Annotated in this window: 59 protein-coding genes and 1 pseudogene (1 of these 60 running past the window's edge); 33 read left to right on the plus strand and 27 right to left on the minus strand. The window is 67.6% G+C overall.

Annotated elements, in window-relative coordinates; all coding sequences use genetic code 11:
* On the minus strand, window positions 1-104 hold a 104-nt coding region (locus PV766_RS13530; RefSeq protein WP_421097284.1), incomplete at its 3' end, for a CoA-transferase.
* Between the two features lie 202 nt (window positions 105-306).
* Between PV766_RS13530 and PV766_RS13535 the strand changes: the two genes are divergently transcribed.
* A complete protein-coding gene (locus PV766_RS13535; RefSeq protein ID WP_421097221.1) occupies window positions 307-1080 on the plus strand; it encodes an IclR family transcriptional regulator in 774 nt (257 codons plus the stop codon).
* 7 nt (window positions 1081-1087) lie between these two features.
* Here PV766_RS13535 and PV766_RS13540 read toward each other — a convergent pair whose 3' ends face one another.
* From PV766_RS13540 to PV766_RS13560, 5 genes are read right to left on the minus strand one after another with little or no spacing between them, the layout of a single operon-like run.
* Window positions 1088-1909 (minus strand): HpcH/HpaI aldolase/citrate lyase family protein, encoded by an 822-nt coding sequence (locus PV766_RS13540; protein ID WP_129975204.1) that lies wholly within the window; start codon window positions 1907-1909, stop codon window positions 1088-1090.
* Window positions 1906-2400, minus strand: a complete 495-nt coding sequence (locus PV766_RS13545; protein ID WP_006550752.1) for a MaoC family dehydratase — start codon at window positions 2398-2400, stop codon at window positions 1906-1908. Before PV766_RS13545 ends, PV766_RS13540 begins: the two co-directional genes overlap by 4 nt.
* Window positions 2397-3560 carry an acyl-CoA dehydrogenase family protein gene (locus tag PV766_RS13550; protein WP_129975202.1) on the minus strand — a complete coding sequence of 388 codons (1164 nt, stop codon included), beginning with the start codon at window positions 3558-3560 and terminating at the stop codon, window positions 2397-2399. The genes PV766_RS13545 and PV766_RS13550 overlap by 4 nt, the downstream gene beginning before the upstream one ends.
* Window positions 3557-5563, minus strand: coding sequence for an acetyl/propionyl/methylcrotonyl-CoA carboxylase subunit alpha (locus PV766_RS13555; RefSeq protein WP_129975200.1), 2007 nt, complete (start codon window positions 5561-5563; stop codon window positions 3557-3559). The genes PV766_RS13550 and PV766_RS13555 overlap by 4 nt, the downstream gene beginning before the upstream one ends.
* A gap of 8 nt (window positions 5564-5571) precedes the next feature.
* On the minus strand, window positions 5572-7167 hold the full coding sequence (locus PV766_RS13560) for a carboxyl transferase domain-containing protein (protein ID WP_129975198.1): 1596 nt from the start codon (window positions 7165-7167) through the stop codon (window positions 5572-5574).
* 89 nt (window positions 7168-7256) lie between these two features.
* Between PV766_RS13560 and PV766_RS13565 the strand changes: the two genes are divergently transcribed.
* The 4 genes from PV766_RS13565 (at window position 7257) to PV766_RS13580 (ending at window position 11120) form a co-directional block, all read left to right on the plus strand.
* Entirely contained in the window at window positions 7257-7934 is a 678-nt protein-coding gene (locus PV766_RS13565) for a TetR/AcrR family transcriptional regulator (protein WP_129975196.1), read from the plus strand.
* Window positions 7931-8701 (plus strand): thioesterase family protein, encoded by a 771-nt coding sequence (locus PV766_RS13570; RefSeq protein ID WP_421097222.1) that lies wholly within the window; start codon window positions 7931-7933, stop codon window positions 8699-8701. Before PV766_RS13565 ends, PV766_RS13570 begins: the two co-directional genes overlap by 4 nt.
* 318 nt (window positions 8702-9019) lie before the next feature.
* Window positions 9020-10657, plus strand: a complete 1638-nt coding sequence (locus PV766_RS13575; RefSeq protein ID WP_129975193.1) for a sensor histidine kinase — start codon at window positions 9020-9022, stop codon at window positions 10655-10657.
* A 10-nt stretch (window positions 10658-10667) separates the two neighbouring features.
* Window positions 10668-11120 carry a response regulator gene (locus PV766_RS13580; protein ID WP_026003108.1) on the plus strand — a complete coding sequence of 151 codons (453 nt, stop codon included), beginning with the start codon at window positions 10668-10670 and terminating at the stop codon, window positions 11118-11120.
* 30 nt (window positions 11121-11150) lie between these two features.
* Here PV766_RS13580 and PV766_RS13585 read toward each other — a convergent pair whose 3' ends face one another.
* Window positions 11151-11396, minus strand: coding sequence for a DUF6480 family protein (locus PV766_RS13585; protein ID WP_129975191.1), 246 nt, complete (start codon window positions 11394-11396; stop codon window positions 11151-11153).
* Window positions 11397-11623: 227 nt separating this feature from the next.
* Here PV766_RS13585 and PV766_RS13590 point away from each other — a divergent pair, with 227 nt between their 5' ends.
* Window positions 11624-12805: a zinc-dependent alcohol dehydrogenase gene (locus PV766_RS13590; RefSeq protein ID WP_064062361.1), complete on the plus strand. Its 1182-nt coding sequence runs from the start codon at window positions 11624-11626 to the stop codon at window positions 12803-12805.
* Window positions 12806-12862: 57 nt separating this feature from the next.
* On the opposite strand, the gene PV766_RS13595 is transcribed toward PV766_RS13590, so the two are convergent.
* Window positions 12863-13288 carry an Hsp20/alpha crystallin family protein gene (locus tag PV766_RS13595; protein ID WP_064062360.1) on the minus strand — a complete coding sequence of 142 codons (426 nt, stop codon included), beginning with the start codon at window positions 13286-13288 and terminating at the stop codon, window positions 12863-12865.
* 151 nt (window positions 13289-13439) lie between these two features.
* Here PV766_RS13595 and PV766_RS13600 point away from each other — a divergent pair, with 151 nt between their 5' ends.
* From PV766_RS13600 to PV766_RS13640, 9 genes are all read left to right on the plus strand, one after another.
* Window positions 13440-13772 (plus strand): MerR family transcriptional regulator, encoded by a 333-nt coding sequence (locus tag PV766_RS13600; RefSeq protein ID WP_064062359.1) that lies wholly within the window; start codon window positions 13440-13442, stop codon window positions 13770-13772.
* Window positions 13773-14132: 360 nt separating this feature from the next.
* A complete protein-coding gene (locus PV766_RS13605; RefSeq protein WP_016931738.1) occupies window positions 14133-14345 on the plus strand; it encodes a hypothetical protein in 213 nt (70 codons plus the stop codon).
* Window positions 14346-14456: 111 nt separating this feature from the next.
* A complete protein-coding gene (locus PV766_RS13610; RefSeq protein ID WP_129975187.1) occupies window positions 14457-15350 on the plus strand; it encodes an AAA family ATPase in 894 nt (297 codons plus the stop codon).
* Window positions 15347-16459 (plus strand): vWA domain-containing protein, encoded by a 1113-nt coding sequence (locus PV766_RS13615; protein ID WP_421097223.1) that lies wholly within the window; start codon window positions 15347-15349, stop codon window positions 16457-16459. Before PV766_RS13610 ends, PV766_RS13615 begins: the two co-directional genes overlap by 4 nt.
* Entirely contained in the window at window positions 16452-17594 is a 1143-nt protein-coding gene (locus PV766_RS13620) for an XdhC family protein (RefSeq protein ID WP_421097224.1), read from the plus strand. The genes PV766_RS13615 and PV766_RS13620 overlap by 8 nt, the downstream gene beginning before the upstream one ends.
* Before the next feature lie 212 nt (window positions 17595-17806).
* Window positions 17807-18301 carry a (2Fe-2S)-binding protein gene (locus PV766_RS13625; protein WP_064062356.1) on the plus strand — a complete coding sequence of 165 codons (495 nt, stop codon included), beginning with the start codon at window positions 17807-17809 and terminating at the stop codon, window positions 18299-18301.
* The gene (locus PV766_RS13630) at window positions 18298-20697 is read left to right on the plus strand and encodes a xanthine dehydrogenase family protein molybdopterin-binding subunit (RefSeq protein ID WP_421097225.1); all 2400 of its coding nucleotides are present in this window, start codon (window positions 18298-18300) and stop codon (window positions 20695-20697) included. Before PV766_RS13625 ends, PV766_RS13630 begins: the two co-directional genes overlap by 4 nt.
* Window positions 20694-21548 (plus strand): FAD binding domain-containing protein, encoded by an 855-nt coding sequence (locus tag PV766_RS13635; protein ID WP_129975177.1) that lies wholly within the window; start codon window positions 20694-20696, stop codon window positions 21546-21548. Before PV766_RS13630 ends, PV766_RS13635 begins: the two co-directional genes overlap by 4 nt.
* A 51-nt stretch (window positions 21549-21599) precedes the next feature.
* Window positions 21600-22445, plus strand: a complete 846-nt coding sequence (locus tag PV766_RS13640; protein WP_064062353.1) for an SRPBCC family protein — start codon at window positions 21600-21602, stop codon at window positions 22443-22445.
* 71 nt (window positions 22446-22516) lie between these two features.
* Here PV766_RS13640 and PV766_RS13645 read toward each other — a convergent pair whose 3' ends face one another.
* Entirely contained in the window at window positions 22517-23443 is a 927-nt protein-coding gene (locus PV766_RS13645; RefSeq protein ID WP_129975175.1) for a LysR family transcriptional regulator, read from the minus strand.
* Between the two features lie 283 nt (window positions 23444-23726).
* Here PV766_RS13645 and PV766_RS13650 point away from each other — a divergent pair, with 283 nt between their 5' ends.
* The 6 genes from PV766_RS13650 (at window position 23727) to PV766_RS13675 (ending at window position 29913) form a co-directional block, all read left to right on the plus strand.
* On the plus strand, window positions 23727-25817 hold the full coding sequence (locus tag PV766_RS13650; RefSeq protein WP_371053456.1) for a sensor histidine kinase: 2091 nt from the start codon (window positions 23727-23729) through the stop codon (window positions 25815-25817).
* Between the two features lie 162 nt (window positions 25818-25979).
* The gene (locus tag PV766_RS13655) at window positions 25980-26891 is read left to right on the plus strand and encodes an ABC transporter substrate-binding protein (RefSeq protein ID WP_129975171.1); all 912 of its coding nucleotides are present in this window, start codon (window positions 25980-25982) and stop codon (window positions 26889-26891) included.
* 16 nt (window positions 26892-26907) lie between these two features.
* Entirely contained in the window at window positions 26908-28035 is a 1128-nt protein-coding gene (locus tag PV766_RS13660) for an ABC transporter ATP-binding protein (RefSeq protein WP_255161881.1), read from the plus strand.
* Window positions 28032-28676: an ABC transporter permease gene (locus tag PV766_RS13665; protein WP_421097226.1), complete on the plus strand. Its 645-nt coding sequence runs from the start codon at window positions 28032-28034 to the stop codon at window positions 28674-28676. The genes PV766_RS13660 and PV766_RS13665 overlap by 4 nt, the downstream gene beginning before the upstream one ends.
* On the plus strand, window positions 28673-29347 hold the full coding sequence (locus PV766_RS13670) for an ABC transporter permease (protein WP_371053455.1): 675 nt from the start codon (window positions 28673-28675) through the stop codon (window positions 29345-29347). The genes PV766_RS13665 and PV766_RS13670 overlap by 4 nt, the downstream gene beginning before the upstream one ends.
* A 101-nt stretch (window positions 29348-29448) precedes the next feature.
* Window positions 29449-29913: a hypothetical protein gene (locus PV766_RS13675; protein ID WP_421097227.1), complete on the plus strand. Its 465-nt coding sequence runs from the start codon at window positions 29449-29451 to the stop codon at window positions 29911-29913.
* A 119-nt stretch (window positions 29914-30032) separates the two neighbouring features.
* On the opposite strand, the gene PV766_RS13680 is transcribed toward PV766_RS13675, so the two are convergent.
* On the minus strand, window positions 30033-31040 hold the full coding sequence (locus PV766_RS13680) for an alpha/beta fold hydrolase (protein WP_245207753.1): 1008 nt from the start codon (window positions 31038-31040) through the stop codon (window positions 30033-30035).
* A 214-nt stretch (window positions 31041-31254) separates the two neighbouring features.
* Window positions 31255-32523 (minus strand): glutaminase, encoded by a 1269-nt coding sequence (locus PV766_RS13685; protein WP_129975162.1) that lies wholly within the window; start codon window positions 32521-32523, stop codon window positions 31255-31257.
* An 87-nt stretch (window positions 32524-32610) separates the two neighbouring features.
* Between PV766_RS13685 and PV766_RS13690 the strand changes: the two genes are divergently transcribed.
* The gene (locus tag PV766_RS13690; RefSeq protein ID WP_421097228.1) at window positions 32611-33291 is read left to right on the plus strand and encodes a phosphodiesterase; all 681 of its coding nucleotides are present in this window, start codon (window positions 32611-32613) and stop codon (window positions 33289-33291) included.
* Here PV766_RS13690 and PV766_RS13695 read toward each other — a convergent pair.
* Together PV766_RS13695 and PV766_RS13700 are read right to left on the minus strand one after the other, a co-directional pair.
* Window positions 33284-33778 (minus strand): hemerythrin domain-containing protein, encoded by a 495-nt coding sequence (locus PV766_RS13695; protein ID WP_064062345.1) that lies wholly within the window; start codon window positions 33776-33778, stop codon window positions 33284-33286. The genes PV766_RS13690 and PV766_RS13695 overlap by 8 nt on opposite strands.
* 70 nt (window positions 33779-33848) lie before the next feature.
* On the minus strand, window positions 33849-34706 hold the full coding sequence (locus PV766_RS13700; RefSeq protein ID WP_421097229.1) for a LysR family transcriptional regulator: 858 nt from the start codon (window positions 34704-34706) through the stop codon (window positions 33849-33851).
* Between the two features lie 84 nt (window positions 34707-34790).
* Here PV766_RS13700 and PV766_RS13705 point away from each other — a divergent pair, with 84 nt between their 5' ends.
* The 5 genes from PV766_RS13705 to PV766_RS13725 all read left to right on the plus strand — a co-directional run bounded on the left by PV766_RS13705 (window position 34791) and on the right by PV766_RS13725 (window position 38971).
* Complete coding sequence (locus PV766_RS13705; RefSeq protein ID WP_421097230.1) at window positions 34791-35780, plus strand: bile acid:sodium symporter family protein; 990 nt, start codon at window positions 34791-34793, stop codon at window positions 35778-35780.
* Between the two features lie 195 nt (window positions 35781-35975).
* Window positions 35976-36335: an ArsR/SmtB family transcription factor gene (locus tag PV766_RS13710; RefSeq protein WP_064062343.1), complete on the plus strand. Its 360-nt coding sequence runs from the start codon at window positions 35976-35978 to the stop codon at window positions 36333-36335.
* Window positions 36332-37411, plus strand: a complete 1080-nt coding sequence (gene arsB / locus PV766_RS13715) for an ACR3 family arsenite efflux transporter (protein WP_421097231.1) — start codon at window positions 36332-36334, stop codon at window positions 37409-37411. The genes PV766_RS13710 and arsB overlap by 4 nt, the downstream gene beginning before the upstream one ends.
* Complete coding sequence (locus PV766_RS13720; protein WP_421097232.1) at window positions 37408-37815, plus strand: arsenate reductase ArsC; 408 nt, start codon at window positions 37408-37410, stop codon at window positions 37813-37815. The genes arsB and PV766_RS13720 overlap by 4 nt, the downstream gene beginning before the upstream one ends.
* 205 nt (window positions 37816-38020) lie before the next feature.
* Entirely contained in the window at window positions 38021-38971 is a 951-nt protein-coding gene (locus PV766_RS13725; RefSeq protein ID WP_172506131.1) for a DUF808 domain-containing protein, read from the plus strand.
* A 25-nt stretch (window positions 38972-38996) separates the two neighbouring features.
* Here the strand turns inward: PV766_RS13725 and PV766_RS13730 are convergent, their stop codons facing one another.
* The 4 genes and pseudogenes from PV766_RS13730 to PV766_RS13745 all read right to left on the minus strand — a co-directional run bounded on the left by PV766_RS13730 (window position 38997) and on the right by PV766_RS13745 (window position 40659).
* Window positions 38997-39602: a phosphoribosylanthranilate isomerase gene (locus PV766_RS13730; RefSeq protein WP_421097233.1), complete on the minus strand. Its 606-nt coding sequence runs from the start codon at window positions 39600-39602 to the stop codon at window positions 38997-38999.
* Window positions 39603-39669: 67 nt separating this feature from the next.
* Window positions 39670-40014, minus strand: coding sequence for a DUF3703 domain-containing protein (locus PV766_RS13735; protein ID WP_255161889.1), 345 nt, complete (start codon window positions 40012-40014; stop codon window positions 39670-39672).
* A 21-nt stretch (window positions 40015-40035) separates the two neighbouring features.
* A pseudogene (locus tag PV766_RS13740) lies at window positions 40036-40275 on the minus strand (helix-turn-helix domain-containing protein); the annotation flags it as partial.
* A gap of 24 nt (window positions 40276-40299) precedes the next feature.
* Window positions 40300-40659, minus strand: a complete 360-nt coding sequence (locus PV766_RS13745; RefSeq protein ID WP_129975148.1) for an Rv2640c family ArsR-like transcriptional regulator — start codon at window positions 40657-40659, stop codon at window positions 40300-40302.
* A gap of 92 nt (window positions 40660-40751) precedes the next feature.
* On the opposite strand from PV766_RS13745, the gene PV766_RS13750 reads away from it, so the two are divergent.
* Window positions 40752-41252 (plus strand): ArsI/CadI family heavy metal resistance metalloenzyme, encoded by a 501-nt coding sequence (locus tag PV766_RS13750; RefSeq protein WP_421097234.1) that lies wholly within the window; start codon window positions 40752-40754, stop codon window positions 41250-41252.
* 75 nt (window positions 41253-41327) lie between these two features.
* Here the strand turns inward: PV766_RS13750 and dnaB are convergent, their stop codons facing one another.
* The 5 genes from dnaB to rpsF form a co-directional block, all read right to left on the minus strand.
* Complete coding sequence (gene dnaB / locus PV766_RS13755) at window positions 41328-44528, minus strand: replicative DNA helicase (protein ID WP_421097235.1); 3201 nt, start codon at window positions 44526-44528, stop codon at window positions 41328-41330.
* A gap of 492 nt (window positions 44529-45020) precedes the next feature.
* Window positions 45021-45476 (minus strand): 50S ribosomal protein L9, encoded by a 456-nt coding sequence (gene rplI, locus PV766_RS13760; RefSeq protein WP_026002765.1) that lies wholly within the window; start codon window positions 45474-45476, stop codon window positions 45021-45023.
* Between the two features lie 17 nt (window positions 45477-45493).
* Entirely contained in the window at window positions 45494-45736 is a 243-nt protein-coding gene (gene rpsR / locus PV766_RS13765; protein WP_006550800.1) for a 30S ribosomal protein S18, read from the minus strand.
* 41 nt (window positions 45737-45777) lie between these two features.
* On the minus strand, window positions 45778-46296 hold the full coding sequence (locus PV766_RS13770) for a single-stranded DNA-binding protein (protein ID WP_064062336.1): 519 nt from the start codon (window positions 46294-46296) through the stop codon (window positions 45778-45780).
* A gap of 64 nt (window positions 46297-46360) precedes the next feature.
* A complete protein-coding gene (gene rpsF / locus PV766_RS13775; RefSeq protein ID WP_016931707.1) occupies window positions 46361-46648 on the minus strand; it encodes a 30S ribosomal protein S6 in 288 nt (95 codons plus the stop codon).
* Between the two features lie 154 nt (window positions 46649-46802).
* Here rpsF and PV766_RS13780 point away from each other — a divergent pair, with 154 nt between their 5' ends.
* The 3 genes from PV766_RS13780 to PV766_RS13790 are packed head-to-tail and all read left to right on the plus strand — an operon-like array spanning window position 46803 to window position 49137.
* Window positions 46803-48146 carry a glycosyltransferase 87 family protein gene (locus tag PV766_RS13780; RefSeq protein WP_421097236.1) on the plus strand — a complete coding sequence of 448 codons (1344 nt, stop codon included), beginning with the start codon at window positions 46803-46805 and terminating at the stop codon, window positions 48144-48146.
* Window positions 48143-48730 (plus strand): GNAT family N-acetyltransferase, encoded by a 588-nt coding sequence (locus PV766_RS13785; RefSeq protein WP_129975142.1) that lies wholly within the window; start codon window positions 48143-48145, stop codon window positions 48728-48730. The genes PV766_RS13780 and PV766_RS13785 overlap by 4 nt, the downstream gene beginning before the upstream one ends.
* A 26-nt stretch (window positions 48731-48756) precedes the next feature.
* Window positions 48757-49137, plus strand: a complete 381-nt coding sequence (locus PV766_RS13790) for a DUF2752 domain-containing protein (RefSeq protein ID WP_084421316.1) — start codon at window positions 48757-48759, stop codon at window positions 49135-49137.
* Between the two features lie 280 nt (window positions 49138-49417).
* Here the strand turns inward: PV766_RS13790 and PV766_RS13795 are convergent, their stop codons facing one another.
* From PV766_RS13795 to PV766_RS13815, 5 genes are all read right to left on the minus strand, one after another.
* Window positions 49418-49900: a hypothetical protein gene (locus PV766_RS13795; protein WP_064062332.1), complete on the minus strand. Its 483-nt coding sequence runs from the start codon at window positions 49898-49900 to the stop codon at window positions 49418-49420.
* Window positions 49901-49928: 28 nt separating this feature from the next.
* Window positions 49929-51521 (minus strand): glycosyltransferase family 87 protein, encoded by a 1593-nt coding sequence (locus tag PV766_RS13800; RefSeq protein ID WP_421097237.1) that lies wholly within the window; start codon window positions 51519-51521, stop codon window positions 49929-49931.
* A gap of 9 nt (window positions 51522-51530) precedes the next feature.
* On the minus strand, window positions 51531-54137 hold the full coding sequence (locus PV766_RS13805; RefSeq protein ID WP_421097238.1) for a transglycosylase domain-containing protein: 2607 nt from the start codon (window positions 54135-54137) through the stop codon (window positions 51531-51533).
* 418 nt (window positions 54138-54555) lie between these two features.
* Window positions 54556-54732 (minus strand): hypothetical protein, encoded by a 177-nt coding sequence (locus PV766_RS13810; RefSeq protein WP_157100841.1) that lies wholly within the window; start codon window positions 54730-54732, stop codon window positions 54556-54558.
* Window positions 54733-54747: 15 nt separating this feature from the next.
* Window positions 54748-55170, minus strand: coding sequence for a DUF5318 domain-containing protein (locus PV766_RS13815; RefSeq protein ID WP_051017502.1), 423 nt, complete (start codon window positions 55168-55170; stop codon window positions 54748-54750).
* Between the two features lie 211 nt (window positions 55171-55381).
* Between PV766_RS13815 and PV766_RS13820 the strand changes: the two genes are divergently transcribed.
* Together PV766_RS13820 and PV766_RS13825 are read left to right on the plus strand one after the other, a co-directional pair.
* Complete coding sequence (locus tag PV766_RS13820; RefSeq protein WP_016932952.1) at window positions 55382-55939, plus strand: PadR family transcriptional regulator; 558 nt, start codon at window positions 55382-55384, stop codon at window positions 55937-55939.
* Window positions 55932-55964: the beginning of an inositol-3-phosphate synthase gene (locus PV766_RS13825; RefSeq protein ID WP_016932951.1), read on the plus strand. It continues 1068 nt past the right edge of the window; only the first 33 of its 1101 coding nucleotides appear in the window; the start codon lies at window positions 55932-55934; its stop codon lies off the right edge, out of view. The genes PV766_RS13820 and PV766_RS13825 overlap by 8 nt, the downstream gene beginning before the upstream one ends.

Consider the following 55964-nt stretch of genomic DNA (forward strand, 5'->3'; position numbering starts at 1 on the left):
ACGTCGGGGATGCCGCACAATCCGAATCCGCCCACCGCGAGAGTCGCACCGTCACGGATATCGGCGACGGCCTCCGCCACCGTGTCGAACACTTTCGTTGCCAATTCACACCTCTCGGGATCCGGGGAGCCGCTGGGTGCTCCGCTGAACCGATCACGTCCACTGGATGAACGCGGTCACATTCCTGGGATCTACTAAAGATCGGGCAGGTAAGGAACACAAGTGCTTCGAGAAATCTTCCGGTAATTGGTCGTACATCGAACAGAGATCGCCAATCCGTTCACTCAGTGGACGTATGATCGGGACATGCCATCCGATGCCCGGGGTCAACTGGTCGCGCGGATCGCCGCTCTGCTGCGCACCGTCTCGTCACACGAGCCGGAAGGGGTGACGACCTCGGAGGTCGCCCGCGCCACCGACCTCGCCCGGCCCACCGTGCACCGGCTGCTCAGCTCGCTCGCCGAGGAAGGGCTCGTCGACCGGGATCCGGCGTCGGGACGCTGGGCCCTCGGACCCGAGCTGTACCTGCTCGGGTCGCTCGCCTCCGTGCGCTACGACATCACCGATCTCGCCGGTGACGTGCTGCGCGACCTGGCGCGCGCGACCGGCGAGAGCGCCTTCCTCTCGGCGCGGCGGGGCGACGAGACGGTGTGCCTCGCGAGCGAGGAGGGCAGCTTCCCGCTGCGCTCGCACGTGCTCCACATCGGGATCCGCTTCCCGCTCGGGGTGGCGTCCGCGGGTCTGGCGATCCTCGCGCACATGCCCGACCAGGACATCGCGGCGTATCTGTCGCGGGTCGATCTCACCGCGGAATGGGGACCGGACCATGCACGACCCGCACTGGAGAAGCGCCTCGAGGCCACGCGACTGGCCGGCTACGCCGTCAATCCGGCCCTTCTCGTCGAAGGCAGCTGGGGAATGGGCGCCGCGGTGTTCGATCACCGCGGCACCCCGACCTGGGCATTGAGCCTGACCGGCGTGGAGAGCCGGTTCCGGCCCGATCGTGTGCCCGAACTCGGTGAGGCGCTGCTCGACAGCGCCCACCGTCTCACTCAGTTGTTGCGTCACCGTCCCCGGTGACGCACGGTCATGCCGAGGCCGCGGCCGACGCGCGTTGCAGCACGCGCTCGGCGTGCCGCAGCACGGGGGCGTCGACCATCTTCCCTTCGAAGTCGAACACACCGCGCTCCGATTCGGCGGCCTCGAGGACGCGTCGCGCCCACGCCTCCTCCTCCGGCGTGGGGGCGTATGCCCGGCGGACCACGTCGACCTGGCTCGGGTGGATCGACACCTTGATGTCGAATCCGACCGCCACGGCGTCGAGCGCCTCCTCGTACAGGCCGTCGGTGTCCTTGATGTCCAGGTACACCGAATCCAGCGCCCAGCGGGCGTGACCCTTCGCGGCGAGCAGAGTCACCGACCGGGCGTGCTGCGCCACCGCCCGGTACGTCCCGTCGGCGCGACGGCTCGCGTTGCCACCCAGCCCTGCCACGAGATCCTCGGCCCCCCACATCATTCCGAGGGTGTTCTCGGCGACGGCGATGTCCTCCACGGCCAGTACCCCGAGGGGCGACTCGATGAGCGCGACCACCTCGAGCGGGGCGAGTGAGCGCACTTCGTCGCCGCTCTCGCACTTGGGCAGCATGACCCGCGTGTACGACGTCCGGTTCAGCGCTTCGAGGTCGGCCTCGTGGTCGGCGGTGCCCACCGGGTTGACCCGCACCACGGTGCGCTCGGGATCGAGCGGGGTGGCGACGAGCGCCTCACGGGCGGCCCGCTTGTCGGCCGGCGCGACGGCATCCTCGAGATCGAGGATCACCACGTCGGAACGTTCCGCCGCCTTGCCGTAGCGCTCCGGACGATCGGCAGGACAGAACAGCCATGCGGGGCCGGGAAGTTCCCAGGTCATGTCGTGGGCCTCTTCTGGACGAGGGTCTTGCGCACGGCGACGGCGACGACATCGCCGTGCTGGTTGCGACCGGTGTGCTCGAGGGTGACGATGCCCTCCCCCGGGCGGCTCTTCGACTCACGCTTGTCGACGATCTTCGTCTCGGCGTAGAGCGTGTCGCCGTGGAACAGCGGCTTGGGGAAGGAGATCTCGGAGAAGCCGAGGTTCGCGACGATCGTGCCCTGCGTGAGCTGGGCGACCGACAGTCCCACGATCGTCGAGAGCGTGAACATCGAATTGACCAGCCGCTCACCGAAACTCGTCTCGGCGGCATAGGCGGCGTCGAGGTGCAGCGCCTGCGTGTTCATCGTCTGCGTCGTGAACAGCGTGTTGTCGGCCTCGGTGATCGTCCGGCCGGGGCGGTGCTCGTAGATCGCGCCGAGTTCGAACTCCTCGAACCACAGTCCGCGCTGCACGATCCGCTTCTCCACGGTGGTGTCGGTCTCGCTCACAGTCCCAGCTCCCGCCCGACGAGCATGAGCTGCACCTCGGTGGTGCCTTCACCGATCTCGAGGATCTTGCTGTCGCGGTAGTGCCGCGCGACGGCGTACTCGTTCATGAAGCCGTAGCCGCCGTGGATCTGCGTCGCGTCGCGGGCGTTGTCCATCGCGGCCTCGGACGCGACGAGCTTGGCGATCGCGGCCTGCTTCTTGAACGGCCTGCCGGCGAGCATCGCCGCGGCCGCGTCGTAGTAGGCGGTACGCGCGGTGTGGGCGCGCGCCTCCATGCGGGCGATCTTGAAGGCGATGGCCTGGTTGCTGCCGATCGGGCTACCGAACGCCTCGCGTTCCTTGGCGTACTTCACCGATTCGTCGACGCAGCCCTGGGCGGCGCCGGTCGACAGTGCGGCGATGGCGATGCGGCCCTCGTCGAGGATGCGCAGGAAGTTGGCGTAACCGCGGCCCCGCTCGCCGAGGAGGTTCTCCTCGGGGACCCGCACGTCGGCGAAGGTCAACGGATGCGTGTCGGAAGCGTTCCAGCCGACCTTGTTGTAGGCGGGCTCGGCGGTGAAGCCCGGAGTGGAGGCCGGCACGAGGATCGTGGAGATCTCCTTCTTACCGTTCTCCCGCACACCGGTGACGGCGGTGACCGTCACCAGCGAGGTGATGTCGGTGCCCGAGTTGGTGATGAACTGTTTGTTGCCGTTGATGACCCACTCGCCGTTCTCGAGCTTCGCGGTGGTCTTCGTGCCACCGGCGTCGCTGCCCGCACCCGGCTCGGTGAGACCGAAGGCCGCGAGGTTGCGGCCGGTCGCGAGCTGCGGCAGCCACTCCTGCTTCTGCTTCTCGTTGCCGAAGCGGTAGATCGGCATCGCGCCGAGCGAGACACCGGCCTCGAGGGTGATGGCGACGGACTGGTCGACCTTGCCGAGCTCTTCGAGCGCGAGGCACAGCGCGAAGTAGTCGCCGCCCATGCCGCCGTACTCCTCGGGGAAGGGCAGGCCGAACAGACCCATCTCGGCCATGCCCTGCACGACCTCGTAGGGGAACGAGTGCTCGGCGTCGTGCTGTGCGGCGACCGGCGCGACCACGGTGCGGGCGAAGTCGGCGACCGTCTTGCGCAGCTGCTCGTACTCGTCGGGAAGTTGACCCGTGGCCAGGTATTCCGTCATGACTGTGCTTCCTCCGTGTCGGCGTGCGGGGTGACCCGCGCGAGAAGTTGATCGACCTTGACCTGCTCACCGGCGGTCGCGAACAGTTCGACGGTGCCGTCGACGGGAGCGGTGAGCGAATGTTCCATCTTCATGGCCTCGACGACGACGAGCGTCTGCCCGGCAGTGACGGTGTCGCCGGACGCGACGGACACCGCGATGACGGCACCGGGCATCGGGCTGGTGATGTCGGCATCACCGGCGTGCGCGTCGTCTCCGCGTACCGACGCCTCCCGCACCTCACGGACGGCGACGCTGCCGTGGCCGTCGGAAAGCCAGACCGCGCCGTCGGATTCGCCGACACGGTAGCTGTGACGACGACCGTCGAGCACCACCGCCAGATCGGAGCCGTGCAGCACCGCGCTGAAGCGGTAGGTCTCACCGTCCTCGACCTCGGCGAGGCCCGCGGCCGGGGTTCCCGTCAGGCGCACGTGCGCGGTGCGGTCGCCCGAGGTGAGCCGCGACGTGACGGGACGGTGGGCACCGACACGCCAGCCGTCGGGCACCGCCCACGGATCGGTGGTGTCGTCCGCCCAGCGGTCGAGCCACCGCAGGACAGCCGCGGCGACGAGCGTGGAATCGGCGGTCGTGGGTGGGGTGTAGTCGCCGAGTCGACGGTCGAGCAGGCCGGTGTCGAGCGCGCCGGCGATCACGTCGTCGTCGGCGAGCAGGAATCGCGCGAAGTCGACGTTGGTGACGACGCCGAGCACCGCGGTCTGCGCGAGCGCCCGGTCGAGACGGCGCAGCGCTGCGGCGCGGTTGTCGGCGTGGGCGATGACCTTGGCGAGCATCGGGTCGTAGTCGCTGCCCACGACGGTGCCGGCCCGGATACCGGAGTCGACGCGTACCCCGGGGCCGCTGGGCTCGACGACGTCGGCGATCTCGCCACCGGTCGGGAGGAAGCCGCGAGCGGGATCCTCGGCGTAGACACGGGCCTCGATCGCATGACCGGTGAGCGTGATGTCGTCCTGGGTGAATCCGAGTGGCTCGCCCCCGGCGATACGCACCTGCCATTCGACGAGGTCGAGGCCGGTGACCATCTCGGTGACGGGATGCTCGACCTGCAACCGGGTGTTCATCTCCATGAAGAAGAACTCGTCCGGCTTGTCGGCGGAGACGATGAACTCGACGGTGCCGGCGCCGGTGTAGTCGACACTGCGCGCGGTGTTGCACGCGGCCTCACCGATGCGGGCGCGGGTGACCTCGTCGAGCAGTGGCGAGGGCGCCTCCTCGATGACCTTCTGATGGCGTCGCTGCAGGCTGCACTCGCGCTCGCCGAGGTGCACGACGTTGCCGTGCGCGTCGGCGAGCACCTGAACCTCGATGTGGCGGGGACGCTGCACGAACCGCTCGAGGAAGAGGGTGTCGTCGCCGAACGCCGAAGCAGCTTCGCGGCGGGCGGATTCGAGCGCGGCGGGCAGGTCCTTCGGATCCTCCACCAGTCGCATACCCTTGCCGCCACCGCCGGCCGACGGCTTGACGAGCACGGGATAACCCACCTCGTCGGCGCCCGCGATCAGTTCGGCGTCGGTCAGGCCGGGACGGGAGATGCCGGGCACGACGGGAACGCCGAACTCCGACACCGCCGCCTTGGCGGTGATCTTGTCGCCCATCGTCTCGATGGCGTGGGCGGACGGGCCGAGGAAGGCGATGCCCGCGGTGGCACACGCGGCGGCGAAAGCCGGGTTCTCCGAGAGGAATCCGTAACCGGGATGGATGCCCTGCGCGCCGGTCGCGAGGGCCGCGTCGATCACCTTGTCGATCACCAGATAACTCTCACGCGCCGCAGCCGGCCCGAGCAGCACCGCGGTGTCCGCTTCCTGCACGTGCCGCGCGTCGCGGTCGGCCTCGCTGAACACGGCGACCGAGCGGATGCCCATCGCCTTCAGGGTGCGGATGACGCGCACCGCGATCTCACCGCGGTTGGCGACCAACACCGTGTCGATCCGAGTCGTATCAGTCATGGGTGCACTCACATCCGGAAGACGCCGTAGGAGACCGGCTCGAGCGGGGCGTTGGCGCACACCGACAGTGCCAGTCCGAGAACTTTTCTGGTGTCTGCGGGATCGATGATGCCGTCGTCCCACAGACGTGCGGTCGAGTAGTAGGGGTTGCCCTGCGCCTCGTACTGCTCACGGATCGGAGCCTTGAAGTCCTCCTCCTGCTCCGGTGTCCAGGGCTTGCCCGAGGCGTCGAGCTGATCGGAGCGCACCGTGGCCAGCACCGAGGCAGCCTGATCACCACCCATGACCGAGATGCGGGCGTTGGGCCACATCCACAGGAAGCGGGGCGAATACGCGCGCCCGCACATCGAGTAGTTGCCCGCGCCGTACGACCCGCCGATGACGACGGTCAGCTTCGGCACCCGCGCGCACGCGACCGCGGTGACCATCTTCGCGCCGTGCTTGGCGATGCCACCGGCCTCGTAGTCGCGGCCGACCATGAAGCCGGAGATGTTCTGCAGGAACACCAGCGGGATCGACCGCTTGTCGCACAGTTCGATGAAATGCGCGCCCTTGACGGCGGATTCGCCGAAGAGCACCCCGTTGTTCGCGACGATGCCGACCGGGTGGCCGTGGATACGCGCGAAGCCGGTGACGAGGGTCTTGCCGTACTCGGCCTTGAACTCGTGGAAGGAGGAGCCGTCGACCACGCGGGTGATGACCTCGTGCACATCGTAGGGGATGCGCGGATCGGTGGGCACCACGTCGTACAGCTCGGCGGGGTCGGCCTCGGGCTCGGTGGTGGGTTCGACGTCCCACGGGCGCGGAGTGCGCGGACCGAAAGTGGAGACGATGTCGCGCACGATGCGCAGCGCGTCGCGGTCGTCCTCGGCCAGGTGGTCGGTGACGCCCGAGACCTTCGAGTGCAGGTCGCCGCCGCCGAGTTCCTCCGCGGTGACGACCTCACCGGTCGCGGCCTTCACCAGCGGCGGGCCGCCGAGGAAGATGGTGCCCTGGTTGCGGACGATGACGGCCTCGTCGCTCATCGCGGGGACGTAGGCACCGCCGGCGGTGCACGAGCCCAGGACCGCGGCGATCTGCGGAATTCCCTTGGCGCTCATGGTGGCCTGGTTGTAGAAGATGCGGCCGAAGTGCTCGCGGTCGGGGAAGACCTCGTCCTGCCGCGGCAGGAAGGCGCCACCCGAGTCGACGAGGTACAGGCACGGCAGGTTGTTCTGCAGTGCGACTTCCTGTGCCCGCAGGTGCTTCTTGACCGTGATCGGGTAGTAGGTGCCGCCCTTGACGGTGGCGTCGTTGGCGACGATCACGCACTCACGGCCGGCGACGCGGCCGATTCCGGCGATCATGCCGGCGCCGGGGCACTCGTCGTCGTACATGCCGTTCGCCGCGAGGGGTGACAGCTCGAGGAACGGGCTGCCGGTGTCGAGCAGTTCGTCCACGCGGTCGCGGGGAAGCAGTTTGCCCCGTGCGACGTGCCGCTCCCGTGATTTCTCACTACCACCCCGCGCTGCGGCAGCGAGCTTGTCCCGGAGCTCTCCGACCAGCTGTTCGTGCTGGTCGCGGCTGGTTGTCGAGGCCGTCTCAGCGGTCGTCACGAACACCATCCTCGGTAGATCGAATAATCGTCATTAACTGAAATCCAGGTTAGTTATGATTAACCGAGTTGTCCAGACCACACCGAGCGGAGATTTTCATGACCCAGTCCGCGATCGACGTCTCGACCGCCTCGGGACGCCCGACGCGGCGTAGCCTCGCCAAGGCGGAACGCCGACGCGACCTCCTGCGTGCCGCAGCGCACCTGATCGCCGAACGCGGATTCCCCGGGGTCCGCCTCGAGGATCTCGGTGCCGCCGTGGGTATCAGCGGACCCGCCGTGTACCGACACTTCCCCAACAAGGACGCCCTGCTCGTCGAGATCCTCGTCGAGATCAGCCGCCGCCTGCTCGCAGGTGGCACGCAGGTCGCCGAGACGAATCCCGAACCGCGCGACGCCCTCGAGGGCCTGGTCGACTTCCATCTCGACTTCGCCTTGGGCGAGCCCGACCTCATCCGCGTGCAGGACCGCGAGTTCGCGTCCCTCCCCGACGAGGCACAGCGGGAGGTGCGGGTGACCCAGCGTCGTTACGTCGAGATCTGGGTCGGCGTACTGCGCCGCATCGACCCGGTACTGCCCGAATCCGATGCACGCACGATGGCGCACGCGACCTTCGGGCTCATCAACTCCACACCGCACAGCGCCGACCCGCGCTCCCCGGAGAGCACTCGCGCGGTGTTGCGACGCATGGCCCTGTCGGCCCTCACCGCGACCCCCTCGTCATTCCCGGCAGACACAGCATCCCCGGCCGACACGGCCCGAACGGAGACCGCATGAGCTACTTCGAACGACTCGGTCCGACATCCTTCCGCGCCACCGAGCACGTCGGCGGGGCGTGGAACGAAGCCGAACAGCACATCGCTCCCGCCCTCGGTCTGATCGCCCACGTCATCGAATGCGACCGCGACACCCGACGCGACGACGGACTGGTGATCGGGCGCCTGTCGTACGACATCCTCGGCACCGTGCCGGTCGGTCCCGTCGTCACGACCGTCGAGGTCCTGCGTCCCGGTCGCACCATCGAACTCGTCGAGGCCACCCTGGCCCACGACGGGCGCGCGATCGTGCGCGCCCGGGCGTGGCTGATGCAGACCCGGACCACCGCGGAGATCGCCGGCACCGTTCTGCAGTCGATCCCGTCGCCCGAGGACAGCGAACCCTGGGATCCGAGGACCCTGTGGCCGGGAGGATTCATCGACTCCGTCGAGGTGCGTCGCACCTCGTCCGGTCCCGGACGGGCCTCCTTCTGGGTGCGCACGCCGCTCGCGCTCGTGGACGGCGAGAAGGTCAGCGGTCTCGCCGCCACGGCCGGTCTGTTCGACATCGCCAACGGCATGGCGGTGCGCGCCGACCCGAGTAAGGTCGCCTTCCCCAATCTCGACCTCACCGCGCACCTGTTCACCGAACCGCGCGGGGAATGGGTCGGTTTCGACACGTCGGTCTCGTTCGGTGCCGACGGCATCGGCCTGACGAGCACGGTGCTGCACGACACCACCGGCCCGATCGGCACGATGTCCCAGATCCTCACGGTGCGACCGATCTGATCGATCGCACCGAGTTCGGCTCCCGAGGTCGCGGCCGAGGACGCGAGCTGCCGGTACCCGAGCGACCCTGGAGCCGTTCCGGCGCCCGGGAGTTTTCCGAGCCCATGGCTGGCTCCGGAGGCGCCGCACCGGTGGGTTACAGTTCGCTCCTGGGTTCAGCAGGCAGCCCGTCCAAACGTGTGTTCGCAGACCGAAAGGTCCGGTCCGCACCGCCGTCGGGATTCCTCGCCTTCGGCGTGAATCGGGCACGGGCCGGGAAGCTGGGGTGGATGTGATCGGTTTCGTGCGTTCTGCCGAGGTCGGAGCGACGGTGCGGCGATGAGGGATCCTTCGGTTCCCGAACCGCGTATCGAGCGGTTCTCGTCTCGGCTGGTCGTGCAGAGCTGGTTCCAGGTCGCGTTCGCGGTTCTGGCGGTGTTCGCCGTCCTCGGTTCGATCGTGGGCGGGATCTTCATCCAGCGCACCGTGCAGATCACCGACGAGCTGACCGGGCGGATCCAGCCCGCGATGACGCAGGCCTACCGGTTGCAGACCTCGCTGCTCGATCAACAGACCGCAGTCCGCGGGTACGCGCTCACGACCGACCCGGCCTTCCTCGGGCCGTATCGCGCCGGCCGGGCCGATCAGCAGGTCGCGCTCGACCGTCTCCGCGAACTCCTCGCCGACCATCCGGAGCTCCTCGCCGACATCGACTCCATCGACGCCACCGCCCGGCAGTGGCAGCTGCAGTATGCAGAGCCGATCATCGCCACCGTCGTGCCCGGAGAGCCGCGGCCCGTCGATCCGGCCCTGGCAGAGGAGGACCGGCTGACCTTCGGTGAGATCCGGTCGATGTTCGTCCAGGAGAACAGCGCGCTCTCCCGTGTCCTGGAAGAGAACCTCGACGATCTCGTGCAGTCCCGGACGATCCGCAACTCGGTCCTGATCGCCATGGTGATCACGTTCATCCTCACCGGCCTCGCGATGGTGGCGCTCGTCCACAATCTCGTCGCCGTGCCGCTCAGCAAGCTCCGCAAGGCCAGTCGCCGGGTCGCGCTGGAGGAGAACTTCTACCAGCACATCTATCCGCAGGGACCGAAGGACATCCGGGCACTGGCCCTCGACGTCGAGACGATGCGCGGTCGTATCGCGGACGCGCTGTCGGATTCCCGCAACCAGCAGGCCCTGCTGGCCAGACAGGCGGAGGATCTCGACGCCCAGGCCGAGGAACTACGACGTTCCAACGCCGAACTCGAGCAGTTCGCCTATGTCGCATCGCACGACCTGCAGGAGCCGCTCCGGAAGGTCGCGTCCTTCTGCCAGCTCCTCGAGAAGCGCTACGGGGACGTCCTCGACGATCGTGGGCGGCAGTACGTCGAATACGCCGTGGACGGTGCGAAGCGCATGCAGGTCCTGATCAGCGATCTGCTCGCTTTCTCGCGGGTCGGGCGCGTGCACGATGCCTACGTCCGGGTGGACCTCGGGCGACCGCTCGACAAGGCGTTGTTCAATCTCTCGGCGTCGATCGAGGAGTCGCAGGCTCGGATCGAACGACCCGACTCGCTACCCGAACTGACGGGCGACCCGACACTGCTGACGATGTTGTGGCAGAACCTGCTCGGCAATGCGATCAAGTTCCGGCATCCCGATCGCACTCCCGTCATCCGGATCGAGTGCGAGAAGGTCGAGGACGAGTCGAGCTCGCAGTGGCAGTTCTGCGTAATCGACAACGGCCTCGGGATCGACAGCGAATACGCCGAGAAGGTGTTCGTGATCTTCCAGCGCCTCCATCCCCGCGAGGACTATCAGGGCACCGGTATCGGATTGGCATTGTGCAAGAAAATCGTCGAGTATCACGCGGGAAGAATCTGGATCGACACCGAGTACAGCGATACTCACCCCGAGGGCACTCGAATCTGCTTCACCCTCGGAACCGCACCACCACCCGGCGAGCAGAAGCACGGGACCACCGCCTGAGGAGCACTACGTGACCTATCCCGCTGCCCGTCCGGTGGACGTCCTGCTGGTCGAGGACGATCCGGGCGACGAGCTCATGACCCGCGAAGCATTCGAGGACAACAAGATCGGCAATGCCCTCCACGTCGTCCACGATGGGGAGGAAGCCCTCGACTTCCTGTACCGACGGGGCGCCCACGAGAACGCTCCGCGCCCGGACCTGATCCTGCTCGACCTCAACCTGCCGAAATACGACGGCCGGCAGGTCCTGACGAAGATCAAGTCCGATCCCGAACTGTCCGACATCCCCATCGTGGTACTCACGACCTCCTCGGCCGAGGAGGACATCCTGCGCAGCTACAAGCTGCACGCCAACGCCTACGTCACCAAGCCGGTCGATCTCGACCAGTTCATCGGTGCCGTGAAACAGATCGACGAGTTCTTCGTGCAGGTCGTGCGGTTACCGCGCCGCGGACGTCCCTGAGATCGTCCCGGGCGCTCGCCGAGCGAACCGTCAGGCGAGGATGCCGAAGATCGCGGCCACGAAGATGATCACGATCACCGCGACGGCGAGAAGCGTGAGCCACCCGCTGAGGGGGAATCGCTTTCTCGTGTCCGGTTCCGGAGCGGACAGCCCGGACGTCGTCCCCGAGTCCGGGGGCGTCGATCCGGGCGCCACGCCGCCACCGGGCTCGAGATCCGGGGTGCGCGAAGGTTCGGGATCCTGGCTTCCGTGGTGTTCGGGGTCCGAAGTGGTCACCTGACCTCCTCCTGTGCGGCTGCGCTCCCGCAAGAGCGGCCACAGACATGTGTCGCGGTGATTCGGTTCTGTGGCGACATACCTCTCCTCCGGCACGCGCAAACATGTGCGGCGCGGCAGGGACCCGCTCGCGGGCAGCGTTTGCCCGCGCCGAGCGCGGGTAGGCATCGGGAGACACATGCCGGGCACGGCCCGACATTCCTTCACCCGAGGAGGCGAGGAACGACATGAAGGCAGTGACATGGCAGGGCCGCCGCAACGTCAGCGTCGACACGGTGCCCGACCCGACGATCCAGGAGGCCGGTGACGCCGTCATCCGCGTCACCACCACGAACATCTGCGGCTCCGACCTGCACCTGTACGAGGTGTTGGGAGCCTTCATGACTCCCGGCGACATCCTCGGCCATGAGCCGATGGGCATCGTCGAGGAGGTGGGTTCCGGAGTCACGAAGCTGAAGCCCGGCGATCGGGTGGTGATCCCCTTCCAGGTGTGCTGCGGTCAGTGCTTCATGTGTTCCCACGGACTGCACTCGCAGTGCGAGACCACGCAGGTCCGGGAGGAGGGTACGGGTGCCGCCCTGTTCGGCTACTCGAAGCTCTACGGCAGCGTGCCGGGCGGGCAGGCCGAGTACCTGCGGGTACCTCACGCCGATGCCACCCACATCAAGGTCCCCGAGGGTCCGGCGGACGATCGCTTCGTCTACCTCTCCGACGTGCTGCCCACCGCATGGCAGGCCGTCGAATACGCGGAGATCCCCGACGGGGGCAGCGTGACGGTGCTCGGCCTCGGCCCCATCGGGGAGATGGCCGCCCGCATCGCCGCACACAAGGGCGCCCGGGTGATCGGGGTGGATCTCGTTCCCGAACGGCTCGCCCGGGCGGCGTCTCGCGGCATCGAGGTCGTCGATCTCCGTGAGGTCGACGACAACCCGGGCGACATGATCCGCGACATGACGAACGGGCGCGGCACCGATTCGGTGATCGACGCGGTGGGCATGGAAGCGCACGGCTCCCCCGTTGCGAAGCTCGCCCAGAGCGTTGCGGGCCTCCTGCCGTCGGCGATCGCCGAGCCGTTCATGGAGAAGGCCGGCCTCGATCGTCTCCACGCGCTGTACACCGCGATCGACGTCGTGCGACGTGGTGGCGCGATCTCGCTGAGCGGCGTGTACGGCGGGGCGGCGGACCCGATGCCGATGCTCACCCTGTTCGACAAGCAGATCCGTCTCCGTATGGGGCAGGCGAACGTGTTGAACTGGGTTCCGGAGATCCTGCCGCTGCTGACCGACGAGGATCCGCTGGGGGTCGACGACTTCGCCACCCACCGCCTCCCGCTCGACGACGCACCGCGCGCGTACGAGATCTTCCAGAAGAAGCAGGACGGCGCAATCAAGATCGGCCTCAAACCGTAAGCGGAGCAACAGGAACCGGGCCCGGGAATGATCCCGGGCCCGGTTCGTCGCAGTGACTCAGTTCTCGATCGCGGTCTGTCCGTTGCCTTCCGCGTCGATCACGGAGATCTTGCGCGGCTTCGCCTTCTCCGCGACCGGAATCGTCACGCGCAGAACACCACCCCGATATTGTGCTTCGATTCGATCGGTGTCCAGGGTGTCGCCGAGGAACAACCGACGGGTGAAGACGCCTCGCGGCCTCTCGGTCGAGATGAACTCCTTGTCCCGGTCGACTTCCGGGCGTTCGGCGCGAACGGTGAGCACGTTGCGCTCGACATCGAGTTCGATCGACCCGGCGTCGACGCCGGGGAGATCGAACTCCGCGACGAAACGGTCGCCCTCCCGCCATGCGTCGAGCGGCATCACCGCGGGACGGGCCATGGTGCCGAGCACCTGCTGCGCGAGACGATCGACGTCGCGGAACGGGTCGGTGCGCATCAACATCGGTCTGTCACCTCCGACTGTCCGGCCGTTCGTGACGGCCACACTCCGTCAATTATCTGTGCCAGTTGACACAGATTTATTATGGCGCTGCTGATACACTTCGGTCAAGGCTTTGGTCAGCTGCGGCCCCCACGGCCCACCGGAGGAGACGATGACGCACGATCCTTTTCTGCGCGCCCAGCGCGGGGTCTACGGGATCTCCGTGGCCGCCGAACTCTCGGGACTCGACCCACAGACCCTGCGCCTGTACGAACGCCGGGGCCTGCTCAATCCTGCCCGTACAGCGGGTGGAACGCGTCGCTACAGCGAGAACGATCTCGAGACCGTGCAACGGATCGTCGAGCTCGTGGCATCGGGTGTCAATATCGCCGGCGTCGCCCGGATCCTCGAACTCGAAGCAAGCAATGCGGCGCTGCAGGCGGACAACACACGTCTGCGTTCCGCACTCGACGGCGGCCCACCTCCCCTACCGGGAGGGTCGTAGGTCTTCGGTCTCCGTGCGACGACCAGCGGAGATACCGGAAAACGGACCCGGAACGCGCAAAGGAGGCTAGCATCGAAGAACGCCTCACAGGTGCGTAGGTGTGTGTCCGACGAACGGACGCGCCGATAGCAATAAGGGGTGACCTCAGTGCGTAATGCACATTCCGATTCACCGAGCGCCGAAAACGGACGTGAAGACACCGCGTCCCGGTCGCATTCCATCGCAGACGACACGATTCGCTGGCCTGATCCCAGCCCACTCGAAGCATGGTGGGCCCGTGTCATGGGAAAGTCCGTTCCCTGACCGGACCGACACCCCCGCAGGCAGTTCCGACCGATTCGACCACACCGAGGTGGACACATGATGCCGCGCCGCGACCCGCTTGCCGGTGACCGGTGGGTCTTCCGTTGCGATCATTGCGATCACTGCTACCGCACTGCCGCACGGAGTCGACTGCAGGCCGAACTCCACGCCCAGGTGAACGGCTGGGCCACCGGGCCGACCACGCTGTGCCCCGGATGCGCCACCCTGTTCGTCGACGGGGCAACACAGCTCGCGCACACCGACGGCTGAACCGGCCGCCCGATCGTCCCGACGGCTGAGCCGTCCGATCGTCCCGACGGCTGAGCCGTTCGATCGTGGCAGTCGCCGGTCCGGAGGCGGGTGAGCATCTAGGCTCGCCTCATGGCCGGCGACGCGACACGCATCGATTCACCCGAGAAGCTCTCGGCTGCGCTCGACACGACGGGTTATCTCGCCGACGACGGACTGGCGACCGTCGTCTTCCTCGCGATGCGCATGGGCCGCCCGCTCTTCTGCGAGGGCGAACCCGGCACCGGGAAGACCTCGCTCGCAGCGGCACTCGCCCGGGCCCTGGGCCTTCCGATGATCCGTCTGCAGTGCCACGAGGGCATCGACGCCTCGCAGGCCCTCTACGACTGGGATTTTCCCCGGCAGCTGCTCCACCTACGGTCGCTCGAGGCGGCGAGCGACGGTGCGCTCGACGCGGACACCGCCGAACGTTCCCTGTACACGGAGCGCTATCTCCTCGTCCGCCCGTTGCTGCGAGCACTCACCGAATCACCGTGCGTGCTGCTCGTCGACGAGATCGACCGTGCCGACGACGAGTTCGAGGCATTTCTGCTCCAGTTGCTCGACGAGAACGCCGTGACGATCCCCGAACTCGGTGAGGTCCGTGCCGAGGTCCCACCTCTGGTGGTGCTCACCTCCAACCGGACCCGCGAGGTGCACGATGCACTCAAACGCCGCTGTCTGTACCACTGGGTGGAGCATCCCGATCTCGAACGCGAGGTCGCGATCCTGCAGCGGCGGCTACCGGGACTGGGGCGCCCGCTCGCCGAGCAGATCGCCCGCGCGGTGCAGTCGCTCCGCGGACAGGAACTTCTCAAACCGCCCGGTATCGCCGAATCCCTCGACTGGGCACGCGCACTGCTCGCCCTCGATCGCGACGTCCTCGACGCGGCGACGGCCGCGGCGACACTCGGCGCGGTCCTGAAGTACCGCGAGGACATCGACCGTGTCACCCGAACCGGTCTCGACCTGTCGAGGGCGGGGTGACGACCGCCGCCGGCCCGGTCGTCGGCCTCGCAGGTTTCGGCCGCGCCCTCGCCGCCGCCGGTCTGCCCGTCGCTCTCGACGCGACCGCCACCTATCTCGACGCCCTGGGACACGTCGACGTCGGGGATCCCGTCCAGGTCTATTGGGCGGGTCGCGCCACGCTGTGCCGCACACCGGACGATACGGCCCGCTACGACGCGGCCTTCGTCCACTGGTTCGGCGACACCGTCCCGACCGGTTCGCGGACCCACGGGCAGCGCACCCGCACCGCGCGGATCGCCGCGTTGTCCCGAGGCGAGGGCGCCGACGGCGACTCCGGGGACGAGGCACCACGACTGCAGGTCGCGGCGGACGACACCGATGTCCTCCGTCATCGCGACGTGGCCGAACTGACGACCGCCGAACGCGCTCATCTCGCCGAACTGCTCGCGCGGTTGCAGCCCCGTCCGCCGACACGTCGGGCACTGCGTTCGAAGCCTTCCCGGCGCGGAGCGGTGGATCCGCGTCACACCCTGCGCGACATGCTGGCGAGCGGAGGCGAACCCGTCCGGCCACGGCACCGTGCGCGGGCGACCCGAACGCGCCGGGTGGTGTTGCTCATCGACGTGTCCGGCTCGATGACTCCCTATGCCGACGCGCTGCTACGGTTCGCGCACGTCGTCACACGTGCCGCCCCGTCGTCCACCGAGGTGTTCTCCCTCGGCACGCGGCTGACCCGCCTGTCGCGGGCGCTGAGAGCCCGCGACCCGGACGTCGCGCTCACCGGGGCCTCACGAGCGGTACCCGACTGGGCCGGCGGGACACGCCTCGGCGACACTCTCCACGCCTTCCTGGACCGTTGGGGGCGTAGGGGTTCCGCGCGGGGTGCGGTGGTCGTGATCTTCTCCGACGGCTGGGAACGCGGCGACGCCTCACTGCTCGGAGAGCAGATGGCGCAGCTGCACCGCCTCGCGCACCGCGTGCTGTGGGTGAACCCGCACGCCGGCGGCGAGGGCTACGAACCGATCCAGTCGGGTATCTCCGCGGCGCTGCCGCACATCGATCGTCTGCTCGCGGGACACAGCCTCGCGACACTGGAAGAACTTCTCGAGGAGGTTCGGCGTGCGTGAAATTCTGGACGAACTCGACCGGCGGTACCGGGCCGGGGAGACCGTCGCGGTGGGCACCGTGGTCTCCACCTTCCGGTCGGCACCGCGGGGCCCGGGTGCATCGATGCTGGTCGCCCAGGACGGGACCGTCACCGGCAGTGTCTCGGGCGGATGCGTCGAGGGCGATGTCTACGAACTCGGCCGATCGATCATCGCGAGCGGGCAGCCGGTGCTGCAGCGCTACGGGGTCTCCGACGACGACGCGTTCTCCGTCGGCCTCACGTGCGGCGGCATCATCGACGTCTTCGTCGAACGGATCGATGCGGACTCCTTTCCCGCCTTCACCGACCTGCTCGGCTCCGTCCGGGCGGGCGAGCCCGTCGCTCTCGCGACCGTCACCGCCCATCCCGACCCGGTGGTGCGGGGACGGCGGATGGTCGTGTGGCGCGACCGTGCGGACGGGCAGCTCGCCTCGTCACGCATGCACGACGCCGTCGTCGACGACGCGCGCGGCCTGCTCGAGGTGGGACGTTCGGGCACCCTGCACTACGGCACGGACGGTGAGCGTCGCGGTGAGGGAATGTCGGTGTTCGTCAACGTCTTCCAGCCCCCGCCCCGGTTGATCGTGTTCGGGGCGATCGATTTCGCGTCGGCGATGGCCCGGCTCGGTTCGTTCCTGGGTTACACGGTGACCGTGTGCGACGCGCGCGGGGTGTTCGCCACCGAAGCCCGCTTCCCCGGTGCCCACGAGGTGATCGTGGACTGGCCGCACCGTTATCTCGCGGCCGAGGCCGAAGCGGGTCGCGTGGATGCCCGTACCGTCATCACGGTTCTCACCCACGATCCGAAGTTCGACGTGCCGCTCCTCGAGGTCGCGCTGCGGCTCGACGTGGCGTACGTCGGCGCGATGGGTTCGCGCCGCACCCACGACGACCGCATGGAGCGACTGCGGGAGACGGACCTGACCGAGGAGGAACTGGGACGCCTGTCGTCGCCGATCGGTCTGGACCTCGGTGCCCGCACCCCCGAGGAGACCGCCGTGTCCATCGCCGCCGAGATCATCGCGCTGCGATGGGGCGGGGGCGGCGGCCGGCTCGCGGAGACACGCGGACCGATCCACATCCACGAGGAGCACATCGGCGTTCGGAAGTCCTGAGCGCCCTCGTCGATCGCGAAGCTCTGGGCGGTGACGGAGCCGGACTCCTCCAGGCTTGTCCTCGAGGCGGCGGTCATACAGTTCCTCGGGGCAGGCTCCGCCTCCGATCGGCGCGAAGGCGATTTCGGCGATTCGGGTCCTTCCTGTGCGCGATATGCAGCAGAGTGTCAGTGATCTGTATCACTGCGTCACGTGAGGTACTTGGAGGACCCATGCGCATCACTGTCACCGTAGACGGAACGCAGTACACGGACGACGTGGAACCGCGACTGCTTCTCGTCCACTACCTCAGAGATCGACTCGGGAAGGTGGGCACGGTGGTCGGTTGCGACACGAGCAACTGCGGTGCCTGCACCGTGTTGTTCGACGACCGCAGCGTCAAGTCGTGCTCGGTGCTCGCGGTGCAGACCGACGGGCACTCCGTCACCACCGTCGAAGGGCTCGCCGAGGACGGCAACCTGCATCCGGTCCAGGAAGCGTTCCGCGAGAAGCACGCACTGCAATGCGGCTTCTGTACGCCCGGGATGATCATGGCGACCATCGACCTGCTCTCCGAGAACTCCGATCCGAACGACGAGGACGTACGGCACGGTCTCGAAGGAAATCTGTGCCGCTGCACCGGATACCAGAACATCGTGGCCGCCGCGCGTGACGCCGCGCAGCGGCTGCGCGAGAACCCGGCAGCTACCGAGGAGGCCGCACGATGACGAGCACCGTGGATCCGACCACCGACGAGGGCGCCGGCGACTCCGAACTCGGCCGGGCGCGCCGCCGCAAGGAGGACGAGCACCTCATCACCGGCCGCACGCGCTGGACCGACAACATCGTGCTCCCCGGGATGCTGCACGCCGCGATCCTGCGCAGCCCGGTCGCGCACGCCCGCATCACCGCCCTCGACGTCTCCGAGGCCCGTGGCAAGCCCGGGGTCGTCGCCGTCTACACGGGCGCCGACCTCGCCGAGGAGCAGGGCAGCCTGCCGTGCGCGTGGCCGATCACCGAGGACATGAAGACCCCTAACGCCCCCGCCCTCGCCGTCGACACCGTGCGCTTCGCGGGTGAAGCGGTCGCAGTCGTGGTGGCCCGCAGCGCATACGAGGCCCACGACGCCCTCGATGCCATCGACGTCGACTACGAGGACCTGCCCGTGGTCCTCGACCTCGAGACCGCGGCACGAGACGACGACCTCGTCCATCCCGATCTCGGCACCAACGTCAGCGCGACGTGGGTGTTCGACTCGGCCGAGGCCCGCAGCGGCGGCGACGTCGAGGACGCGATCCGCGATGCGGAGGTCGTCGTCGAACGAACCTTCCGGCAGCAGCGGCTCATCCCGGCCTTCATGGAACCGCGTTCGGTCGTCGTCGATCCCACCGCCTCACAGATCACCATGTGGTCGGCCACTCAGGTGCCGCACATCCTGAGATTGATGCTCGCGATGACACTCGGCCTCCCCGAGCACAAACTGCGCGTGATCGCCCCCGACGTCGGCGGTGGTTTCGGTGGCAAGCTGCAGGTCACGCCGGAGGAAGTGCTCACCCTCCTCATCGCGCGTCGCCTGCACAAGCCCGTCAAGTACACCGAGACGCGCAGCGAGTCGATGCTCGCCGCGCATCACGGACGCGACCAGGTCCAGAAGCTCACCCTCGCCGCCCGCCGCGACGGCACCGTCACGGGCCTGAAGGTGGAACTGCTCGCCGACATGGGCGCCTATCTGCGACTGGTGACGCCGGGTGTACCGATCCTCGGCGCGTTCATGTTCACCGGCATCTACAAGTTCGGCTCCTATCGCTTCGCGTGCACCAACGTGTTCACCGACAAGGTGCCCACCGACGCCTACCGCGGCGCCGGCCGTCCCGAGGCCACCTTCGCGATCGAACGCATCATGGACGAGCTCGCCGTCGAATTGTCCATGGACCCCCTCGAGCTCCGTGAGAAGAACTGGATCAAGCACGAGGAGTTCCCGTTCGATACGGTCGCGGGTCTGACCTACGACTCGGGCAACTACGAGGCCGCGACCGCCAAGGCGCGAGAGTTGTTCGACTACGACGCATTACGACGTGAGCAGGCCGAACGGCGCGAACGCGACGACCCGGTCCAGCTCGGTCTCGGTGTCTCCACGTTCACGGAGATGTGCGGCCTGGCCCCGTCGCGGGTGCTCGGTTCGCTCTCCTACGGTGCCGGCGGGTGGGAGCACGCCGCGATCCGTATGCTGCCGACCGGCAAGGTCGAGGTCGTCACCGGTGCGTCCGCGCACGGCCAGGGCCACGAGACGGCGTGGAGTCAGATCGTCGCCGATCGGCTCGGAATCCCGTTCGACGACATCGAGATCCTGCACGGCGACACGCAGAGCTCACCGCGTGGTCTCGACACCTACGGCTCCCGGTCGCTCGCGGTGGGCGGCATCGCGGTCGTCAAGGCCGCCGAGAAGGTGGTGGCCAAGGCCCGGCCGATCGCCGCGCATCTGCTCGAATGCTCCGAGGACGACCTGGATTTCGAGGCCGGGCAGTTCCGCGTCAAGGGAACGTCGAAGTCCGTCGGGCTCACCGACGTCGCGCTCGCGGTGTTCGCCGCGCACGACCTGCCGGACGGCGTCGAACCGAATCTCGACTCCGAGGCGACCTACGACCCCGACAACTTCTCGTTCCCGCACGGCACCCATCTGTGCGCGATCGAGGTCGACACCGAGACGGGACACGCGCGCATTCGCAAGTACGTGTGTGTGGACGATGTCGGCCACGTCGTGAACCCGCTCATCGTCGAAGGTCAGGTGCACGGCGGACTCGCCCAGGGCATCGCCCAGGCCCTCTACGAGGAGGCGGTGCACGACGAGTCCGGTACCTTGCTGAGTTCGTCGTTCGCCGAATATCTGTTGCCCACGGCGGTGGATCTGCCACCCTTCGTCACCGATCGTACCGATACCCCCGCACCGGGCAATCCGTTGGGTGTCAAGGGAGTCGGCGAGGCGGGCACCATCGCCTCCACGCCGGCGGTCGTCAATGCCGTACTCGACGCGGTACGGCCGTTCGGCGTCACCGACGTCGAGATGCCCTGTACACCGATGCGGATATGGCATGCTCTCCGCGACGCCCGAGGAGGCACGAAATGATTCCGGCCCCGTTCGACTACGTCGCTCCGTCCACCGTCGACGAAGCAGTCGCCGCGCTGGCGGAGGCCGGTGAGGATGCGAAGGTCATCGCCGGTGGGCAGAGCCTGATGCCCGTCCTGCGCCTGCGGATGGCGGCACCGACGGTGCTCGTCGACCTCGGCAGGATCCCCGAACTGCGCGGCATCCGCGACGACGGCGACGCGCTGGTGATCGGCGCGACCACCACTCACCACGACGTGTTGCACGACCAGCTCGTCGCGGAGCACGCACGGCTGCTGGCCGAGGCGACGGCGACCGTCGCCGACCCCCAGATCCGGCATCGCGGCACGTTCGGCGGGTCGCTCGTGCACGCCGATCCGGCCGGGGACCTCGCCGCACCCGCCGTGGCGCTCGAGGCGACCTTCACCGTGGCAGGACCGTCCGGTCGTCGTACCATCGCGACGGACGACTTCTTCCAGGACTACTTCACGACCGCCGTCGAACCCGGGGAGATCCTCGTCGAGGTCCGGATTCCCAAGCACACGGGCTGGTCGGCGCGCTACGAGAAGTTCCATCGCGCAGCTCAGCAGTGGTCCATCGTCGGCGTCGCGGCGACCCTCGAAGCGTCGGGCGGCACCATCGAGCGGGCCAGGATCGCCCTCACGAACATGGCGGCCGTCCCGGTCCGGGCACGCAGCGTCGAGGAATCGCTGGTCGGCAAACCTGCGACAGCCGAGACGATCCACGCCGCCGCCGAGCGCGCCACCGAGGGCACGGCTCCCATGACCGACGGAAATGCCGACGCCGAGTATCGGAGCCACCTCGCCCGGGTACTCACCCGACGAGCGATCACCACTGCCTCCGGGGTCTAGGCGTTCCGCAGAACGTCCTGCTCCCGGAACCACTTGTTCGGAAAGGACCCCATGCAACTCGAACACACACTGTCCGTTCCCGCACCGGTCGAGGAGGTGTGGACCGCCCTGCTGAATCCGGAGAAGGTCGCGCCGTGCATGCCCGGCGCGACGCTCACCGGCGTCGACGGCGACACCTTCACCGGGACCGTCAAGGTGAAACTCGGACCGGTGGCGCTCACGTTCAAGGGCACCGGCGTGTACGTGGAGAAGGACGAGAACGCCCGCCGGGCGGTCATCGAGGCCAATGCGAAGGACACCCGGGGCAACGGCACGGTGGCCGCGACGATCACGGTCGTCCTCACCGGCGACGGCGACCGCACCGACGGCACCGTGAAGACCGACATGAAGATCACCGGCAAACCTGCCCAGTTCGGGCGGGGAATGATCTCGGATGTCGGCGGCAAGATCCTCGAGCAGTTCGCGGACTGCCTGTCGAAGAAGCTCGGGCCCGAGGCGGCGGCCCCCGCCGGGACGACCGCCGAGGCAGCCGAGTCGCAGCCCAACGAATCCGTGCCGGCGAGCCCGCCACTCACCACCGCGGGCTCGGGAGACGAGGCGCCCGGCGGCGCATTCGTCGGGCCCGGCGCCGGGGACGGCGACTCCGCGCAGGCGCGGCCGAACGAGTCGGTGCCACCCAGCCCGGTGAGCGCCTCCCCGGCACCGGCGATGACGCCGGCACCTCCCACGCCGTCGACGATTCCCTCCCCGGCCGCACCCTCGCAGCCCGAGGCCGAACCGCTCGACCTCATGCAGTACGCGAAGGGATCGGTCGTGACGCGGGTCGCGCCGGTGGGAGTGATCGCAATTCTCGTCGTGGTCATCGCGGTGATACTTCAGCGTCGATCGGGACGCTGACCTCGCCGGATCCACTCGAACGCTGCGGATCGGACCCCGTCGAACGGACCGGTCCGCAGCGTTCGTCGTGGTCAGCCCGCCTGAGCTGCGACGCGCCGGCGCTCGACCACCGGGTCCAGTTGCGCTCGGAGCCAGGTGTGCGCGGGATCCGCATCACGTTCGGCGTGCCATACGGCGAATTCGCGCAGGGGCGGCAACGGGAAGGTCGGTTCGAGAATGCGCAGGGACGCCGCTTCTGCGAGGTGCCGGGCCATGCGCTCGGGGAGAAACGTGATCAGGCGTGTGTTCTCCAGTGCATACGGGAGAACCGCCAGGTTGCCGCTGGTCGCGCCGACCCGCGCCACCACACCGGCACGCAGTAACGCTCGACCGAGGTTGGTGTCCTCGGAGTACGGCGCATAGGACAGCAGTGGGTACCGACCGAGCACTTCGCGCGTGAGCTTCGTGCCGGTGTACGGGTGCCCGGACCACACCGCCCCGACGAATCTGTCGGACAGCACGACCCTCTTCCTGCAGTTCTCGAACTCCGGGGATTCGAGGACGTATTCCGGCAGGACGGCCAGGTCGATCTCGAATCGACGGAAGGCATCGAGTCCGGCGCCGTTGAGCGGCAGCAGATCGAAACGGATATCGGCCGGGGCGCTCCCCCGGACCAGCTGGCGCAGGAGGGTGATCTCTGCGTAGTCGCCGGTCATGATGGTGAAGGTGCGCGAATCCGTCGCGGGGTCGAAACCGGGTGCGGTCAGCACCGAACGTTCGAGGGTTCGCAACACCTCGCGGAGCGGTTCGACGATCGCCTGGGCCCGCGCGGTGAGCCGCAGCGTGCGGCCGCTCTTGACGAGGAGCGGATCGTCGAATTGCTTGCGCAAGCGTGCAAGAGCCGTACTCGTCGCGGGCTGCGACATGTTCAGGCGACGGGCCGCACGGGTCACATTGCGTTCGGAGAGCAGGACATCGAGTACGACGAGCAGGTTGAGATCGACCCGTCGCAGCTCCATGTGCCCCCCTGACATCGAAACCCGGCGGAACGGGAAATTCCGGCGGCATCGTAACGCACGACCGTGATGTATACGCAAGGTCGGATACCAGCTATCGGACTTGGACAGTGATCTTGTGAGCGCCACGACGTACTACCTACTCTGACCCCCGTCCTGACGGCAGCGAACCGTGATTCGCCCTGGCCCGAATTGCGAAGGCGACGCTCTTCCTCGCCGAAGTCCGTTTCGGCGGCCGCCGACTCAGGCATGCAGAGAGGTTCGGGGGCAGAACATCGTGGGTCTCATGAGGCAATTCCGGCGCCACACACCGGAGAACTGGCGTCTGTGGCGCAGGATGACCGTGGTCGTCGCCGTCCCCATCGTCGCCGCCACCCTGTACGGCTCGCTCCGCGTGTACGACCTGTACCAGGAGAACGACGCCTACAGCGCCGCTGCCGAGAACGTCTCGATCCTGCCGACCCTCGCCGATTACGCCACCAGCGTCACCGGTGCCGCCGCGGCGACGATCCTGTCCCTCCCCGTCGACAACGGCGCCCAGGTCGCCCGCGAATCCGCTGCGACCCTGCGCGATCACATCGACGGCAAGGATCTCGATCCGCAGATCGCCGCGATGATCAACCGCATGCTCGCCGAAGGCGAGAGCCTGCTCGACAGCGCATCGTCGGGAACACTCGCGCCGACCGTGGCAAGCGAACGCGCCGAAGGATTCGTCAGCCGTGCCCAGGCCGCCTACCGCGCCATCACGACCACCACCGACGATTTCACCGTCCAGCGCGAGAGCGCGACACTCCTCGATCTGTGGGACACCCAGTGGTCCCTGCTCGACCAGGTCCTCGCGTACTCCGCGCTCAGCACGGGAACCGACGGCGCCCTGCTCATGTGGAACAACGCACTCGGCGTCGAGTCCGCGCGACTGGCCGTCCTTCGCGACACCTTCGTCGAGAACGACGCCGCCGACGCCGCCCGGGTCGACGGCCTCATGTCCCAGCTCCAGAACCGCCGCAGCATCACGGCCAACCTCGACAACGACGAAGGCAACGTCGCCGCCCTGCGCGGGTCGATCTTCGAGAGTCTCATGGTCTACCAGGAGGAGGTCTCCGGTTCCGCGACCCGCGCGGTGGCCGTCCTCGACGATCTCGCGGCCGGAGCGCGCACCGAGGCTCTCAAGAACGCCATCGGTGTCGCGATCATCCTCCTGCTCGCCCTCACCCTGGCGATCGTGATCGCGATGTCGCTCGTGCGGCCGCTGCGCCGACTGCGCGACGACACCCTGCGCACCGCCGAACAGGACCTTCCTGCCGCCTTGGCCGCGATCAAGGACGGCGCCGAAATCGAGTCCGTCACACTCGATCCGGTTCGCGTCCGCACCCGCGAGGAGATCGGTGAGGTCGCGCGCGCCGTCGACAACATGAAAGAGGGTGCCCTGCGTCTGGCCGGCGAACAGGCCCAGTTGCGACGGCAGGTGAACGAGATGCTCGAGACTCTCGCCCGCCGCAACAAGACACTCGTGGAACAGCAGCTGGCGCTTATCGATTCGCTCGAACACGAGGAGCGCGACCCGATGCGTCTGCAGAACCTGTTCGCACTCGACCACCTCGCCGCCCGCATGCGGCGCACGGGCGACTCGCTGCTCGTCCTCGCCGGCACGCGCCAACGCCTGGGCCGAATCCCCGACACACGGCTCGTCGATGTCCTGCGCGCCTCCGTCTCGCAGGTCGAGAACTACCAGCGCGTGAACATCGGCAATGCACCGGAAGGCAGTCTGGTCGGCAGCGCAGTCACCGACGTCGTCCACATGATCGCCGAACTCCTCGACAACGCACTGCGTGCCTCACCGCCCGAGAGCAACGTGGCGTTCGCGTTCTCACGCGCCGTCGACGGCGGTCTTCTCCTCGAGATCGCCGACCGCGGAATCGGTATTCCCGCAGACGAACTCCTCGAGATCAACATGCGACTCGGTTCGGCCGGCGAAGCCGGATCCGGTGCCGCACGCCGAATGGGCCTGTTCGTGGTCGCGCGCCTCGCCGATCGGCACAACATCACGGTGCGGCTGCGTCCGACCTTCGACTCGACCTCCGACGCCGGCATCACCGCGAGCATCTACCTGCCGACCAGCCTGCTCAAGGGAACCGGCAGGAACTACGACGATCCGTACCGGATCGATCGGCCGCGCCGCCTGCCCGACCCTCCTCCGGAGCGCACCGAGCAGTACCGCACCGAGCAGTATCACGCCGACCCGGTGTCCGTGTCGCAGCCGACGGCCGGGAACCGGCAGCCCGCGCCCGCACACGTTCTCGCGACACCCGGGACGAGCCCGGGTATCCGACGCGGTCGACTGCACGAACGACGGGTTCCCGGCGGCGCGGGACAGTGACAGGCAGTCTGCCGTCCCGGCTCGTGAACGGCATCCTCACCCCCGCCGACTCGGAGCGCGCGAGTGACGACCGGTGACCCACTCGTGCGACAAATCCGGCACGGTGGGTATCCGGCGGGATAGAGTCGGACCTCGACCGTGCCGTATCCGAGGGAGCAACCCGTGAAACGCTTCGCGCGCACCACAGCACTTCTCACCGTGTCCGCATTCGCCCTGGCGGCCTGCTCCGGTGGCGGGGACGACGATCCCCTCGCCGGGGATTCGGCGGACGGCGGCGCGATCGTCGTCGGTTCGGCGAACTTCCCCGAGAACGTCCTGCTCGCGGAGATCTACTCGCAGGCGCTCGAGAGCGCAGGGTCCGAGGTCACCCGACAGTTCAACATCGGCAGCCGCGAGATCTACTACGACCAGGTCGCATCGGGTGCCATCACGCTCGTTCCGGAGTACAACGGCGCGCTTCTCGCGCGGGTCGATCCCGACAGCACGGCCACCACGACCGAGGATGTCGATGCGGCTCTGTCCGAAGCTCTTCCGGACGGGCTCGAGATCCTGGCCTCCGCTCCCGGTGAGAACAAGGATGCCCTGGTCGTCACCGAGGAGACGGCGCAGCGGTACAACTTGACGAGTATCGCCGATCTCGCACCGGTCGCGGGCGAGCTCGCCCTCGGGGGTCCCCCGGAGTTCGAGACCCGGCAGCAGGGTGTCGTGGGTCTGCGCGAGGTGTACGGAGTCGAGTTCCGCGAGTTCGTGCCCACCGACACGGGTGGCCCCATCACCATCCGGGCGCTCTCGGACGGCACCGTGCAGGCCGCGAACATCTTCACCACCGACCCGTCGTTGAGCACCGAACCTTTTGTGGCACTGGAGGACCCGAAGTCGGTGTTCGGAGCCCAGAACGTCACCCCGCTGGTGCATCGCGCCGATCTCGACGACGACGACGTCGCAAAGATCGATGCCGTGTCCGAGAAGCTCACCACCGACACCCTCGTCGTACTGGTCGGACAGGTGGTCACCGACGGCCGCGACATCGACGTCGTCGCCGAGGAATGGCTGCAGCAGAACGATCTGAACTGACGGAAATCGGTGCCGCGTGATCACATTCGACAACGTCGAGAAGCGTTATCCCGACGGGACCGTCGCGGTCGACGGACTCTCGCTCGAAGTCCCGACGGGTACCCTGACGGTGTTCGTCGGGCCGTCGGGGTGCGGGAAGACCACCTCGCTACGCATGATCAACCGGATGGTCGAACCCACGGGCGGGCGTGTGCTCGTCGAGGGCCGCGACGTCCTCGACGAGGATCCCCGGATCCTGCGCCGCGGCATCGGATACGTCATCCAGCACGCCGGGCTGTTCCCCCACCGCACGGTGGTCGACAACGTCGCCACCGTGCCCCGGTTGCTCGGTGCGAGCCGTAAGGAGGCCCGCGCCACAGCGATGGACGTGCTCATGCGGGTCGGACTCGGAAAGGAACTGGCGCAACGCTATCCGGCGCAGCTCTCCGGTGGGCAGCAGCAGCGTGTCGGCGTGGCGCGCGCATTGGCGGCCGATCCCCCGATCCTGTTGATGGACGAGCCGTTCTCCGCGGTCGATCCCGTGGTCCGCAAGGACCTGCAGGACGAACTCCTGCGCCTGCAGTCGGTGCTGGCCAAGACCATCGTGCTCGTCACCCACGACATCGACGAGGCGATCAAGCTCGGCGATCGCGTGGCCGTCCTGCGGCCCGGCGGAGTGCTCGCCCAGTACGCGACGCCGGAGGAGCTTCTCACTGCTCCCGCCGACGACTTCGTCGCCGGCTTCCTCGGCGTCGATCGCGGGGTGCGGCTCATGTCGTTCTTCTCGTCCGCCGACCTGCCCTTGCGCACGGATCCGATCGTCACCCGGGACGACGCCGAACCCGTCGTCGGCGACGGTCGCTGGACCCTCGTCGTCGACGACGAGAGGCATCCGGCAGGGTGGCTCGACGGCAGCGTCCGCGACGGAAATGCCGATACGGAATTCGTCCCGGTGGGAAGAGCATTCGTTCCCGGACGCGATCCACTGCGCGTCGTACTCGACGCGGCGGTGCTCTCACCGTCGGGTCATGCCGTGGCGGTGGACGACGACGGCCGCGTGCTCGGGGTGATCAGCGGCGAAGAGGTGGCGGCGGCGGCCCGCGCGGCCCACGACGGCCGGCAGTCCGGTGCCGCACCTCGGCTCGAGATGCGGAAATCGCCGTGAGCCTGCGCATTCCCGGTTACCTCGGGACGTTCTGGGAACTGCTCGGCGATCATCTCGTCATGGCGCTCGGCGCGTCGCTGCTCGGCCTGGTCATCGCGTTGCCCCTGGGCCTGGCGTGTGTGCGGTGGCCGCGGGTGTATGCGCCGGTGCTCACGGTCTGCAGCGTTCTGTATTCCATTCCGTCGCTTGCCTTCTTCGTTCTGCTCATCGCGTTCACCGGGATCAGCCGGACCACGGTGATCCTTCCGCTCGCCGTCTACGCACTGGCGGGACTCGTCCCCAATGTCGTCGACGGGTTGCGCGCCGTACCGGACAGTGTGCGCCAGTCGGCGGTGGCGATGGGGTTCTCGACACCCCGCCGGCTGCTCACCGTCGACCTGCCGTTGGCGATCCCCGCGGTCATTGCCGGGCTGCGTGTGGCCACGGTAGCGAACATCAGCATGGTGAGCGTCGGGGCGCTGATCGGCATGGGAGCCTTCGGTGCGCTGTTCACCGCGTCGGTCCAACTCGACCGGCTCGATCTGGCGATCATCGGCATCATCGCGACCGTCGTGATGGCGCTGGTCGTCGACGCGGTGCTCGTACTCGTCCAGCGCCTCACCACTCCGTGGATGCGTGGCCCCTCGAGAGCGCGCCGATGACGACGCTGCTGCACTACCTCGCCGAGTACTTCGGTGACGCCGCGAACTGGTCGGGTGCTTCCGGGATCCCGACGCGACTGGCCCAGCACTTCGGGTACACGCTGCTCGCGTTCGTGATCTCCGTTCTCCTCGCGTTGCCTCTCGGCCTGTGGACAGGGCACACGGGTCGCGGCGGCGTGCTCGTATCCCTCACGGCGAACGCCGCACGCGCTCTCCCCACCTACGGCCTGCTCGTGTTGCTCGTGGTGCTGTACGGGATCGGACTGGTACCGGTGCTGGTGCCGCTCGTGGCACTCGCGATCCCGCCCATCCTGCTGAACTCCTACGAAGGGATCCGCGGGGTCGACCCGGCGCTGACCGATGCCGCCCGAGGAATGGGGATGACCTCGTCCCAGATCCTCCTGCGGGCCCAACTACCGGTCGCACTGCCGCTCGTGCTCGTCGGTATGCGTACCGCCGCCGTCCAGATCGTCGCGACCGCGACCATCGCCGCGGCGGTGAGTTTCGGTGGAGTGGGAAGACCGATCGTGGACGGTCTCGCACGCAGCGACTATGCACTGGTCGTGGGCGGTGCCGCTCTCGCCGGGATCTGCTCTTTGCTGGTGCTCGCGATCTTCGCCGTCCTCGGTCGGCTGATCGTCTCGCCCGGCGTCCGCGCCTCACGGGACTAGCCTCGGACGGCCTCCGACGCCTTGGGCGGCCCGGAAACCTGTCGGTGGCCCGGAGCACACTACGAGTAGAGACGAAGTCCTATCGAGGAGGCGCAGGTGCGATGTATGCGCAACGCGAAACCTACTTCGGCTGGACGTCTCGGCGCGTACCTCTGTACGCCGCCGCGCAGCTCCCGGCTACATCGGCCGCACCCGGTTCGAGCGCCCCTTCCGACGACGAGAGCGTTCCCTCGGGTGTGACGCTCGACCGGCTCCTGCCCGAGTCCCTGCTGCACGGCCGTCTGGTCGCGTATCACGACGCAGGCGAGGACAGGGACTACGTGGCCGTGACGGTCGGTGCGGTCGCGGGTGAGACCGATGTGCCGGTACGGGTTGCCGCGGAGGAGATGCTCGTGCTGTCCGCGGCCCGCAGCGTGGCGAACGGGATCCTCGTCGGCACGGAGGACGACGATCTCGACGAGCTGGAGGTCGACCGTCAGCTCCGCTTCGGCGGGCCGGTTCGCGACCTGCTGGAATACATCGGCGCGAGGTCGGTCGTCGTCGATTGGAGCCCTGCCGTCGCGTGACGCGGCCGCAACTCCGTTATCGCGGATGTGTGACGCGCCGATACATACATCTGCAACGACTCGGCTTTCAGTGGTACCGTCATGAGCGTCCCCGTGACCAAACCGTAACAATTCGGGGACTATCGCAGCCCTGGATCGGGTACCCGATTGCTCGGGTTCCGCCGGGAGGTGACCGGAGGTGGCGATGCCGGACTGGTAACTACGCCCGTCGGGGGCAGCCCGGCATCGCCACTTCCGCCTCGGTCGACCGTAACTCGGTTCTCCGAGACCGACACAGCAGCGCTCATCGCCGCCAGAGCCGCCGGCGCCTCGACCGCGAGGAGATGACCCGCGTCGGGAATCGCCACGAAATGCGCTCCCATGTCGTCGGCCAGCTTGTTCAGCGCGTCGACCTGCACGAGGGGATCCTTGACGCCCACGACCACCTCGACCGGATGCCCGCGCCAGCGACGCAGTACGGCTCGATCGAGGCGGGGCAGGTTCGTCAGCGACGTGCAGTACGCACCCACGCGGCAGGACCACCGCAGAGTCTGCTCGTCGGGCCGGTAATCGCAGCCCGCGAGTGCCCGGAGGTAGCGCTCGGTGTTCTCGAGATTGGGCTCGTTGCGCCACTGCAAGCCGGGGATGAGGGCGCGGTGCCACCGGACGCGCGGAACGAGTCCCAGCGGCGCGGCGATCACCAGCTTCTCGATCCTGTCGAGATCCTCCACCGCGGCCGCCACCGACGCCGACCAGCCGAGACCGATCACGGGAACCCGCTCGACGCCGAGTGCGTCGAGGACCTCGACGAGCCAGTGGCCGTAGACGGCGTGGATGCGACTGTCGGGCCGGCTGCCCGCACTCGCACCGGGCAGACCCGGGACGTCCACGAGCACGACCCGGTGCTGCTCGCCGAACTGCTCGGCCAGCAGACGCAGCCCAGCCGCCGGAAGGTCGCCGCCCGCGAGCACCACGACCGGTGGTGCCGTCGCAGGACCCGTGGTGAGCACGTACGTCTCCCCCAGCGAGGTACGGGCGACGTGCTCCTTCACGGGACGCTTCCAATAGGTCAGCAGTCCTGCACACGCATGGTGGATCACGCTGTCGTCTCCGGGGCAGCGGTAGGGCGAACGTGTGAGCAACGCCATCATCCTCCTGCCCGGACGTTTCCGGGGACGAGGGATTCACGGGTGAACGGCATGAGTGGATCTTCTTTCGTGGGGTACGACCGTCTTTCGCCGACCAGCCTCCGGCACACCGCAGGACACCGTAGCCCAGTCTTCGGCAGGAACGCCACCCGTGGTTCCCGAGAACTCCACAGGCGCCACTCGGGTCACTCTCGTGCCGAATGCCCCGTCATCCCTATGTCTCCAGGTCCTCCCAGGTGGCGTGGACCTGCGGCCGGAAACCGTGACCGGTGTCGGGCTCGGGCAGATGTCCCTCGGGGTCCACGACGACGACCTCCACCCCGTCGCCATGGAGCCGACCTATCATCTCCAGCAACAGACGTCGGCCCACGGGCAGCACCGTGCGGACGAGCGACAGGTCGAAGACCACGCGCTTCGTCTCCACCGGCTCGTCGACGACCGCCGTCACGAGCCCTTCGGCACTGGTGAACTGGAGGTCGCCCTGCAACTCCAGGAGCGTGAGAGCCTCCTCACCCTCACCGATCACATGCCGTCTGCGCAACACCGAGTGCGAAACCATCGGCGCGTCCATCAGATGCAGATTCATATCGCGGGACAGACGGCCGAAGGCCGCGACGCCCTGCACGCTGGTCCCGTGATCGTCGAGCCGCGGCGAGTACGCCGCAATACCCAACTGTCCCGGTAGGATTCCTATGATTCCTCCGGACACACCGCTCTTGGCCGGAATGCCGACGGTGGAGAGCCAGTCCCCTGCCGCGTCGTACATCCCACAGGTCGCCATCACCGACAGCACCTGACGCACGACATCGCGGGAGAGAACCTCCTCACACGTCACGGGTTGCACGCCGCCCGCCGCGAGTGTCGCGGCCATCATGGCGAGGTCCTTGGTGGTGACCGTCACGGAGCACTGCCGGATGTATCCCTCGACGATCTCGTCGGGATCGTCCTCGAACACTTCGTATCCGCGAAGAAGGTTGGCGATAGCCACATTTCGGTAGGAGTTGCCGAGTTCCGACGCAGCGACCTTCTCGTCGATCACCAGCTCACGACCCGCCAGGGACGACAGCAGGCAGCGGATGTCCTCCACCGAGTCCTCGGGCCGGCGACCGTCGAGCACCAGAGCGTGAGCGGCGAGCGCGCCCGCGTTGATCATCGGATTCAGCGGGCGTCCCGTGTTGCGTTCGAGCGAGACCTCGTTGAACGCCTCACCGGACGGCTCGACGTCGATCACGTCGAGCACGGCGCCGAATCCCCTTTGCTGCAGTGCGAGACCGTAGACGAAGGGCTTCGAGACGGACTGGATCGTGAACTCGGTGTCGTCGTCACCCACGGAGTACATCGCGCCCTCGGCAGTCACCAGGGTGAGAGCGAACCGGTCCGGATCGGCCCTCGCCAGTTCCGGGATGTAATCGGCGAGTGCCCCGGAACTGTCGGCACATCCTCGGAGCACTTCGGTCAGGTAATCCGGCAACGGTGAACGCATATTCTTCATCGTGACCGAATCGGGCCCCGCACGGGCGCGGAGTGACGAACGCGATTGAACCGCCCGGCGGAAGGGTATGCGACCGTCATGACTGCCCTGTCGTCGGTGCTGTCCGTGCCGTTCAGAGTGGGATCCGCGCTGCGCGGAGCACGCGTGTTCCACCCGCGCGGCGCGACCTTCGAAGGGGTCGCCGATCTCGGGCCCTGGTGGCCCTTGCAGATCCCTCGCCCCACCCCTGTGATCGCGCGGGTGTCGCGGGGCATCGGCACACCCGACGGAATGCCGGATGTGCTCGGCCTCGCGCTGCGTTTTCCTCTGAAGACCGGCCCCTGGGACGTCCTGTTCGCCTCGGCGTACCTGCCCGGCCGGGTGACGCTGCTGCCGGCCCGCTCGTGGTCGAGTGCCCGCTACAGCACTCTCATGGCCTACCGGACCGATGCCGACCCGACGCCGCGGTGGATCACTGCCGTTCCGCGAGGACGGCATCCGTCCTCGACCACCTCCGTCGAGGCACTCGAGGTCCCACTCGAGTTCTCCCTGCTGGTGGGTTCGGCCCGGGGATCGCTGGAACCGGCCGGTCGCCTGACACTGAGCCGCCGGCTGCCCGAGAAGGATTCCGAGCAACCCTCCTTCGATCCCACCGTCCACTGCCCCGGATTCGTCGATCCGTGGCCGGGATGGCTCGCCGAGACGCGGCGCGACGCCTACCGGGCGAGCCGGGCCGGACGAGGCGCCTCCCTCGCCCGGCCGCAGCACACCGTCAACTGATCACCGCATCGATCGTCTTCTTCAGCGCGGACGGCTGCGCCGGTGAGCGCGGGGCATCCTCTTTCATCTCGAGCATGCGGGCACCGATGTCCTGCAGCTGTTTACGGCCCAGAGCTTCGCGCACCCTGGGGAACCACTCGTCCTCCTCCTCGTCGATGTGGTGCTCGACGTTCTCGATCAGGACCGTCGTCTTCGCATCGAAACGCTCTGCGTCCGGCTTCATTCCGGCCAATTCGACGATGAGCACATCGGCGACGTGGTGCTCCTCGTAGGATTCCAGGATGTCGTCTTCGAGATCGGGGAGCAGGGAGCGCACCTCGGGGTACATGCATTCGTTCTCGAGATAGGTGTGCACGGTGAGGGCTTCGATGATCCTGTCGACGATCTTGCCCTTCTCCTTCTCCCCCTCCGCCTTCCGGAAGTCGCGGAAGAGCTTCTTGATTTCCTTGTGATCTTCCTTCAGCAACACGATCGCGTCTGTGGACACGGTTCCTCCTGCGGCGTGAGCACTGCTACCCCCAGCGGGCGTGGCACAGGAATACCCATCCGGGACAACATCACACGCGCACGCGATCCGCATTCGCCAGGATCGCCGAGCGCAGTGCCGCCTCCGGACCGGTGAGAACGGACCGGCGCGCGACGAGCACGAACTCGATGTCACCGGCGTCGGGGAGCAACCGCTGAGGATCGCGCACCGGAACGAGGCCGGGCGGAGGGAGCCGCTCGGCGTGCAGCACCACACCCAGCCCGGCGAGCGCGGCAGCGCGCAGACCGTTGAGACTGTCGGTCGTGCACGCCACGCGGACGCCGCGTCCACTGCGCTGAAGGACCTCGAGGGCGATGTCGCGTGTCAGGGCCGGGGGCGGATAGGACACCAGCGGTGTGGGCTCGTCCGGGTCGAGGACGTAATCGGGGGCGGAGAGGAAGACGAGGCGCTCGCGGAGGATCATCTCACCGTGGCGGCTGCCCGGTCGGCGCTTGCCGAAGACCAGATCGAGTTCGTTGTCGTCGAGCCGGCGCTGCAGATCCTCGCTCAGATCCACGGTGAGTTCGAGATCGATGCGGGGATGACTGCGACGGAACTCGGCGAGGATCGAGGGAAGCTCGTAGAGCACCAGATCCTCGGAGACCCCGAAGCGCAGCCGGCCGCTGAGCGGCGACTCCGAGAAGTGCCGGCGGGCGGCATCGTGGCGATCGAGGATCTCGCGGGCGAAGGCGACCATGTCGGCCCCGGCGGCCGTGAGTTCGACGTTGTGCGTGTCGCGGACGAAGAGGCGGCGCCCGATCTCCTTCTCGAGTCGTGCGACGTGCTGACTGACCGTCGACTGCCGCAGGCCGAGCCGCTGGGCGGCCGCGGTGAAGCCGCGCTCCCGCTCGACGGCGAGGAAGCTCCGTAGATGCACCGGATCGAACACGACCCCATTTCATCACGAATCGCGATGACAGAAAACGCGGTGACCGTCTTCTGTAATGACCTCCGGCTGCCGTACCGTCGATTCGTGCTCTCCAAGATCCCCGTGCTCGGACGGCTCGACCCGTTCCTGCTCGCCATCCTCGCCACCGTCGCCGTCGCTGCTCTGCTGCCCGCCGACGGGGTCGTACTCGACGGTGTGAACTGGGCCGCCAAGATCGCCATCGGGTTGCTGTTCTTCCTGTACGGCGCGCGCCTGTCCACGCGGGAGGCCATCGAGGGTCTCGGGCACTGGCGTCTGCACCTGACGATCCTCGCCACGACCTTCGTCGTCTTCCCGCTGCTCGGCCTGGCCGCCGAGGTGCTCGTGCCGTCGATCCTGAGCGACCCGCTCTATCTCGGCGTCCTGTACCTGTGCCTGCTGCCGTCCACGGTGCAGTCGGCCATCGCACTCGTCTCGGTGGCGCGCGGCAACATCCCGGGCTCGATCGTCTCGGCCAGCGCCTCGAGCCTGATCGGTATCTTCGCGACGCCGCTGCTGGTCGCGCTGACGATGTCCACGCAGGGCGTTCGCTTCAGCGGCTCGGCCGTGCTCGACATCGTGCTGATGCTGCTCGTGCCGTTCGTCGCAGGTCAGCTCCTGCGGCGCTGGATCGGCGGCTGGGTGAAGGCCCACGGCAAGCCGCTCAAGCTCGTCGACCGCGGATCGATCATGCTGGTCGTGTACGTGGCCTTCAGCCGGGGCATGAACGAGGGCATCTGGTCGATGATCTCGGTCGGTCGCCTGTTCGCCCTCGTCGGTGTGTGCGCGGTGCTGCTCGCAATCGTGCTCGCACTCACCTGGTATTCGTCGCGCGGACTGGGTTTCGAGCATCAGGACCGTGTCGCGATCCTCTTCTGCGGTTCCACCAAGTCCCTCGCCACCGGTCTGCCCATGGCGATCGTGCTCTTCCCCGGCCAGCCCATCGGCCTGATCGTGCTGCCACTCATGCTGTTCCACCAGATGCAGCTCCTGGTGTGTGCGGTCCTCGCCGGGCGGTTGGCGAAGAAGACACCGGAAAGCCTCGCAACCGTGTGACAGAGCACCTGTCCGACATGAGGATGCGACGAGACGACGGCCGCCCCCTCGAACGACGCTGTGTCCGAGCCGGTGGAGCCGGAGGTCATCCGGCACGAGGTCGAGCCCCGTTGCGCCGGCCCGGCGCAACGGTGTGGCCGGACGGCTTCACCCTCCGGATCCGTATGCAGATTCGACATCTGTCAATATAGACACATGTCGAATCAAGACCTCGCGGGTGACGACGTGTGCGGCTCTCCACTCGTGCGCGAACCCGTGACGGGGGTTCGCGCCGCCGACCTCGCCCGGATGTTCAAGGCCCTCGGCGATCCGGTGCGCCTGCGGTTGCTGTCGCTGGTCGCGAGCCATGCCGGCGGTGAGGCGTGCGTATGCGACATCTCGGGCTCGTTCGATCTGTCCCAACCGACGATCTCGCACCACCTCAGAGTTCTGCGCGAGGCGGGCCTGCTCGAGTGCGAGCGTCGCGGAACGTGGGTGTACTACTGGGTGGTTCCGGCCGCACTACGACAACTCTCCGATGTGCTCGTGACCGAATCGGCCGAGGTACCCGCATGAGGGAGCGCACCGCTGTGGACACCCCCGTCATGGGCAGGATGTCGACACTCGATCGCTTCCTTCCCGTCTGGATCGGCACCGCCATCGTCGTCGGCCTGCTGCTCGGGCGCACGGTTCCCGGACTCGGAGAAACCTTGGGCTTCATCGAGATCGACGGAATCTCGCTGCCGATCGCCCTCGGTCTTCTGATCATGATGTATCCGGTGCTGGCGAAGGTGCGCTACGACCGTCTCGACACGGTCACCGGCGACCGCACCCTGTTGATCTCGTCTCTGATCCTCAACTGGATCGTCGGTCCCGCACTGATGTTCGCGCTCGCGTGGCTGATGTTGCCGGATCTGCCCGAATACCGCACCGGTCTGATCATCGTCGGCCTCGCGCGCTGCATCGCGATGGTGATCATCTGGAACGACCTCGCGTGCGGCGACCGGGAAGCCGCAGCCGTGCTGGTCGCGATCAACTCGGTCTTCCAGGTGATCATGTTCGCCGCCCTCGGCTGGTTCTACCTGTCGGTGCTGCCCGGATGGCTCGGCCTCGAGCAGACCGGTCTCGACGTCTCCCCGTGGCAGATCGCGAAATCCGTGCTGATCTTCCTCGGGATCCCGCTGGTCGCCGGTTTCCTCACTCGTCGATTCGGCGAGAAGGCCAAGGGCCGCAGCTGGTACGAGCAGACCTTCCTGCCGCGCATCGGACCGTGGGCACTGTACGGACTGCTGTTCACCATCGTGATCCTGTTCGCACTGCAGGGCGAGCAGATCACCTCACGACCACTCGACGTCGTACGCATCGCGCTCCCCCTGCTGGCGTACTTCGCGATCATGTGGGGGAGCGGGTACCTGTTCGGTGCTGCCGTAGGACTCGGCTACGAACGCACCACCACACTCGCCTTCACCGCCGCGGGAAACAACTTCGAACTCGCCATCGCCGTCGCGATCGGCACGTTCGGAGTTGCGTCCGGGCAGGCCCTGGCGGGAGTCGTCGGCCCTCTCATCGAAGTGCCCGTCCTCGTCGCACTCGTCTACGTGGCTCTGGCCCTGCGCACACGTTTCGCCACACGTGCCGGAGGTGCGTCGTGACCGCCGTTCCGTCGGTGCTGTTCGTGTGCGTCCACAATGCCGGTCGGTCCCAGATGGCAGCCGGATTCCTGAGCCACCTCGCGGGGGACCGCATCACAGTCCGTTCCGCCGGGTCCGCGCCCGCCGACGAGGTGAACCCTGCTGCGGTCGCAGCGATGGCCGAGGTCGGAATCGACATCTCCGGCGAGAACCCGAAGATCCTCACCGCCGACGCCGTGCAGACCTCCGACGTCGTGATCACGATGGGGTGCGGCGACACCTGCCCGGCGTTCCCCGGCACCTCGTACCGGGATTGGGTGCTCGACGACCCGGCCGGACGAGGAATCGACGCCGTGCGTCCGATCCGTGACGAGATCCGGGCGAAGGTCGAAGCTCTGATCGCCGAGCTGACATCGTCGGCATGATCGAGTTCGGCGACCGCATCCACCGGGTACCCACAGGTCTGTCACACTGGGCGCCCGCGTAGGGCGCTCGGTGTGGACGCACGTCGTCCCCGGCATGCTCCGGACACCGCGTTGCACGTCATCGCAGGTCCGGTAGCGTTCCGAGACGACTCGTAATCGCGTGTCGGTCGATCGGCTCGGTGCAGCCGAACTGTGGGAGGTTCCCGTGGCTGGTGGTCTCGTCGCCCTTCTGGACGACGTCGCGGTACTTGCGAAGGCAGCCGCGGCATCCATAGACGACATCGGCGCTGCGGCCGGCAGGGCGAGCGTCAAGGCAGCGGGCGTGGTCGTCGACGACACGGCCGTCACCCCTCGCTACGTGCACGGGTTCACCCCCGATCGCGAGTTGCCGATCATCCGCAAGATCGCGATCGGGTCGATCCGCAACAAGCTGCTGATCATCCTGCCGGTCGCGATGATCCTGAGCCAGTTCCTCCCGCAGGCCCTGCCCTATCTGCTCATCGCCGGCGGTCTGTTCCTCTGTTACGAGGGCGCCGAGAAGGTCTACGAAGCGCTCACCGGCGGTCACCACGAAGAAGAAGCCACCGCGGCGGAGAAGGGCCCCGAGTTCGAGAAGGCCATGATCGGCGGCGCGATCCGCACCGACCTGATCCTGTCCGCCGAGATCATGGTGATCTCGCTGGCCTCGGTCGAGGACGAACCCTTCCTGACCCGCCTGCTCGTCCTCATCGTCGTCGCCGTCCTCATCACCGTCCTGGTGTACGGCGTGGTCGCCCTGATCGTGAAGATGGACGACGTCGGCCTGGCGCTCGCGAAACGGAAGTCCACCTTCGCTCAGCGCGTCGGTCGCGGTCTCGTGACGGCGATGCCGAAGCTGATGACCGTTCTCACCGTTGTCGGTATCGCCGCCATGCTGTGGGTCGGTGGGCACATCCTTCTCGTCAACGTCGGCGAGGCCGGATTCCACTGGCCCGCCGATCGCCTGCACGACCTCGAGCACTGGTTCGGCGAACTCGTGCACGGCGGATTCGGCGGCGTTCTGTCGTGGACGGCGGGAACGGTAGCGTCGGCCGTCGTCGGTCTCCTCGTGGGCGCGATCGTCGTGCTGATCATGCACCTGATCCCGCGGCGGAAGAAGGCCGACGCCGCGCACTGACGCACGGTTCGCTCGGCCGAACAGGTCACTCCGGGGCTCGTCCCCGGACCGACCACGCGAACGCCCTCATGAGACCGGCATCCTTGACGCCGCGCTCGGCTTCGATACCGCTGGAGACGTCGACACCCCACGCCCCGGACGTGGCGATCGCCTTCTTCACATTCTCGGGATTCAGTCCGCCCGCGAGGATCCATCGACCGGATGGCAGAGCACTGCGATCCTGCCAGTCCCACGTCTTGCCGGCACCGGCGACGGCACCGTCGACGAGCAGCAGGTCGGCACCGAAGTCCTCGGACAGTGCCTCGGCTCCTCCGGTGTTGACCGCGCGGATCACCGTCAGCCCGGCGTCGTGCAATATGCGTACGTCGTCGGCCGACCGCAGGTCGTGCACCTGGACATGGTCGAGATCGGCAGCGCGGGCGGTCGCGATGATCTCGTCGAGCGGCATCTTCACGTAGACGCCGACCGCGAGTGTTCCGGCGGGCACGCGGGCGCGAAGGGCTGCAGCCCGGTCGGGGGGGATTCGACGGGGACTCTCGGCGAAGACGAAACCGACCGCATCGACATCCAGTTCGACGGCGAGATCGACCGTCGCCTCGTCCTGCAATCCGCACATCTTGATGAACGTCATCGTCTACCTTCCCACCGGTCCGCCACGTCGAGGATAGGCCCGGCAGTGACGCAGACGATCGCCGCGCCTACCGCGACAACTCGTCGGCCAGGTCGGAGGGAACGGTCATGGGCGTGGTCAGCCCTGCACTCACTCGCCCCGTGTTGCCCTCGGGATATCGTCCCGTCCACGAGCCTGGGGCAGCGACGAGGATTCGCACCACCTGTCCGAGCGCCTCCCGCCGATCACGTTGCCGCAATGCGAGGGCGAGCATGGCGACGTGATTGCATGTGTGCAACCACGGATCGGGCTGGGACGCAATGTGGGCCCGCTCGAGGTGACGCCACCGATCCTCTGCCTCTGCAGCATTTTTCGCTGCGTCCATCTCGTGCCGATACACCTCACGAGCCCTGTCCGTCATTCGTGCCTTCATCGATGTCCGCCCTTCTCGTCGTCACAGCAGTCGCAATGGGTTCCGGTTGCCGACGAAGCAGCACTCGGGGTCGACGTCCAGCACGAGGCCGATCAGGCCGTCGAGTGCATGCCCGAGTCGGGGATCCGCCGACCCGTATCGATTCCGCCGGCTTTCCGGGACCGCGACCATCGATCCGCAACCCCGCAGGCACGCGAGGTGATTCGAGAGGATCTGCCGGGAGACGCCGGTCTGTTCCTCGAGACCGGACGGATAGCGGGGCGCCCACTCGTTTCGCGGATTCGATCAACGGCAGCAGTTCGGATCCAGAACGACCCTGAGCGCCTCGAGGGACTCGGAGCGGGCGCGGTGATAGACGTTCATTCCGCGTCGCTCGGATTCGACCATGCCGGCCTTGCGCAATTGTCCGAGATGATGACTCACCGTCGATTCCGCAAGATCCACACCGGCTGCAAGATCGCAGGTGCACACCGCACCTTCGTCTGCGGTGAGCAGGATCGACACGAGTTTGATGCGCACCGGATCGGCCAGGGCCTTCAACCTCAACGCGACCCCGAGGGCGGCATCGTCACTCATCGGTGCGGCCGATACCGGTGCGCAGCAGATCGGAGCGCGAACATCGATCACAGGCAGAGCTTTCGGCATGATTCGACTCTAGCGACCTTCTTGACATATGTCGAAATGGGGGAGGATCCTGTAGTAGCAATTCGATATATGTCCCACTAGTGGAGGCTGTCATGTCACGCATCCAGCTCGCCCTCGACGTCGACGATCTGCCCGAAGCGGTCGCCTTCTACTCGACACTGTTCGGCACCGAACCGGCCAAGCTCGAACCGGGCTACGCCAACTTCGCGATCGCCGATCCACCGTTGAAACTGGTGCTGTTCGAAAATCCCGGCAAGGGCGGGACCATCAACCATCTCGGGGTCGAGGTCGACTCGTCCGAGAAGGTGCACACCGAGATCGCCCGATTGACCGAAGCGGGCCTGTTCGCCGACGAGGAGATGGGCACGACCTGTTGCTACGCCACGCAGGACAAGGCGTGGGTGACGGGACCGGCAGGGGAGAAGTGGGAGGTGTACACCGTCCTGGCAGATTCGGAGACCTTCGGGTCGAGCCCACAGCATCTCGACGGCCCGCGGGAATCCGGCAGCGGAGCCTGCTGCACGGCCGGCACCCCGGACGAGCAGCAGGACGGCAACTTCACGTCGAAGGCCGACGCAACCTCCTGCTGCTGAGCACCTTTCACTACGAATCTCGCAGAGTCAGGACGAGGGCTGTCGCCTCCCCACAGGGCGAGGCGACGACTCGGATCAGCCTCGCGCCATGTCCACGAACCGCGACAGGTGCAGCTGGTGGGCAACAGTGATGGTCGCGGTGGGGCCGTTACGGTGCTTGCCGACGATGAGGTCGGCCTCGCCACCACGCGGGTCGTCGCGCTCGAATGCATCAGGGCGGTGCAGCAGGATGACCATGTCGGCGTCCTGCTCGAGGCTGTTGTGCACCGCGATACCGTCGGCGACGAAATTGTGTGTGCCGGGCACCGTTCCGTCGTAGACGTCCTGTTCACCGAGGCTCGTGATCGAGACGATCTCGTCCCAGAACACGTTGTTGGTGGCGACCATGTCGATGTCGGCCGTGTCGAGGACGTCGGCGACCCGGGCAAGTCGCGAGCGTGCGCCCGTGACGGTGCGCGGGGTGGCGGATGCGACCGGCCCGATCGGGGCGAGCTGCTCGACCGCGAGCAGTTCGCCGAGCTCGGCTTCGATCTCGGGCGTGACGGTGTCGGGGCTGTGCTTGACGAGCTTCGGTCCGAGTTGCGCCAGGACCCACTGCGCCGCGGTTCCGTGCTTACCCACGTCGTGGAGGAAGACCGCCTGGTTCTCCGCCCCGGTGACCGTGAGGTCCCAGCCGTCGCCGGTATCGGTGATCCGCGCGAACACGCCGATGCGCAGGAGCAGGCGCGCGAGGTCGTCGGCGAGGCGGCGATCCGCCGACCGGTAGCGGACGACGGCGCGGGCAGTGCCTGCGTCCCAGGAGACCTCACCGCCGTCTTCCCAGATGTGGCAGACCAGCTCGGCGACCTGCTCCTTGGGGAGCGAGAACGCGCGGGTGGGGACCGGTAGGCCGGCCACGGCGGTATCTGCGAGAGCGGCCACCTCGTCGTCGGACGCGGGCATGACGTCGAGCGGTGCGGGCACCGCGCGCGGCACTGCGACACGCTCACCGGCGATCAACTCGCCCAGCGGCATCCAGCCGTCGATGGTGAGGAAGGGATGGTTCGCCGTGGCGTCGACACGGCGCCCCGAGGCCAGCTCCAATCGGAAGACTTCCTTACGTCCGCTGGGGAAGACCTTCACCATCGGCCGGACGACCATCCGCATGCGTTCGTCGAGCGACCACACGAGGGGCTCCTCGCCCGACTCGAGCAGTTCGCCGAGCGTGACCTCGGCACCGGTGTCGGCGCGCATGATGCGCGTGGACGCCGGCAGGCAACCCGACTCACGAAGGTCGGAGACCTGCGGCCGTTTGTCGGTGCGCTGCTCCGGGCCACGGTTGAGCTGACACACCGCGACGACCGGAACCTCGAGCTCCTTCGCCAGAAGCTTGAGGCTACGCGAGAATTCGGAGACCTCCTGCTGACGCGACTCGACCTTCTTACCGGACGACATGAGCTGCAGGTAGTCGATGACGATGAGACGAATGTCGTGTTTCTGCTTGAGCCGCCGCGCTTTCGCGCGAATCTCCATCATCGTGAGGTTCGGTGAGTCGTCGATGAACAGCGGCGCCTCGCTGATCTCGCTCATGCGGCGGGCGAGGCGCGTCCAGTCGTCGTCGGTCATGCGCCCGGATCGCATGTCGCCGAGCTTGATCTTCGCCTCCGCGGACAGCAGACGCATGACGATCTCGGTCTTGCCCATCTCGAGGGAGAAGATGACCGACGCCATGCCGTGCTTGATGGAGCACGACCGCATGAAGTCCATACTGAGCGTGGAGTTGTGCGTGGGCACCATCGCGCGACCCGCGAGGTACATGTGGTCGCCGTCGACCTCGACGCACCGCACCGGGACCGACGGAACCGGGCGGACGGCGACGACGCGGCGTCCACGCGGCGTCTCGGCACGGCATTCCTTGTGCCGCACGGCCTTACTGGGCAACACGAAGACGTCGTCGTCGGCGGTGAAGGAGATCTCGACGCCGTCGAGAGCGGGTGCGTAACCGAGACCTGCGAGGAGTTCGGCGACGCCCTGCGCCAACTGCTCGGACGAGCCGACGAACCGGATGGTGCCGTCGTCGTCGATTTCTCCACCGGCGTCGAGCAGGCCCGCGAGGAGTTCGCGGCGTTGCTGTTCGGATGCTCGCTGGTACTCGGCGGGGATATGGGCACCGAGGGCGACGAGGGCGCTGGTGAAGCCGCCCTCGCCTTCGACCCGCATGTGCAGTTCGGGATCGGCCGACGGACCGCCGAGCCACGCGCCGAGTGTGAAGGGGGAGACCGGCAGTTCGACGGCGGGAAGCGCCAGGGGAGCGGCATTGGCGATATCGTGCGGCGCCTCGGCGGTGGCGAGGAGTTCACCGGTGGTGCGGATCGCACCGTCGCCGGTGCGCCACTGGTGCTGCTCGTCGGCGACGATCACAGTGCCGTCGGAGAACACGACATCGAAGCACGGACGGCCGTGCATCACCTCGGTGGCGGCGAGGACGCGCGTAGGTCGGCCGTCGGCGCCGAGGAGTTCGTCGCCCACGCCGACCTCGCCCATGGTGGTCCAGCCGGTGGGGGTGGGCAGGGGGGTGTCGAGCGCGAGGGCCTTGCCCACACCGGGGCGGGCGGCGACGATGATCATCTGGCCGGCGTGCAGCCCGTTGGTGAGCTCGTCGAGTTCGGCGAAGCCGGTGGGCACACCGAGGGAGATGCCACCGCGACTGGCGATGGAGTCGATCTCGTCCATCGTGGGCTGCAGAAGTTCTTCGAGCGGCACGAAGTCTTCGGTGGTGCGTCGTTCGGCGACCTCGAAGACCTCGGCCTGCGCGCGGTCGACGACCTCGGCGACATCCTGGCCTTCGGCACCGGCGTAGCCGTACTGGACGATGCGGGTGCCGGCCTCCACGAGCCGTCGCAGGACGGCCTTCTCGGCGACGATCTCGGCGTAGTAGCCGGCGTTGGCCGCGGTGGGCACGGTCTGGGTGAGCGTGACGAGGTAGGCGGCTCCGCCGAGACGCTTGAGCTCGCCGCGCCGGTCGAGTTCGGCCGACACGGTGACCGGGTCGGCGGGTTCGCCACGGCTGTAGAGATCGAGGATCGCGTCGTACACGGCCTGGTGAGCGGGCCGGTAGAAGTCGCCGGGCCTCAGTACCTCGAGAACGTCGGCGATGGCGTCCTTGCTCAGCAGCATGCCGCCGAGCACGGACTGCTCGGCCACGAGATCCTGAGGGGGCTGGCGGCCGAAGTCTCCACTCGGTTCCTCGGGAGGTCCCGAATATTCGGGATTACCACGATCGTCAACGACGGCCACTGCAGTGCCTGCCTTCCTCCACATGTCCCCACTCGGTGCGCTGCGCACCGGCGGATACCTGCACGCACTCCCGGTGTCGGTACCCGGGGTTCGTGTCCGGTTCTACTCGCCCCTACCGACATCCTGTGTGTGGAGTCGTGCGCCCGACGTTAGGGATCTGGATGATCGTCCACAACTCGGGTTGTGCACACACTTGGGGATGAATTGTGGAAAGGGGAGGACAGGGTTGTGCACCGGATGTGCACAACCTGGGGACAACACATCTCACATCTCACATCTCCGCAGGTAGAAAGCAAAAAATGGCTTCTCACACCTGTGGAGGAAAAGAATTTCGGCGTGTCGCAGGGACGGGCGTGTTCACCCTTTCGTTCCCCGAACGACATTCCGAGGAGTCACAACGGTGTGGTTTACCCCCCGGTTTATCCACAGGCTGTGCACAGACGACGAGGAGCCCCACGCCAAGCAGGCGCGGGGCTCCTCGGGAGGCCGGAATCAGGCAGCCACGACGTTCAGTGTGAACTTCGCGGTGACGTCCGGGTGCAGCTTCACGACGATCTGGTGCTTACCGGTCGCCTTGATGTGAGCCTTGGGCAGCTCGACGATGCGCTTGTCGACAACCGGGCCACCGGCAGCCTTGAGAGCACCGGCGACATCGGCAGCGGTGACCGAGCCGAACAGCTTGCCCGAGTCGCTCGAGGTCTTGACGCTCAGCGAGACGTCCTCGAGGCCCTCGATGGCGGTCTTGAGCTCCTGGGCGTGCTCGAGGCCACGCACGGCGCGAGCCTCCTGAGCACGGCGGATGCCCTCGACCTGCTTCTGGGCACCACGGGTGGCAACGATCGCCAGGCCGCGGGGCAGCAGGTAGTTGCGGCCGTAGCCGTCCTTGACCTCAACGGTGTCGCCAGGCGCACCGAGGTTGTCCACGTCAGCAGTAAGGATGAGCTTCATCGTGTCCCTCCCTTTCCTCAGCGAGTCGTCGAGACGTAAGGGAGCAGAGCCACCTCACGAGAGTTCTTCACAGCAACAGCGACGTCGCGCTGGTGCTGCACGCAGTTGCCGGTGACGCGGCGAGCGCGGATCTTGCCGCGATCGCTGACGTACTTGCGCAGCAGCGTCGTGTCCTTGTAATCGATCTGCACGTTCTTTTCCTTGCAGAAGGTGCAGACCTTCTTCTTCAAAACCTTCTCGCGCGCGGGCGACTTAGGCATGGTCGTTCTCCGTAATTTTGGATGTTCCGATCGAGGTCGGATCAGAACGGAGGCTCGTCGTCCCCGGAACCGCCGAAGGAGCCCGACTGCGGGGCATCGCCCCACGGGTCGTCTCCGCCGACGTTCGCGTTCTGAGCGGGACGGCCACCGCCCGATCCACCGGAGGAACCACCGAAGCCTCCGCCACCGCCGCCGCGACCGGCCTTGGTGACCTTGGCCGTGGCGTAACGGAGCGAGGGGCCGATCTCGTCGACCTCGAGCTCCACGACAGTGCGCTTCTCGCCTTCACGCGTCTCGTAGCTGCGCTGCTTGAGCCGGCCCTGCACGATCACACGCGAGCCGCGAGTCAAGCTCTCGGCCACGTTCTCCGCTGCCTCACGCCAGATGTTGCAGCGCAGGAACAGAGCCTCGCCGTCCTTCCATTCGTTGGACTGACGGTCGAACACGCGGGGCGTGGATGCGACGGTGAAATTCGCAACCGCAGCACCCGCGGGGGTGAAACGCAGTTCGGGGTCGGCGGTCAGATTGCCGACCACGGTGATGACGGTATCGCCTGCCATGTGGTTCCTCCTGCAGTGTGGGGAGTCCTGATGCGCCAGAGCCTACGGCCCGGCGCCGACAGGCTCACTTGCCGTGGCGCAGAACCTTGGTGCGGAGCACCGACTCGTTCAGGCCGAGCTGGCGATCCAGCTCTGCAACGGCAGCAGGCGTCGCGCTGATGTCGACCACCGCGTAGATGCCTTCGCTGTTCTTGGCGATCTCGTAGGCGAGACGGCGCTTACCCCACACGTCGACCTTGTCGACCTTGCCGCCTTCCTGGCGAATGACGTTGAGGAACGTCTCCAGCGAGGGAGCGACGGTGCGCTCGTCCAGGCTGGGGTCCAGGATGATCATCAATTCGTAATGACGCATAAGACCTCATCACCTCCTATGGACTGTGAACGGTCACGGACGTTCCGTGACAGGAGGGTCGTTGCGTCAGCAACCCATGAAGGGTACACGACAGCCCGGCGACCAGCGAAATCGCCGGCCTTCGCAGGCAGAGGATTTGTCCTAGGGTGAGGACATGCGCACGAGTTCCGGGACCGTCTCACTCGTCGCCGTCCTGACGTGCGCGGTGATGATGTGGTTCGGCTACCTGAACAAGGCCCGGTGCGCCGGCCCCACCTTCGACGCCGAGGGCCGCACGCTGCGGTTCGAGGACATCAAGGACGCGAACGTCTGCTATTCCGACATCCAGCAGTTGTGGATCGGCCGCGGTATCAACACGCACGTGTTCCCCTTCGTCGACGGAGGGATCACCTCCTCGGGAGCACTGACCGGAGGCACCGTCGAATACCCCGTGCTCAGCGGGGTGCTCATGTGGGTAGGGGCGATCGGTGCCCACACCGACGCGGAGTTCCTCCTCCAGTCGGCTCTCCTGCTCGCGCCCTTCGGTCTGCTCACCGCATGGTTGCTCGCCCGGATGGCCGGGTGGGCCGCACTGTTGTGGTCGCTCACGCCGCCGCTCGTGCTCTACGCCTTCCTCAACTGGGACCTGCCGGTCGTGGCGGTCACCGTCGCCGCCGTCGCGGTGCTGACGCTCGAACGCTGGTCGCTGCGGACTCGCGGGGTGGTCGCGGCGGTGCTGCTGGGAGTCGGATTCTGTCTCAAGCTCTATCCGGGCATCTTCGTGCTGCCGCTCGTCGCCTACGTCTTCACCGGCGGGCCGGATTCCGACCGGAAGCGGGACGTCCCCGGCGCCCTCGCCGTCGCGGGCACGGCGGCGGCCACGGTCGCCGCGATCAACCTGCCCTTCGCACTCCTCGGCTACGAGGGCTGGCGCGCGTCGTTCGCCTTCCAGCAGAACCGGGAAGCCGACGGGACCAGCAACTCCATCTGGTACTGGGGGATGCGGCCGTTGATGGGCGGCTACCAGGGATACGAGAACACCCCCGCATACAACGACCTGGTGGCCCAGCTGTCGCCGACGCTGATCGCGCTGTCGTTCGCGCTCGCGCTGTGGCTCGGATGGCGCCGGTACCTGCGCGACGGCATCTATCCCTGGCTCGGCACCGGTGCCGCGATGCTGTGCGGTTTCGTGCTCTTCCACAAGGTGCACTCACCGCAGTACACCCTGTGGCTGCTGCCGCTGCTGATCCTGTTGCGTGTGCCGTGGGGTCTCGTCGCCGCGTATCTTCTCGCCGACCTCGCCATCGGCATCGGCATCTTCCGGTGGTTCGCCGCCACCGCCGGCGAAACGGACATGGCCCTGCCGCTCACGCTCGTCCACATCGGGGTGTGGGGACGTGCGGTCCTACTGGTCGTGCTGTTCTTCGTCTTCCTGCGCGTCTCGCACAGAACTCCGTGGCAGCAGACGGAACGAACCGGTTGCGCTCGCCCTCCGACGACGACCGGGGGAGGGCGATGAACGACAACTGGACGGAACATCCCGTCCTCGAGGGTCCTCGTATCCGACTCGAGCCCGTCACCGACTCGCACGCCGAGGGGTTGCTGAAGGCCGCCGACGATCCGGACACGATCTTCCGGTGGTCGTCCACCGAGATCCGCGACCTCGACAGCGCACACGCCTTCGTCCGCGACGCCGTGGCCGATCCCGGGCGCCTCCCCTACGCGATCGTCGACCGGACGACCGGCGAGGTGCTGGGGTCGACGTCGTACTACCTGCTCGAGCCCACCTACCGCACGCTGGTGATCGGTTACACCTGGCTGTCGACGCGCGTGCAACGGACCCACGTCAACAGCGAATCGAAACTGCTTCTGCTGCACCGCGCGTTCGACGAGCTGGGATCCGTGCGTGTGACCTGGCACGCCGACGAGCACAACACCCGTTCGCGCGACGCCCTGCGCCGACTCGGCGCCACCGAGGAAGGCCTGCTCCGCAAGCACCGCAGACGCCGCGACGGCAGTTGGCGGAGCACCGCGTTGTTCTCCCTCACCGACGACGAGTGGCCGGAGGTACGCGCCCGGCTCGAGGAACGCCTGAGGCGATGAGGACGAGGCGCGCGCTCGCAGCCCCCATGGCGGTCGCCGCGGGTGCGATCGCGGTGTGCGCAGCGGTGGCGTGGGCCGACCCGACCACGCCCGGCGGGATCATTCCGCCCTGCCCCACCTATTCGCTGTTCGGAATCCTGTGTCCCGGTTGCGGTTCCTCCCGGATGATGTATTCGCTCGTCCATCTCGACGTGCCGGCCGCGCTGCACTACAACGCTCTCGCCCTGGTCGCGCTGGGCGTGCTGGTCGTGGTCTTCGGAGCATGGACGTGGAGCAGGAGGCGGGGCACACCGATGCCGCGGTGGACGCGATACCGGTGGGCCCCGCACATCGTGCTGGTCCTCACCGCGGTGTGGTTCGTCGTGCGCAACATTCCGGTCGCGCCGTTCACCGCCCTACGGATCTGACCGTCGGAGGACCGGGCAGTCGACCGTGTGCTCCCGATCCGTCCCGGGTCACCGGTCACGCGGACGAGAACCGAGTTCGCGCTCCCTGCCGGCACGTTCACCACCGCCGATCCGGTGCCTTCGTCGATGCTGTCACCGATACGGCCCGTGTCGTAGATCGGGGAGCCGCCGTAGAACACCTGGATTCGGTCGGGAACGTCGTAGGTCTTCCGTTCCGGCAGGAACGAGGTCGGATATCAGCGACGAACTTCACGAAGATGCGCTGTTCGTCCACCCGGCTTCAGGCTGCGCGCAGTGAGCTCAGGGCCGCGTGCTGCTCGAGACCGACCCGTCCCGGCGCGACGGCGAGAGCCACCGCGGTCTGCCGCGCATCGAGACCGACGATGGTGCGCAGGATGAGGATCTCCTGCTGGAGACGAGTCAGGGGGATCGCCTCCGAGCTCACGAACTCGGAATCGGCAGTGTCGGAGACCACCGTGTACGCCAGCCGCAGGAAAGGCCGGTCGGCCCCGGACGGCGCGGCGAGTTCGGCGAGGATCGCGCGGCAGGCGGCCGGAGCGAGCCGGTCGGCCTCGGCAAAGGTGCCTCCGGCGGCTTTCGCGCGTGCCCGGAAGTAGGCGGTCACGAGCGGATGCAGGTCGCGCAGAAGTCGCGGGATCGCGGTGGCGTCGCCGGCCGCGACCGTCCACGCCAGCTCGCACGTCGTGAACTGCGATGCGGTGACATCCGTCCCCGCGCCGAATCTCCATCTGCCGCTCGTCATTCGCCCCCCTCGTGGCTCGATTCCGAGCCTAGGGCGAGGACGTCGCCTCCGGCAGCCATCGTTCGGATGATTCTTCTCTTGTGACCCGATGGTGAGCGGGCCGCAATCTGTGGGGCAGCCACCGGGGCGGACGATCGGGTGCCTGATCGAGTACCCCACCGACGGGATCGTCGACGAAGCCGTATCGCACAGGATCCCTCACCGGACGCCGGATCTGCCACAGCACCACCGCACACAACGCCACCACGGCGACATCGCGCAGGAAGACCGTGCCGGTGAACCACTGCTCCGGCAGCCCCTTCCGATCAGTGCCCAGGTAGTAGTACATGCGCGGAACCCACACCAGCGCATCGATCGTCATCCAGGCGAGCAGCGCGCGGCGGTGGGGTACCGCCAGCACGGCGAGCGGCACGAGCCACAACGAGTACTGCGGACTCCACACCTTGTTGGTGAGCAGGAAGGCCGCGACGAGAAGGAAACACAACTGCGCCAGGCGGGGACGCCGCGGCGCGGTGAGCCCGATCCAGCCGATCACAATGCAGGCCGCCGCGAACAGCACGAGCGACACCCCGTTGAAGGTCGACGCCGACCAGCTCGGCCACCCCAGGAAAGAATGCAGCACGTTGTAGATCGAATCGGGATCCGCTCCGCGATCGGAGTTGAGGCGGAAGAACTCCGCCCATCCGCGCGGGTACAACACCATGATCGGCAGATTCACGGCCAGCCATGCGGCGGCAGCAGCTCCTGCGGTGCGGGCGAACGACCGCAGGTGGCCGGTACGCAGACACAGCACCAGCAGTGGACCGAGCAACAGCACCGGATACAACTTCGTCGCCGCACCGAGACCGAGCAGGACACCGGCGAGAACCGGTCGGCGTCTGGCCCACGCCAGCAGGCCACCGGCAGCGAACGCCGTGGCCAGGGCATCGAAATTCGTGAACGCGTGCACCACGACCAGCGGGGACGCTGCGACGAGGGCAGCGTCCCAGATCCTCCGGCCCGCCGACATCGCAGTGGCCCACACCGTGACGAGCCAGGCGAGCGCGAGCCCGACCGCGACGACCGAGAAGTAGATCGCGACCTGCAGAGCGTGGGGAAGCCACGGTGTGGCATCCCACGCCTTCGCGATGCGCATCGAACCGTACTGGTACAGACCCGCGAGCACCGGATACTCCATGTACCGGGTCTGCATCTGCCCGTCGGGACCGGGTTCCTCCCACGACGTCCGGTACGGGAAGGCGCCCTCCGCAAGGCGTTCGGCGCCGTAGAGCGGAACGATGTCGGAATAACACATCGCCACGTACTGCCGGTCGCCGCTCCAGTCCAGACCGAGCGCGCCGTCGGATCCGACGGGTCCCTGCTGTACACAGGCCGCCTTCGTGAACCATCCGAAGGCGAGGAAGACGACCGCGAGCAACAACATCGCCCGCAGGGGAGTGAAGAAGCGGGTGCGACCCAGCACGGCATGCCGCCCGACCGGACCACCGATGACCGCGGTCAGCCGCGTCACCGTCGGATCGGTGCGCCCGGGGGTGTCGCGCCAGTCCAGGGAACGACGATCCTCGGCCGGTGGTGCAGCGGACACCACCGGCCGGACGTCGGATCGCCGGTCGTCACTCACGCGGCGAGGCTACCCGGCCGGAGCGTATTCGAACGCGCCCTGGGGACTACCGCCCTGCGCGCCCGGAATCGCGGGGCTCTCGAGTCCCGGGATGCGGTTCTGCGGAGGCGATCCACCGCCGTCCGACTCGTCTCCCGTGCCACCGCCGGTGTCCTCGCTCTCCTCCTGCTGACCGCCGGTACCGGGACGGGTGGGCACGCTCTGGGTGGTCGTCTGCGGAGCGACACCCGGAACCGGGATCGTGACACCGGGGAAGATCTCCACGTTCTGAGTGGTGATCTCGGGAACCTCCGGCAGGCTCGGCACCACACGCGAGGTGGTGGTCTCCTGACGGGTGGCCGGGGCGGTGGTCGTCGCGGTCCAGGCCGGTACCCCGGAGACACCGGCGATCGCTGCCGGCTTCGGGAACGACTCGACCTCGGTGCCCTCGAGAGCGCCGTCCATCGTGTCCTTCCAGATGTCCGACGGGATGCCCGAGCCGTAGATCATGCCGCCCCAGCTGTTCTCCAGCGGCAGTCCCTCCTCCGTGCCGACCCACACCGCGGTCGACAGGGACGGCGTGTAGCCGACCATCCACGCGTCCTTGTTGGAGCCGGTGTCACCGAGCTGGGCGGTGCCGGTCTTCGCCGCGGACGGACGGCCTCCGGCCAGGGCGTGACCGTTCGAATACGCGGCGATCGGGGTCATCGCGGAGGTGGTGTTGTCGGCCACCGCCGCGTCGACGACCTGCTCGCCGGTGGGAGTGCCGCGGTCGAGGAGGACCTCACCGTCGGACGTCACGACCTTCTGCACGAAATAGGGCTCGTGATGACGGCCGGACGCCGCGAGCGTGGCATAGGCCGACGCCATGTCGAGCACGCGTGACTGGTACTGACCCAGGACGATGCCGTAGTTGGGGCCGGCACCGTCCGGCTCGGTGAGGGTCTCGCCGATGCCCGGCAGCTCCTTCGCGACGCCCAGCTTGTGCGCCATGTCGGCGATGGCCTGCGGGCCGTTGTCCATCGCGAGCATCATCCGGTAGAAACTCGTGTTCAACGACCGCTTCAGGGCTTCGGCGATGGTGCACTGCCCGCACGACTCGCCCTCCACGTTGCCGATCTCGATGCCGTTGACCGTCAGCGGACCGCTGTCGTAGGTCTGCGACAGCGGCACACCCTGATCGAGGTTGGCCGCCAGACCGAATACCTTGAACGACGAACCCGTCTGCAGACCCGACTGCGCGAAGTCGTAACCGACACCGCTCTCACCGCCGTAATAGGCGCGGATCGCCCCGGAGCGGGGATCGACGGACACCACCGCGGTGCGCAATTCCTCGGGCTCCCCCTCGAGATTGGTCTGCGCCGCCTCGACCGCCGACTGCTGTGCCTGCGCGTCGATCGTCGTGGTGATCTGCAGTCCGGCCGTGTTGAGGAGATTCTCGTCGATACCCTCACGCGCCAGCTCGGCGAGCACCTGGTTCTTGATCAGCCCCTCGGGACCGGACGACTGGTCGCCGTTGTCGAGTTCCGCGATCGGCATGTATGCCGGGTACCGCATTCCCGACCGCTCGGCCGCATCGAGCGTGCCGGCGGAGACCATACCGTCGAGCACGTAGTTCCACCGTGCTTCCGCACCCTCGGGGTTCTGCTCGGGATCGAGCAGCGACGGCAGCTGGATCGACGAGGCGAGCACGGCACCTTCCTCGACGGTGAGTTCACCGACGGGCTTGCCGAAGTACGCGTTCGACGCCGCTGCGATGCCGTAGGCACCGCGGCCGAAGTAGATGGTGTTGAGATAGGCCGCGAGGATGTCGTCCTTGGCCCACTGGTTCGCCATCTTCGTCGACAGCACCAGCTCCTTGAGCTTGCGGGTCAACGTCCGCTCGGAACCGACGACCGCGACCTTCACGTACTGCTGGGTGATGGTCGAGCCACCACCGGCGCTGTCGCGACCGAGCACGTTGTCGCGGGCAGCGCGCGCGAAACCGGTGATCGAGAAGCCGGGATTGCTGTAGAAATCGCGGTCCTCGGCGGCCAGTACGGCATTGCGGACGTGCACGGGAATCGCATCGAGTTCGACCTCGGTGCGGTTGCCCTCCGGCGGGATCACCTTCGTGATGACGCCCTCACCGTCGGAATTGAAGATGGTCGCGGCCTGGTTCGTCTGAAGCTCACCCGGACGCGGCACGTCCTGGACGACGTACGCCAGCATGAACATGAGGATCGGGGCGAGGATGCCCGCGGCGACCACGCCGTAACCGACCCGGCGGATCGTGCGCCAGTGGTTGCTCCTGCCGTCGCCCTTTCCGCCACCGGCCCCGCCGCCGGAACCGCCACCGGGCGGAACGGTGGGAGGACCACCCGCAGGCGGGCCCCCGGCGACGCGGGTCGTGGGCGCCTCACCCGCACGATCGGCACCGCCGACGGGTGTCGACGCGGCAACCCGCTGGGTCGGGGCGTCCGCTCCGGGACGCTGTGCCGGGGCGTCCGCTCCGGAACGCTGTGCCGGGGCGTCCGCTCCGGGACGCATCGCAACGGTCGGATCGGCCTGCGGCGAGCGCTGGACGGGGGGCAACGTGCCGGGACGCGGCATCGGCTGGTCGGGATTACGCGGCGGGTTCGCACCCGGGGCGGGCATCGGTCCGCGCGGCGGGTAAGGCTGCCCCGGCCGGCCCTGCTGGGGACCCGGTCCCTGCGGTCCCTGACCTTGTCCGGGACCTTGGGGACGCGGCCCCTGACCGGGAGCTTGCGGCGGGTACGGCGGGCGTGCGCCGGGACGCGGCGGCGGGCCGGCGGGACCGCTCGGCTGTCCTTGACCCCCCGGGCGACCCGGCTGCCCCGGTGCTCCCGGTTGCCCCGGTGCTCCCGGTTGACCCTGCGGTCGGGGCTGCGGAGGCAACGGGCGACCCTGCACCGGGCCCGGAGCAGGGCGCTGCTGTCCCTGACCGGCAGGAGGACCGGGGCGTTGCGGCCCGGGCTGCGGTCCGGCAGGACCACCGCGCCGGGGCGGAACGACCTTGTTGTCCTCGGGTTCGTTGTCGGGGGAACTCACGTACTCATCTCCAACTGTTCTCGCGACGCATCACGCCGCGGCCTCGACACTGCTCCACGGACAGCCGATCGACGACGCCGGTGGACGGCAGCCGTTCGACGATGTGCGCAGCGGACGACGCGACGATCAGGTCGTGCGGGTCGGACCCAGGAGCGAACTCCAGAGGAAAGCGTACGGGCACGTCGCCGGTGCCCCTTCACTCGCTGGCGGTACGACGGCTCGATCCCGTCGACCGGCGACGCGGGCTCTTGGGGGCAGGTTGCGAGCCCAGGACGTACGACTGCACCAGGTGGTTCCAGCTACAGGTACGGCACACCTCGACCAGATGGACCGAGAATTCCTCCTGGCTGGCGGCCAGACGCACCAGCTCCTCGGGAGTGCGCGCCGACCCGGACACCGGACCGAGCTTGTCGCCGAAGACCCACGAGACGAGGGTCAACTGCTCCTTACGGCAGATGGGGCACACCACATCGCTGCCCCGTCCGTGGAATTTCGCCGCCCGCAGCAGATAGGGGCTCGCGTCGCAGACCTCGCTGACTCCGCGCCGCCCCGAGTAGACCTCCGCGAGCAGCGAGCGCCGCTGCAACGCGTAGTCCACCACCTGCCGCTGAATTCGCACGGCTTCCAGAGTACGTGCGGGCGATGGGGCGATGGGCGTGGAGTCGCCCACTCGATACGAACCCGTGTGGTCCCGGTCGACTCCGGAGAGGGATGTCCGTCCGGAACGTCGTGTGACATCCAGCCCGTGCGGCGTATCGTCGAATATATCGGCACGATATAGTTCTGCGTCGTATCAATCGGTTGGTTCGAACGGAAACAGGAGGTGACCCGTGCTGGAATTGGCGATACTCGGGCTCCTCCTCGAGTCGCCCATGCACGGCTACGAGCTGCGCAAGCGTCTGACCGGGCTCCTCGGGGCCTTCCGTGCCTTCTCCTACGGGTCGCTCTATCCGACCCTGCGGAGGATGCAGGCGGACGGCCTCATCGAAGAGGATTCGGGAACTCCCGGTCCCGTGAAGCGACGTGCCCGCCGCGTCTACCAGCTCACCCCGAAGGGGCGAGAACGCTTCACCGAGCTGGTCGCCGACACGGGACCGCAGAACTACACCGATGACGGATTCGGCGTGCACCTCGCCTTCTTCGGTCGCACCCCCGCCGAAGCGCGGATGCGAATTCTCGAAGGCAGGCGCCGCCAGGTCGAGGAGCGCAGAGAAGCGCTCCGCGATGCGATCGGACGGGCCAGCGGCACTCTCGATCGTTACACCCGTCAGCTCCATCAGCTCGGCCTCGAGTCGAGCGAGCGCGAAGTGCGCTGGCTCAACGAACTCATCGCCGCCGAGCAGTCGTCAGCAGCACGCAACAAAGAAGGAGAACCCGACCATGGGTGAGAACAGCACCGCGGTGCGCGTGGCC

The organism is Rhodococcus sp. As11, assembly GCF_048957735.1.
Classification (GTDB): domain Bacteria; phylum Actinomycetota; class Actinomycetes; order Mycobacteriales; family Mycobacteriaceae; genus Rhodococcus; species Rhodococcus gordoniae.

What these genes read in the sequence shown, in the direction of transcription:
- PV766_RS13560 (WP_129975198.1), bottom strand. Translation starts at nt 7,167, where the DNA reads ATGGTGTTCGTGACGACCGCTGAGACGGCCTCGACAACCAGCCGCGAC.
- PV766_RS13645 (WP_129975175.1), bottom strand. Translation starts at nt 23,443, where the DNA reads ATGGAGCTGCGACGGGTCGATCTCAACCTGCTCGTCGTACTCGATGTC.
- PV766_RS13795 (WP_064062332.1), bottom strand. Translation starts at nt 49,900, where the DNA reads ATGACGAGCGGCAGATGGAGATTCGGCGCGGGGACGGATGTCACCGCA.
- rpsR (WP_006550800.1), bottom strand. Translation starts at nt 45,736, where the DNA reads ATGCCTAAGTCGCCCGCGCGCGAGAAGGTTTTGAAGAAGAAGGTCTGC.
- PV766_RS13610 (WP_129975187.1), top strand. Translation starts at nt 14,457, where the DNA reads ATGGCCGGCGACGCGACACGCATCGATTCACCCGAGAAGCTCTCGGCT.
- PV766_RS13570 (WP_421097222.1), top strand. Translation starts at nt 7,931, where the DNA reads ATGAGCTACTTCGAACGACTCGGTCCGACATCCTTCCGCGCCACCGAG.
- PV766_RS13730 (WP_421097233.1), bottom strand. Translation starts at nt 39,602, where the DNA reads ATGACGTTCATCAAGATGTGCGGATTGCAGGACGAGGCGACGGTCGAT.
- PV766_RS13595 (WP_064062360.1), bottom strand. Translation starts at nt 13,288, where the DNA reads ATGTTGATGCGCACCGACCCGTTCCGCGACGTCGATCGTCTCGCGCAG.
- rplI (WP_026002765.1), bottom strand. Translation starts at nt 45,476, where the DNA reads ATGAAGCTCATCCTTACTGCTGACGTGGACAACCTCGGTGCGCCTGGC.
- PV766_RS13575 (WP_129975193.1), top strand. Translation starts at nt 9,020, where the DNA reads ATGAGGGATCCTTCGGTTCCCGAACCGCGTATCGAGCGGTTCTCGTCT.
- rpsF (WP_016931707.1), bottom strand. Translation starts at nt 46,648, where the DNA reads ATGCGTCATTACGAATTGATGATCATCCTGGACCCCAGCCTGGACGAG.
- PV766_RS13565 (WP_129975196.1), top strand. Translation starts at nt 7,257, where the DNA reads ATGACCCAGTCCGCGATCGACGTCTCGACCGCCTCGGGACGCCCGACG.
- PV766_RS13745 (WP_129975148.1), bottom strand. Translation starts at nt 40,659, where the DNA reads ATGCCGAAAGCTCTGCCTGTGATCGATGTTCGCGCTCCGATCTGCTGC.
- PV766_RS13790 (WP_084421316.1), top strand. Translation starts at nt 48,757, where the DNA reads ATGGCGGTCGCCGCGGGTGCGATCGCGGTGTGCGCAGCGGTGGCGTGG.
- PV766_RS13625 (WP_064062356.1), top strand. Translation starts at nt 17,807, where the DNA reads ATGCGCATCACTGTCACCGTAGACGGAACGCAGTACACGGACGACGTG.
- PV766_RS13680 (WP_245207753.1), bottom strand. Translation starts at nt 31,040, where the DNA reads ATGGCGTTGCTCACACGTTCGCCCTACCGCTGCCCCGGAGACGACAGC.
- PV766_RS13650 (WP_371053456.1), top strand. Translation starts at nt 23,727, where the DNA reads ATGAGGCAATTCCGGCGCCACACACCGGAGAACTGGCGTCTGTGGCGC.
- PV766_RS13685 (WP_129975162.1), bottom strand. Translation starts at nt 32,523, where the DNA reads ATGCGTTCACCGTTGCCGGATTACCTGACCGAAGTGCTCCGAGGATGT.
- PV766_RS13550 (WP_129975202.1), bottom strand. Translation starts at nt 3,560, where the DNA reads ATGACGGAATACCTGGCCACGGGTCAACTTCCCGACGAGTACGAGCAG.
- PV766_RS13770 (WP_064062336.1), bottom strand. Translation starts at nt 46,296, where the DNA reads ATGGCAGGCGATACCGTCATCACCGTGGTCGGCAATCTGACCGCCGAC.
- PV766_RS13805 (WP_421097238.1), bottom strand. Translation starts at nt 54,137, where the DNA reads ATGCCCGCCCCGGGTGCGAACCCGCCGCGTAATCCCGACCAGCCGATG.
- PV766_RS13555 (WP_129975200.1), bottom strand. Translation starts at nt 5,563, where the DNA reads ATGACTGATACGACTCGGATCGACACGGTGTTGGTCGCCAACCGCGGT.
- PV766_RS13675 (WP_421097227.1), top strand. Translation starts at nt 29,449, where the DNA reads ATGTATGCGCAACGCGAAACCTACTTCGGCTGGACGTCTCGGCGCGTA.
- PV766_RS13590 (WP_064062361.1), top strand. Translation starts at nt 11,624, where the DNA reads ATGAAGGCAGTGACATGGCAGGGCCGCCGCAACGTCAGCGTCGACACG.
- arsB (WP_421097231.1), top strand. Translation starts at nt 36,332, where the DNA reads ATGAGGGAGCGCACCGCTGTGGACACCCCCGTCATGGGCAGGATGTCG.
- PV766_RS13690 (WP_421097228.1), top strand. Translation starts at nt 32,611, where the DNA reads ATGACTGCCCTGTCGTCGGTGCTGTCCGTGCCGTTCAGAGTGGGATCC.
- PV766_RS13780 (WP_421097236.1), top strand. Translation starts at nt 46,803, where the DNA reads ATGCGCACGAGTTCCGGGACCGTCTCACTCGTCGCCGTCCTGACGTGC.
- PV766_RS13735 (WP_255161889.1), bottom strand. Translation starts at nt 40,014, where the DNA reads ATGAAGGCACGAATGACGGACAGGGCTCGTGAGGTGTATCGGCACGAG.
- PV766_RS13635 (WP_129975177.1), top strand. Translation starts at nt 20,694, where the DNA reads ATGATTCCGGCCCCGTTCGACTACGTCGCTCCGTCCACCGTCGACGAA.
- PV766_RS13670 (WP_371053455.1), top strand. Translation starts at nt 28,673, where the DNA reads ATGACGACGCTGCTGCACTACCTCGCCGAGTACTTCGGTGACGCCGCG.
- PV766_RS13630 (WP_421097225.1), top strand. Translation starts at nt 18,298, where the DNA reads ATGACGAGCACCGTGGATCCGACCACCGACGAGGGCGCCGGCGACTCC.
- PV766_RS13605 (WP_016931738.1), top strand. Translation starts at nt 14,133, where the DNA reads ATGATGCCGCGCCGCGACCCGCTTGCCGGTGACCGGTGGGTCTTCCGT.
- PV766_RS13640 (WP_064062353.1), top strand. Translation starts at nt 21,600, where the DNA reads ATGCAACTCGAACACACACTGTCCGTTCCCGCACCGGTCGAGGAGGTG.
- PV766_RS13540 (WP_129975204.1), bottom strand. Translation starts at nt 1,909, where the DNA reads ATGACCTGGGAACTTCCCGGCCCCGCATGGCTGTTCTGTCCTGCCGAT.
- PV766_RS13785 (WP_129975142.1), top strand. Translation starts at nt 48,143, where the DNA reads ATGAACGACAACTGGACGGAACATCCCGTCCTCGAGGGTCCTCGTATC.
- PV766_RS13535 (WP_421097221.1), top strand. Translation starts at nt 307, where the DNA reads ATGCCATCCGATGCCCGGGGTCAACTGGTCGCGCGGATCGCCGCTCTG.
- PV766_RS13600 (WP_064062359.1), top strand. Translation starts at nt 13,440, where the DNA reads ATGACGCACGATCCTTTTCTGCGCGCCCAGCGCGGGGTCTACGGGATC.
- PV766_RS13710 (WP_064062343.1), top strand. Translation starts at nt 35,976, where the DNA reads ATGTCGAATCAAGACCTCGCGGGTGACGACGTGTGCGGCTCTCCACTC.
- PV766_RS13750 (WP_421097234.1), top strand. Translation starts at nt 40,752, where the DNA reads ATGTCACGCATCCAGCTCGCCCTCGACGTCGACGATCTGCCCGAAGCG.